Here is a 53,039-nt window from a genome sequence, read left to right as displayed (position 1 = left end):
GCTACCTGCGCACATGGTGCCCTCGGCGTTCGTGATGTTGGAGTCGATCCCGTTGACTCCGGCCGGCAAACTCGACCGCAAAGCCCTCCCCGAACCCGACTGGTCCGCTCAGGTCACCTCGGGACGCGACGCCGACAATGCCGTCGAGAAGACGCTCGCCGGTTTGTTCGCCGAGGTGCTCCGCCTCGATCGCGTCGGAGTCGACGACTCCTTCTTCGCGCTCGGCGGAGACAGCATCATGTCGATTCAGCTCGTCTCCCGCGCGAAGGCGGCAGGGCTGGCTCTGTCGCCGCGAGATGTGTTCGAGCACAAGACCGTTGCCGCGCTGGCCGAGGTCGTCGCCGCCGGCGACGGGACCGTTCCGCTCGTGCTGGACGAGCTGCCCGGCGGTGGCGTCGGAGACGTCCCGCTCACCCCGATCGTGCACTGGATGCTCGACCGCACGTCGGTACTCGACAAGCACACGCAGACTGCCGTGCTGACATTGCCGTCCGATATCGAGCTCGACGTTCTCGAAGCGACCGTTCAGACCGTCCTCGATCACCACGACATGCTCCGTGCAGTTCTGCACCGTACCGGAGAGCCGTCGATGGAGGTGCTCCCGATCGGTTCCGTCACGGCGCAGTCCGTCGTCCGCCGGGTGGAGTCGAACAGTGTTCGGGGACCGGAGTTCTCGGATCAGGCCAGGTCGGAAGCCGCTGCAGCAGTGGATCGTCTGGCACCCGATGCCGGTGTCATGATTCAGATGGTCTGGTTCGACGCAGGCTCCGAAGGCAGCCGACTGCTCGTCGTCGCGCACCACCTGGTGATCGACGGCGTCTCGTGGCGAATCCTCGTGCCCGACCTCGCGTCGGCGTGGGCTCAGATCATCGGCGGCAGCACACCGGAACTGGCCCCGGTCGGTACCTCGATGCGTCGTTGGGCGCACGGCCTGCGTGAGGTCACCGCAACGCGTTCGGACGAGCTCGCAGTATGGCGCGACGCGCTCGCCGATCCCGATCCGCTGATCGGTTCACGCGCACTCGACCGCGAGATCGACGTCTATCGAACGGTGGACAAGGTCGAGGTCACTCTGTCGACCGATGTCACCGAGGGCCTGTTGACGGCTCTGCCCGAGGCGTTCCACGGCAGCGTCAACGACGGTCTACTGGCCGCTCTGGCTCTGGCCACAGCCGTGTGGCGACGAAACCGCGGTGTCGTCGTGTCCGACGCACTGATCTCCCTGGAGGGCCACGGCCGTGAGGACCATGTGGTTCCGGGAGCCGATCTCAGCCGCACCATCGGTTGGTTCACCACCATCTACCCACTTCGACTGACGCTCGACGGGATCGACCTCGACGACGCTCTCGCCGGCGGGGACGCGGCAGCAGCGCTGGTCAAGTCCGTCAAGGAGCAGCTGCTCGCCGTTGCCGATCACGGCATCGGGTACGGCATGCTCCGCTACCTGGACGAGGAGGCCGGTTCGACACTGCGTGACTTCCCGGCACCGCAGGTCAGTTTCAACTACCTCGGTCGATACAGCACCGACGTTCCGGACGAGCTCCGCGGACATGGGTGGCTACCGGTCGACGACTCCGGCGTCGGCGATTCCCAGGACGAGGACCTGCCGGTCGCCGCTGCGCTCGACATCAACGCGGTCACCACGGCGACACCGACCGGACCTCGGTTGGAGGCGACCTTCGCATTCCCGACGGGCGTGCTCGACGCCGACGAGGTCACCGAACTCGCCCAGTTGTGGAAGCAGGCTCTCACCGCGCTGACGCAGCTCGCTCAGCGGCCGGGGACCGGCGGGTTCACGCCGTCCGATCTCGATCTGGTGAGCCTCGACCAGAAGTCCATCGACGATCTCGAGCGGGTGTACCCGACTCTCGACGACATCTGGTCGATGACGCCTCTGCAGGCAGGTTTGCTCTTCCATGCCGAACTGTCGGATCAGTCCGTCGATGCCTACATCGTCCAGCTGGTGCTCGACCTCCGCGGGGACGTCGACGAGGCTCGCTTCCGCCGCGCTGCCCAGGCTCTACTGCGGCGCCACGCGAACCTGCGCACGGCGTTCGTGCACAACAACGACGGCGAATCCATCCAGATCGTGCATCACGACGTCGATGTGCCGTGGACCTCGGTCGATCTGTCGTCGCTGAGCGTCGACGATCGCGCAGCCGAGCTCGAGCGAATCGAACACGACGACCGCGCAACGCGATTCAACATGGCACAGGCGCCGTTGTTGCGCTTCATGCTCGTGACGCTGGCCCCGGGCGAGTGGCGTCTGGTGATGACCAACCACCACATCCTGCTCGACGGATGGTCGACGCCGCTGCTCCTCAAGGACCTGCTCACGCTCTACGTCGTGGACGGCGACGACGCCGTTCTTCCGCGCGTACCTGCGTACCGCGACTACCTGTCGTGGTTGTCGCGGCGTGATCACTCGGCAGCTCGTGCGGCATGGATGGAAGCCCTCGCGGGTCTCGCCGAACCCACCCTGCTGACGCCGGTCGAGAGCCGTCGCCAGGAGTCGACATTGGCCGGCCGCGCGTTGGTTTCCCTGGACATCGAGCAGACCGAACGACTGCGCAGTCTCGCCCGGGCACGCGGCATCACGATGAACTCGATGGTGCAGGCTTCGTGGGCGATGGTGCTGGGCACGTTGACCGGTCGCACGGACGTAGTGTTCGGTGCCACCGTCTCGGGACGTCCGCCGGAGGTCTCGGATATCGAGTCCATGGTCGGTCTGTTCATCAACACGCTGCCGGTGCGCATCGTGCTGGATCCAGCCGAAACACTCGGCCAGTACCTCGATCGGGTGCAGGCCGAACAGGCTTCGCTGCTCGATCACCACTACCTGGGCCTGACCGATATCCAGCGTGCCGTCGGTCCCGCGGTCGCGTTCGACACGCTCACCGTGTTCGAGTCGTATCCGATGGACCGAGCGGGTCTGTCGGCCGAGACCGATCTCGCCGGCATGCGGGTGCACGACGTGCACGACGGCAGCGACACCGCACAGTATCCGCTGACCCTGGTCGCGATGGTCGACGACCGATTGCACATCGAAGCCAAGTATCTGCCCGAGCTGTTCGAGCACAGTGTCGTGGTCGCCACCGTCGATCGAATCGTGCGGGTTCTCGAGGCGATCGCGACCGACACCGACCAACGGGTCGCTTCGCTGTCGCTGCTGTCCTCGGAGGAATCGAACAGGCTGGCCCCGGTACGTGGTCCCGCTTCCACGACCGAGCGCCTCCTGCCGGACATCCTCACCGATGCTGCTGCCCGCAACCCCGGTGGTACGGCAGTGTGGAGCGCAGGTCGGACACTGACCTACACCGAATTGGACACTCGGTCGTCCGCGCTGGCGCGTGCGTTGATCGCCCGCGGGGCAGGTCCGGAAACCGTTGTGGCACTTGCTTTGCCGCGCTCCATCGAATCGGTTCTCGCAATCTGGGCCGTGGCGAAGACCGGTGCGGCCTTCCTGCCGATCGATCCGAGTTACCCCCGTGATCGAGTCGAGCACATGCTGGTCGACTCCGGCGCGTCCATCGGCGTCACGTCGACCGAACACGTCGGTGCCGTCGAGGGCCTGGGCTCGGCTACGTGGTCCGTCCTCGACCAGGACGACACTCGCCGCGATCTCGCGAACCGTTCGACCGCACCGGTTCTCGACTCCGACCGCACTCGACCGGTACACATCGACCAGGTCGCGTACTTGATCTACACCTCCGGCTCCACCGGAGTTCCCAAGGGCGTCACCGTCACTCATCGCGGCCTGGCCAACCTGGCCGAGGAAGAACGGTCTCGTTTCGAGGTGACTCCGAACGCTCGGGTTCTCGCGTTCGCGTCACCGAGCTTCGATGCATCCATTCTCGAGCTGGCCATGGTGATCTCGGGTGCCGCCACGATGGTGATCGCACCCACCTCCGTGTACGGCGGCGTGGAGCTCGGCGAGCTCCTGGCGCAGCAGCACGTCACGCATGCGTTCGTGACTCCCGCGGCCCTCGCCTCGGTGGACCCCGACGGTCTGACCGAACTGAGCGTCGTTGCAACCGGTGGCGACGTGTGTCCGCCCGAGCTCGTCGCACGGTGGGCACCGGGCCGGCGCATGTTCAATGCGTACGGCCCCACGGAGGCCACCATCTTCTCCTCCGTCAGTGACCAGCTGCACGTGGGCTCGCCCATCGATATCGGCTCGCCGACAATCGGTTTCGGCGAAGTAGTGCTGGATTCTCGTCTGCATCCGGTACCGGTCGGTGTCGCAGGAGAGCTCTACCTCGCCGGCCCCGCCCTGGCGCGTGGCTACCATTCGCGATTCGGTCTGACGGCAGAGCGGTTCGTCGCGAACCCGTTCGGCGAGCCCGGCGAGCGTATGTACCGAACCGGCGACGTCGTGCGGTGGACCGAGTCGGGCACCCTCGAGTACGTCGGACGCAGCGACTTCCAGGTCAAGGTGCGCGGTTTCCGTATCGAGCTCGGCGAGATCGACGCGGTGCTGACCGATGATCCGACAGTCGAATTCGCTACGACGATCGGTGTCGACGGACCTGCCGGAAACACGATCCTGGTCGCCTACGTTCTTCCGCGCCCCGGCCACGAAATCGATGTGACGACGCTGCGCACTCGGGCGTCGAGTTCGCTTCCGACACACATGATTCCGACGGCGGTCGTTGCCCTGGAGACGATCCCGCTCACGCCCGCGGGCAAGCTCGATCGACAGGCGCTGCCCGCCCCGGATCTGCACGTCGGCAGCGACTCGCGCGCTCCTCGCAACGAGACCGAGCGAATCATCGCCGACATCTTCGGCGAGGTTCTCGGCGTGGGCAGCGTCGGCATCGACTCGAGCTTCTTCGATCTCGGTGGAGACTCGCTGAGCGCCACCCGCCTCACCGCTCGGGTGAATGCAGCCCTCGACACCGCTGTCAGCGTTCGTGCGTTGTTCGAGGCACCCACGGTCGAGTCGTTGGCGGTGCGAGTGCACAGCAACCCGGCCGGTGCCGCGCGCCGTCCGGCGCTCACTGCGAAGCCTCGCCCGGGCTCGATTCCGTTGTCGATGGCTCAGCAGAGAATGTGGTTCATCAACCAGTTCGACGTCGACTCGGCCGCCTACAACATCCCGCTCGCGGTTCGATTGACAGGCCGTCTCGACATCGAGGCAATGAACGCTGCGATCGGTGACGTGCTGGCGCGGCACGAGTCGCTGCGCACCGTGTTCCCTTCGCACGGCGATCGCCCCGAGCAGCACATTCTCGGCACCGACGCGGCGACGACCGATCTGCAGGTCGTCGACGTCGATGCCACCGAGATCGTCACCGCGATCTCGTCCGCTGCCGCCCGCGGATTCGACGTGTCGAAGGACCTGCCCTTCCGGGCCGTTCTGTACCGGACGGCACCCGAGGATTTCGTGCTGTCGATCATCGTGCATCACATTGCCGCCGACGGCGCGTCCATGGCACCGCTGGCCCGAGACGTCATGGTGGCGTACGGATCTCGCGTGTCGGGAGTAGCTCCGATGTGGGCACCGCTCGACGTTCAGTACGCCGATTTCGCGATGTGGCAACGCTCGGTCCTCGGCGACGAGTCCGACCCGAGCTCCGTGGCAGCACAGCAGCTGGAGTTCTGGAAGTCCACTCTCGCGGATCTACCCGAGCTGCTGCCGCTTCCGCTCGACCATCCTCGCCCGGCACGGCAGTCGATGCGCGGCAACAGTGTTCGGTTCGAGATCGAGCCAGACGTCCACGCCGGCCTGGTGGACCTCGCCCGCGCGAACGACGCGACCGTGTTCATGGCCATGCATGCAGCATGGTCGATCCTCATGGCTCGCCTCAGCGGGACCGAGGACATCGCAGTCGGCACGCCCATCGCCGGGCGTGGCGACGCAGCGCTCGACGATTTGGTCGGCATGTTCGTCGGGACTCTGGTTCTGCGCACCGAGGTAGCGCCCGATCTCTCCTTCACCGAGCTGCTCCGCCGGACCCGTACCGCGGACCTGGCGGCGTTCGACAACACCGACGTGCCATTCGAGCGTCTCGTCGACGTCCTCGATCCGGCCCGTTCCACCGATCACTCGCCGTTGTTCCAGGTACTGCTCGAATTCCAGAACAACACCTCGGCGGCACTGGAGCTACCCGAACTCACCGTCGAGGCCGTCGACATCGACGCCCACGTCGCGAAGTTCGACCTCCAGCTGACCGTTGCGGAACGGTTCGACGACTCCGGTGCTCCGGCAGGTATGACCGCTGCGGTCACCTATGCGGTCGACCTGTTCGACGAGATCTCCGTGGACGAGTTCTCGACTCGATTCGGTGCGGTCCTCGCCGGCGTGACCACCGATCCCGATCGTGCTGTCGGCGACATCGACATCCTGTTGCCGGGTGAACTCGACGCCATGGCCCGGCAGTGGAACCACGCCGGACACACGGCGACCGATGCGACACTGGCCGACCGCTTCGCCGCTGCCGCTGCGCAGTTCCCCGAAGCACAGGCAGTCGTGTTCGGCGATCGCTCGCTGACCTACGCCGAGCTGGACGACCGCTCGAACCGACTTGCACGCATCCTCGTGTCGCGTGGCGTGACGGCGGAGTCCCTGGTGGCGGTTGCGATGCCGCGCACCGAGGAGCTGATCGTTGCTCTGCTGGCGGTCGTCAAATCCGGCGGCGGCTACCTCCCGATCGACGTCGGCTATCCGGCCGACCGGCTCGCCTTCATGCTCGACGACGCGTCACCGGTCTGTGTGATCTCCACCGTCGCCGACAGTGCATCGGTGCCTGCTTCCGATGTCGAGATGCTGCTGCTCGATGCACCCGAAGCGGTCGCCGAGCTGGCAAGCGTGTCCGGAGCCCCGCTGACCGACGCCGACCGCATCGGCACCACCGATGCCGATTCGATCGCCTACGTCATCTACACCTCGGGCAGTACCGGACGTCCCAAGGGTGTGCAGATCGCGCACCGTAACGTCGCGACGCTGTTCGCGAACACCACGGATCTGTTCCACTTCGACGACCGCGACGTCTGGACCATGTTCCACTCCTACGCGTTCGACTTCTCGGTGTGGGAACTGTGGGGACCACTGCTGCACGGCGGCACTCTCGTGGTCGTCGACTACTACACCGCACGCTCGCCGGAACTGTTCCGTGAGTTGCTGATTCGCGAGAAGGTCACGGTTCTCAACCAGACACCGACGGCGTTCTACCAGTTCGCCGAAGCCGATCGAGTGGCAACCGCGGCCGGTGGATCCGCCGACGGATCGGACGCACTGTCGCTGCGGTACGTCATCTTCGGTGGAGAAGCACTCGATCTCGGACAGCTCGGTCGCTGGTACGCACGGCACGAGGAGACCTCGCCCACCCTGGTCAACATGTACGGCATCACCGAGACGACGGTCCACGTGAGCCACCTGGCTCTGACCGAGCAGTTCGCGGCGTCCGCTTCGGCCAGCGTCATCGGCCAGGCGATCCCGGCACTGCGTGTCGCCGTTCTCGACACCCGCCTCAATCCTGTTCCGCCCGGCGTCGTCGGGGAGATGTACGTGTCCGGGGCACAGCTCTCTCGCGGATACCTCGGCCGAGCAGGGCTGTCCGCAACACGTTTCGTTGCCGACCCCTCTGGCGATGCGGGTGCGCGTATGTACCGCACCGGTGACACCGCCAGGTGGAATCGCGATGGGGCTCTGGAATACCTGGGTCGAAGCGACATGCAGGTCCAGTTGCACGGCTTCCGTATCGAACTGGGCGAAATCGAAAGCGCGCTACTGGCATTCGATGGAGTAGCGGCTTCCGTGGTCGCTGTCCGCGACGACGGTTTCGGTGATCGCCTGATCGGCTACGTCGTGGCCGAGGCCGGTCGCGCGCTCGACCATGCGGCCGTTCTCGACTTCGTGGGCAACTCGTTGACCTCGTACATGGTGCCCGCAGCGTTGATCGTCCTGGACGAGCTGCCGCTGACCGCCAACGGCAAACTCGATCGCCGTGCACTCCCGGCACCGGACTTCTCGGCAAACGTCACCGAAAGTCGTTTGCCTGCAACCGAAGTCGAGTCGATCCTGGCCGGTCTGTTCGCGGACGTTCTCGGGCTCGATACCGTCGGCGTCGACGATTCGTTCTTCGCACTCGGCGGCGACAGCATCATGTCGATCCAGTTGGTCTCGCGCGCCAAGGCCGCCGGGCTGGTCCTGGCTCCCCGCGACATCTTCGAGCGCAAGACCGTGGCCGCTCTCGCCGAGGTCGCTGTTCTCGGCGGCGACGCCGTGGTGCTCGAAGAACTCGACGGTGGGGGAGTCGGCCCGATGCCGCTCACCCCGGTCGTGCGGTGGATGTTGGACCGCAGCACCGAATTCGGCCGTTACACACAAACAGCGCTGCTTCAGCTTCCGGTCGGCATCGAGCGCGAGACGCTCGAACGCACGGTGGCAGCGGTGCTCGATCGTCACGACATGCTGCGTGCGCGCCTCTACCAGGACGCGGACGGGGAGTGGCACGAGGAAGTGTCTCCGGTCGGAACAGTCTCGGCTGCGAGCGTCCTTCACGCGGTCTCGGTCGAATCCGTCGACGGCCCCGAATTCTCCGTCGTTGCCGCGGCCGAGCTCGACGCCGCTGCCGATCGTCTGGTTCCGGCCGACGGCGTCATGGTGCAGATGGTGTGGTTCCAGAGCCCCAATGGCTCGGGTCGACTGCTCGTGGTCGCCCACCACCTCGTGATCGACGGCGTGTCCTGGCGCATTCTGGTTCCCGACCTCGCCACGGCATGGAGTCGGATCGTCTCCGGCCACGAGCCTGAACTGGCTCCGATCGGTACCTCGATGCGTCGGTGGTCCACCGGACTCACCGAGGTCACGGCCGCCCGAACCGAAGAGCTCGGACTGTGGCGTCGGATTCTCGACGGAGCCGACCCGACGATCGGTTCTCGCCCGCTCGACAAGAGAATCGACGTCGACGCCACCGTGCAGCGTGTCCGCACGTCCCTGCCGGTCGAGGTCACCGAGCGCCTGTTGACCACTGTCCCGGACGTGTTCCGTGGCAGCGTCAACGACGGCCTGCTGGCTGGTTTGGCTCTGGCCCTGACGGCGTGGCGTCGCGAACGCGGCGATGCGGTGCGGGACGCTCTCGTGACTCTCGAGGGCCACGGCCGCGAGGACGCGGTGGTGCCCGGTGCCGATCTCGGTCGGACCGTCGGCTGGTTCACCACCATCTTCCCCGTGCGTCTCGATCTCGGGTCGCTCGACGTCGCCGACGCTCTGGCGGGCGGCGCGTCGGCCGGTGCCCTGGTCAAGACCATCAAGGAACAGCTGCTCGAGATCCCCGATCACGGCATCGGCTACGGCATGCTGCGGTACCTCGATTCCGCTGCGGCCGAGGCTCTGTCCGGCTTCGCCGCACCACAGGTCAGCTTCAACTACCTCGGCCGGTTCTCCACCGGATCCACCGAAGGCATGGACGACGTGGGTTGGATCCCTGTGGCCGACGCAGAGCTCGGCGACGCGCAGAATCCGGACATGCCGGTGCCTGCGGCGCTGGACATCAACGCTGTCACCACCTCGACCCCCGACGGCCCACAGCTCGACGCGACGTTCGCCTTCCCCGCGGGCGTTCTCGACGCCGACGAGGTCGGCAGGTTGATCGAACTGTGGACGCAGGCCCTCACCTCGATCACCGAGCACGCCTCGGCCGACGGTGCGGGCGGCTTCACGCCGTCGGATCTCGAGCTGGTCGACATCGATCAGACATCCATCGATGCTCTGGAAGAGCAGTTCCCGAATCTCGACGACGTGTGGTCGTTGTCGCCTCTGCAGGCCGGCTTGCTGTTCCACGCTCGCCTGGCCGGCGAAATCGGCAGTGCCGGTTCGGGTGTCGACGCGTACATGGTTCAGCTGGGCCTCGAGCTCCGGGGAACTGTCGATGCGACGCGGATGCATGCTGCCGTCGACAAACTGGTCTCTCGCCATCCCAACCTGCGAGCAGCGTTCGTACACAACAGCAACGGCGAGTCACTGCAGATCGTGCAGAGTTCGGTCACTGTTCCGTGGTCCGAAATCGATCTTCGGGGGGAGCCCGATGTCGAGGTGGCCCTCGAGGCAGTTCTCGAGGCCGACCGTGCGGTGCGCTTCGAGATGGACCGGGCACCGCTGCTGCGGTTCACGCTCATCACCCTGGCCGACGATCACTGGCGTCTGCTGCTGACCAACCACCACATCCTGTTGGACGGATGGTCGACGCCGCTGGTCGTCAAGGAACTCATCACGCTCTACGTCACCGAGTCCGACGACTCGATGCTGCCGCGCATTCCTGCCTACCGGGACTACCTGGCCTGGATGCGCCAACGCGACGTGGCGATCTCCACCGCGCAATGGGTCAGTGCCATGGCCGGCGTGGAAGAACCCACGCTGTTGGTCACCGACGATCGTGGCCGGCAACTGTCCACCGTGTCGCAGGAGACCGAGCGGTCGTTGTCGGTCGAGACCACCGCGGCACTGCGTGACTTCGCTGCTCGCCGTGGATCGACCCTCAACACCCTCGTCCAGACCGCATGGGGCGTCGTGCTGGCCACCCTCACCGGACGCGAGGACGTCGTGTTCGGTGCGACGGTGTCGGGTCGTCCGCCGGAGGTTCCGGGTATCGAGGGCATGATCGGGCTGTTCATCAACACCCTGCCCGTCCGGGTCACGCTCGACCGGAGCGAAACGCTGGGTGCACTGGTCGATCGGGTTCAGGCCGAGCAGGCATCGCTGTTGGACCACCACTACCTCGGCCTGACCGACATCCAACGCGCAGCGGGTGCAGGCGTGGCCTTCGACACCTTGACGGTGTTCGAGTCGTACCCCGTCGACCGGGCCGGCGCTTCTGCGGCAACCGATTTCGCCGGCATGCAGGTCACCGACATTCTCGGAACCGACGCAGCGCACTACCCGCTGACTCTGGTTTCGTCGGTCGACGAGCGCCTGAACCTGAAGGCGAAATACCTGCCGGAACTGTTCGACGTCGATTCCGTGCACGCCATCGTCGATCGCGTCGAGCGTGTCCTCGACGCCGTGCTCGAGGACGAACAACAGCCACTGGGACGGCTGCGACTCCTCGGTGACGCCGAGTTCGCCTCGCTGGCACCGGTGTTCGGACCCGAAGGACGCTCGGCCCGGCTGCTGCCGGAGATCTTCTCCGACGCTGCCGCGGTGAACCCGGACGCCATCGCACTGCGCAGCACCGACGGCGAAATGACGTACCGGGAATTGGACCGTCGGTCCAACCGACTCGCTCGAATTCTGCTGGGCCACGGCGTGCGCACCGAGACCTTCGTGGCACTCGGCATCGCACGATCGATCGAATCGGTGCTGACGGTCTGGGCCGTCGCAAAATCCGGCGCGGCATTCGTACCGGTGGATCCGAACTACCCGGCCGATCGCATCGAGCACATGTTGGCCGACTCCGGAGCAACGTTCGGCGTCACCACCCGCGCCCATCTCGACGACCTGCCGTCGACCGTGCCCTGGATCGTCCTCGACGATCTGGCGACGGACGGCCCGAACGCAGTGAGCGACGAGCCGATCGACGCCACCGAGCGGAACGGACGCATCGCCTTCGACAGCGCGGCGTACACCATCTACACCTCGGGTTCGACGGGTGTGCCCAAGGGTGTCGTCGTCACGCACTCCGGTCTCGACAACTTCGCAACCGAGCAGCGCGAGCGATACCGAATCACCAAAGACTCACGCACACTGCACGTCTCGTCCCCGAGCTTCGATGCATCCGTGCTCGAGTACCTACTCGCCTTCGGCGTCGGCGCGACGATGATCATCGTGCCGCCCACCGTGTACGGCGGCAACGAACTCGCGGCACTGTTGGCAGCGGAGTCGGTCACCCACGGCTTCATCACCCCGTCGGCTCTGGCGTCGGTCGACCCGAGCGGGCTCGACACGTTCGCCGACGTCGTCGTCGGTGGCGAGGCCGTACCGGCCGAGTTGGTCGCGAAGTGGGCACCGGGCCGGAATCTCTACAACGGTTACGGTCCGACCGAGGCCACGATCATGTCCAACATCAGCACGCCGATGACTGCAGGTGACACCGTCTCGATCGGTGGTCCTGTTCGCGGCGTGTACGAGGTGGTGCTCGATTCACGGCTGCAGCCCGTTCCTGTCGGCGTGGCAGGTGAGCTCTATCTCGCGGGTGTCGGACTCGCCCGCGGTTACCACGATCGATTGGGCCTGACGGCGGAGCGATTCGTCGCCGACCCGTTCGGCGCACCCGGCGCGCGGATGTACCGCACCGGAGACGTGGTGCGGTGGTCGCCGGATCTGACGATCGAATACGTCGGTCGAAGTGATTCGCAGGTCAAGGTTCGCGGCTTCCGCATCGAACTCGGCGAGATCGACGCGGCGCTCGCATCGCATCCGTCCGTGGACTTCGCCGCGACCTTCGGCACTCCGGGCCCGTCGGGAGCGACCGTCCTGGTGTCGTACGTACGAACCACCGAGGGCGCGGCGGACGCGTTCGATACCGGTGTCCTGCGTGACCACCTGGCCGGCATGTTGCCGTCGCACATGGTTCCCGCAGCCATCGTCGTGCTCGACGCCATTCCGCTCACACCGGTCGGAAAACTCGATCGGTCCGCGTTGCCGGTGCCCGAGTTCGGGTCGGCGACGTCGTACCGCGAGCCGAGCACGCCGGCCGAGCTCACCGTGGCCGCCGTGTTCGCCGAGATTCTCGACGTCGATCGGGTCGGTGCCGACGACAGCTTCTTCGAGCTCGGTGGAGACTCGCTCAGCGCCACGCGCGTCATCGCCCGCGTCAACGCCGAACTCGGCACCACGATCGGCGTGCGCACGATCTTCGAGATGCCGACTGTCGCCGGATTGGCGAGCGCGGTCGGCGCAACGTCCACACGGGCGCAGCGTCCGAATCTCGTTGCGACACAACGTCCTGATCACATCCCGCTGTCTCTCGCACAGCAACGCATGTGGTTCATCAACCAGTTCGACACCACCTCGGCGGCGTACAACGTGCCACTGGTCGTCAAGTTGACCGGGCAGCTCGATACTGCGGCCCTCGCCGCGGCAGTCGTCGACGTCCTCGAGCGGCACGAATCGCTGCGGACGACGTTCCCGGACGGACCGGACTTCCCGGTCCAGCTCGTACATCCGGCCGTCGAGGTGGCTCCGGTGGTCGAGCCGGAAGCGATCGATGCCGGTGTGCTGACCGACCGGGTGGCGCACCTGGCGGGTCGTGGATTCGACGTGACCACCGAGATTCCGGTGCACGTCGAGCTGTTCCACGTCGTCGGTGCCGATACCGATGCCGAGCCCGTCTTCGTACTGGCGATGGTGGTGCATCACATCGCGGCCGACGGAGCCTCGATGGCACCGCTGGCACGAGACGTGGTGCTCGCGTACTCGGCGCGCACCACGGGAGCAGCGCCGGGCTGGGAGCCCTTGCCGGTGCAGTACGCCGACTACACGCTGTGGCAGCGTTCGTTGCTCGGCGACGAGAAGGACGAGTCGAGCGTGGCCGCGGCCCAGCTCGAGTACTGGTCGACGGCGCTCGCAGGTCTACCCGATCTGCTGCCGTTGCCCACCGATCGCCCGCGGCCCACCACGCAGGATTTCCGGGGTGGCCGGGTTCGCTTCACCGTCGACGCCGAGATCCATCGGGCACTCGTCGAGATCACCCGCGAGCAGAACGTCAGTATGTTCATGGTGTTGCACGCCGCGTTCGCGGTGGTGCTGGCGCGCCTGAGCGGTACCGACGACATCGCGATCACCACTCCGGTGGCAGGGCGCGGCGACGCGGCACTGGACGATCTCGTCGGCATGTTCGTCAACACCTTGGTGTTGCGCAGCCGGATCGACGACTCCGCCTCGTTCGTGGATCTGCTCACGCAGGTGAAAGCACACGACCTCGACGCCTTCGATCACACCGAGATGCCGTTCGAGCGCATCGTCGAGGTGCTCAATCCCACGCGATCGACGGCGTATGCACCGCTGTCGCAGGTGGCGTTGTCGTTCCAGAACAACGAGAAGGCGTCACTCGAGCTACCGGATCTGCGCGTGGAGGGCTTCGACTTCGACGTTCCCGTGGCCAAGCAGGATCTGCAACTCCTGGTGTCCGAGACCTTCGACGACGACGGGCGACCGACCGGATTCGAGGCAGCGTTCGATTACGCCACCTCGCTGTTCGACGCGTCCACCGTCGATGCGATCGCGGCGCGACTGGTTCGCGTACTCGACGCCGTCGGCAGCGATCGACTCACCGCGGTGGGGGATATCGACATTCTCGGTGCCGACGAGAAGCAGGCTCTGGCACCGGCTCGCGGGTCCGCCGACGTCGCGTTGCGAACGTGGCCGGAAATGCTCGCCGCCTCGGTGGCGCTCGACCCGTACGCGGTCGCCGTCACGTATCGGGGCGTGAGCCTGTCCTACGCCGACCTCGACAGTTGGTCGAACCGAATCGCGCGAATGCTCATCGACTACGGCGTCGGACCGGAAACGTTCGTCGCCTTGGCCCTGCCTCGATCCATCGAGTCGGTTCTGTCGGTGTGGGCGGTCGCCAAGACCGGTGCGGCATTCCTGCCGGTCGACCCGAACTACCCGGCCGACCGCATTGCGCACATGCTCGAAGATTCGCGTGCGGCAATGGGATTGACCGACGTCGACAGTCGGCAGTCGCTGCCCGACACCGTGCCGTGGCTCGTCCTGGACGATCCCGAGACATCATCGGAGCTCTCTCGCTATCCCGTGGCCGCAGTCACCGATGCCGAGCGCACCGCGACGCTGCACCTCGACCACCCGGCATACCTGATCTACACCTCGGGTTCGACCGGTCGCCCGAAGGGCGTCGCAGTGCGGCACCGGGGCCTGGCCAACCTGCAGGCCGAGGTGATCGATCGATTCCGTCCCACCCGAGATTCGCGGGTGTCGCACATCGCCTCGCCGAGTTTCGACGCCTCGGTGTACGAGCTCACGATGGCGTTCGGCGTCGGCGCCACCGTGGTGATCGTGCCGCCGGGAACGTTCGGTGGCAGCGAACTGGCCGACCTGCTCGAATCGGAACATGTCACACACGCGTTCCTGACTCCGGCGGCGTTGTCCTCGATCGACGAGACACGTTTGGGCACGGTCCGCGTCCTCGCCGTCGGCGGCGAGGCCTGCACTCCGGAGCTGGTGGCGAAGTGGGCACCGGGCCGCAAGATGTTCAACGGCTACGGTCCGACCGAGACGACCATTCAGGCGAGTGTCGGCGGTCCGTTGATGCCAGGCGGCACGGTGGACGTCGGCCGGCCGGGTACCGGATTCCGGTTCCTCGTGCTCGACGCACGTCTGCGGCCGGTCCCGGCCGGGGTGTCGGGCGAGCTGTACATCGCAGGCCCCGGTACGGCACGCGGTTACCTGCGACGGTTCGGGCTCACATCCGAACGCTTCGTCGCAGACCCGTTCGGTACCGCCGGTGAGCGGATGTACCGAACCGGTGACGTCGTGCGCTGGGGGAGTACCGGTGTGCTCGAGTTCGTCGGACGCAGCGACTTCCAGGTCAAGGTCCGCGGATTCCGTATCGAGCTCGGCGAGATCGACTCCGCGCTCACCGATCACGACGAGGTCGGCTTCGCGGCGACCATCGGTCACAATGCGGCGTCGGGAGATACGGTTCTCGTGTCCTACGTGCTGCCGGCCGAGGGTGCATCGGTGGACGTCGAGGCGTTGCGCGACAGTGTCGCGACCGTTCTTCCGCGCCACATGGTCCCGTCGACGATCATCGAACTCGCCGACATCCCACTCACTCCGGTGGGCAAGCTGGATCGACGCGCGCTCCCGGTGCCGGAACTGACGGTGTCGACGACGCCGTATCGGGCACCGAGTACCGATCTCGAAGCAGCCATCGCCGACGCGTTCGCCGAGGTATTGGGTGTCGAACGAGTCGGCATGGACGACAACTTCTTCGAGCTCGGTGGCACGTCGCTGGTGGCAACCAAGATCGGCCCGGCCATCGAGAACGCGGTCGGAGTTCGCGTCCCGCTGCAGGCATTGTTCGTCGATCCGACCCCGGCAGGGCTCGCGGCTCGGGTCGCGTCGGACGTCGATTCGTCCGGTGCACAACTGGATTCGGTGTTCGGAGTGGTCATCCCACTGCGCAGCACAGGTTCCAAGGAACCGCTGTTCTGCGTCCATCCCGGAATCGGGTTGTCGTGGGGATATGCGGGCCTGGTGTCCCAGATCGGTGACGACCGTCCCGTGTACGGCCTGCAGTTGCCCAGCATCGTGGAAGGCACGCCGTTCGGCTCGATTCGAGACCTCGCGCACCGGTACGCCGACGAGATTCGGGCTGTCCAGCCGGTCGGTCCGTACCACCTGCTCGGGTGGTCGCTCGGTGGTTCGCTCGCCCATGCGATCGCCGTGGAACTACGCAGCACCGGCAGCGAAGTGCAGACTCTCGCGTTGCTGGACAGCTACGTCGACGGCCATGACGAGACGGCCGACGGTGAGCTGAGCGTCGAGAACCTGCTCGCGGGTCTGGGGCTGGATCTGACTGCTCAGGCGTCGTCCGAGCCGTTGACCTACGAACGTGGTGTCGAACTGCTCGACGAATCCCTGGGGCAGACCACCGGTGTCACGGCGGATCATTTGCGCAGAATCAATGCAGGATTCGAGAACTCGACGCGAATCATGGCCGAGTTCATCCCGGACGTGTTCGACGGAAATGTTTTGTTCTTTTCTGCAACGAAAGGCGCGAGTGACGGAATTGTTCGGTCACCACAGGAATGGCGACCGTACGTGTCAGGAGATATCGTCATCCACGGTGTGGACGTTTTCCACAACGAAATGACCAATCCCGATGCTGTCTCGGTGATCGGTCCGGTTGTCGACGCACATCTGGGCAATACATATCCATAACGTTTGCGAGTGTTCTTCCGTGAAAGAGCACTCGCTCGAATACCATCGGCTTTCGATACTCGAGTGGTCGAATGCGAATCACTACTACCAGGGGACACAGTGAAACTGATCAGAACAGCAACGGTCGCGGTGGCGTTGACCGCAGCCGTAGCCACCGGCGCAGGCCAGGCCGTAGCGGATCCGACGTCGGAGTCGATGAACTACCAGACGTCGGTCAACCCGGATGGAACCGTCAAGACCATCCTCGACGCCGGTCTCTTCCGCGTCGATGCGACGAGCGAGACGGTGTCGATCGTCGACCAGGCCGGCTCCACGGTGGCGTCGATCCCGCTGGAGTACTCCATCAATGGAACCGTCTACTCCATTGCGCCCCTGATCGGTGCCGAAGGTCGGGAACTCACTCTCACCCCGCAGACCGTTCCTGTCGCTGAGGTCGCAGGCGCGAAGACCAAGCAGCAGGCCTTCGACAACATGGTCAACCAGCTCGCCATCGGTTGGAACAACGGCGGCGGCGTCGGCACGGCCATCGGTGCAGGCCTCGGCTTCGCCATCGGCTGCGTCTCGATCTTCCCGAACTTCATCTCGGGCTGCATCATCGGAACCGTGATCGGTACGGTCGCCGGCACGGTCATCGGAATCAACAACGCCAACCCCGAAGCTCAGCCTGCGGTGTTCGAGTACTTCACCACTGCGTAGAGCACGACGGCCACTGGCCGAGGGATGTGGAACAGCGGGTAGAGCGCGTGCGCTCTACCCGCTGTTCGCTGTCCGGCCAGTGAGGGCTCGACGCATCGACACCGCTTTGACCATCGTCTCCTCGAACTCCTCGTCGGGGTCCGAGAGCGCGACGATCGCGCCTCCGACGCCGTACGTGACCTCGTGCTCGGTCGCCACGATCGTGCGAATGACGATCGAGAAATCTGCCGTACCCGTGATCGAGAAGTAGCCGATGGCACCGGAATACACTCCGCGCGGCCCATCTTCGAGCTTGTCGATGATTGCCATCGTGCGAATCTTCGGAGCGCCGGTCATCGAGCCGCCGGGGAACGCCGCCCTGATGCAGTCGGCAGCCGACGCGTCGTCACGCAGCCGGCCACGAACCGTGGAGACCAATTGGTGCACGGGAGCATAGGTTTCGACGTCGAACAGCTTCGGCACGTGTACCGAACCAGGAACGCACACCTGAGCCAGGTCGTTACGCACCAAATCGACGATCATCAGATTCTCGGCCTTGTCCTTCTCGTTCGCGACGAGGTCGGCCTTGAGTGCGTTGTCCTCTTCGGGGGTGGCCCCGCGCGGCCGAGTTCCCTTGATGGGCTTGGACTCCACGATGCGGTCGGCGTCGATACGCAGGAATCGCTCGGGGGAGGCGCTCAGGACCGAGACGTCGGGAAAATTCAAGAAGGCACTGTACGGGGTGGGATTGATTTCCCGCATGTAGGAGTACGTCGCCGCGGGGTCGATGGAACCGGCCACGGTGGCAGTGTTCGTCAGGCAGACCTCGTAGGTTTCACCGGAACGGATTTCGGCGAGGCACTGAGAGATGAGGTCGAGGTAATGCGTGCGATCGTGCCTGAGCCGTGGCTCCAGGGACAGCTCTGCGCCGAGCAACGGAGCACCGGACGCAGGTATCCCACTGGGCGCGCTCACGGTCTGCGCCTTCTCGGACAGACCACTCAGCGTTGCGGTGACCGAGTCGAACCACTGCGCGAGGACCGGATCCCCGGGGGTATCGGCCAACCCCATCAAGTACAGGGTGCCGGCCTCGTGGTCGAACACCAACGCCCGATCGGAGAACACCATCGAGGCGTCGGGGGTCGCCGAGGTGTGCACCAGCTGCCCGCCCGTATCGGCCTTGAGTTCGTACCCGAGGTAGCCGACGTAGCCCAGTCCGAATGCAAAGGGAAGATCGTGCCGCGGGGGAGTAGCTCGGCGACGTAGTTGGGCGTCGATGTAGTCGAAGAACGTCGAGTGGATGTGTTCTTTCGTGCCGTCGGAGCCCTCGACGGTCACCATCGTCTCGGCTACCGAGTACGTCACGTATTCGGCGTGCGGCCCGGAGCAATCGCCCATGACGGTGAATCGGCACTCGGGCTCGAGTGCGGCGCTTCCGTCCAGCCAGAAACTCTTGGTGTCGTGCGCGAACAGCGTCTGGAACACGCGCTCGGAGTCGAAATCGCTGTCGATAGTGCGGGTTTCGATGGTGAACATCGAATCGTGGGTCCCCGCTGCGTTCGCTGCGCTCGACCGCGCTAGCGTCAGATCGCGGAAATTCGCCAGCAGCTCACGCCCGTATTCGGTGCTGATCGACTCGGGGTGGAACTGCACTCCCCACAACGGCTTGCTGTGATGACGAACCGCCATCACCAGACCGTCCGGGGTCCAGGCGACTTCCTCGAAGTCGGCGGGAGTCCGGGTGACGACCAGAGAGTGGTAGCGCACCACGGAATACGGCGAGGGAATCCCCTCGAACAGATCCACCCCGGTGTGCGTGATGTCGGTGATGCGGCCGTGCATCGGTGCGGGGGCCAGATCGACCTCGCCCCCGAAGAGGTGGCACATCCCCTGATGGCCGAGGCAGACACCCAGAATCGGGAGACCGGATTCGCTTATCACTCGACCACTGATACCGAAGTCCTGCTCGACGTCCGGGCGGCCGGGACCGGGCGAGATCACGACGTTGTCGAACGCGGCGAAGTCGAGGGAAGACCACGCGACGTCGTTCTTGACCACGGTCGGTGGTCGGCCGTTGACCTCGGCGAGGAGGCTGTACAGGTTGTAGGTGAACGAGTCGTAATTGTCCACAAGGAGGGTTCTGATCGTCATCGACGTACCTCTATCGTTCGCCCTCGAAGCCAGATTCTGGCCCCGGAGAATCGATGATGAGATCCTCGACGCGACACGCCTCGGCAATCATCGACTTGTACAACTCTTCGAGAAAGTCGGGCGACAATCCGTTCGCGGACGCGAACTCACGAGCCCGTTCGGTCACCACGCCCACCCGGCCCGGCTGCATCATGGGAATACCGAATTCGCGTTTGACGTGGGCCACCCGTACACACACATCGATTCGGTCGCGTACGGCTGCGCGCAAGACCTCGTCGATACCGTCCAATTCGCGGCGCAATTCCGCCAACTTTTGTTCGCCGACCGCAACGCGTCCGTCCGATTCCGAGTCGGACGCCGCCGTCCGCGGATCGTCGTGCAGACACTGATCGGAACCCTGGCTCACGAGTTGATGCCCCCTGTTTTCGACGACTACGGTGCTGATGATTATCGGTCGCAGCCGACATTTGTTACCGCGATCATCACAGACTCGGTAACCGACTACATGCGATGTTCGATGGTGTCATCCCGAGCCGTTTTCGCGCCACTCAAACGCGAAGAAAACGGACGCTGAACGACAATAATCACACAAGTCACCCGAAAAAAATCTCCGAGTTTCCAACCCATCGAAAAAATGCACCGCCGGATTGTTTCCAATCGGGCGGTGCATCGCTCAGGGGATCAGGCTCCGCGTCGCTTGACCTTCAGTAGATCGAGGCGCTCCTTCAGCAACTCTTCCAGTTCATCCACCGAACGGCGCTCGAGGAGCATGTCCCAGTGGGTACGAGGAGGCTTGACCTTCTTTGCCTCGGGCGCGGTGCCCTCGATCAGAGAACCCTCGAGTCCGTTACGGCACGCCCACGTACCGGGAATCTCGGCGTCGTCGGCGAACGGGACGTCGAATTCCTCACCGTTGTCGCAGCGATAGCGAGCCACGCGGCGGGGTGCCAAATCGTGATCACGATCGGTCTCGTAGCTGACGGCTCCCAGTCGACTACCTCGAAGTACACGATCTGCCATAGTGAAGTCCTCTCCATCGATAGTAGGTATGTGCGCCGATTCCACCGGCCGGTTTCGGCGCGGCCGAGCTTCGTCGTCCCCACTGATCTACAACGTCGTCGAGCGTCCGTTCGTTCCCGGCTCGCCCGCGCAGATCAAGGCATCTTACCTCGCCGGCAAAGTAGGCTGAGCGACCATGTCCGTGAAAACCCGTCGCAACCAGACGTGCGAGTGGTGCGGACGTCCCATCGACGATGTCGGCACCGGCCGCAAACGACGGTACTGCCGACAATCGTGCAGACAACGTGCGTACGAGCAGCGCAGTGCCGTCAAGGGGACGTCCATTCCCGTCGACGCCGTCGTGCTGACCGCCGAGGAAGCATCGGCCGTTGCAGATCGCGCATTCGAACTGCGCTGCGCGGCCGAGGATGTCAGCACCGCAGTGGCAGAAGGTGCCGCCGCCGACGAACTGCAGCGCCTGTGTATCGAGCTCGTGGCGAAAGCACACGATGCCGAGCGGCTGCGCTGAGTATTTTCGGGGCTCCTCGCTGGTCGTCCTTCGTGCGGCGCGACGGTCGACGACATCGCTCCCGTCGTTGTTCACCGAGTCCGTGGACAATGGGCGACGCACGCGCGTCTTGCGCGGACGCAAAGACACACAGAGGAGCTCCATGGCGTTCTGGGATCAACTCAAGTCCAAAGCACAGGAATTGAACGGGCAGCTGCAAACCAAGACCAGCCAGTTCAAGAACAAAGAGTTCGCCAACGGCAGCATGGCGATGTGCGCTCTCATCGCCGCCGCGGACGGCACGATCGATCCGGCCGAGCGACAGAAGACGGCAGCGCTGATCGCCGGAAACGAAGCTCTCCGCGTCTTCGAGTCCGATGAGCTCCGCCAGAAGTTCGACTGGTACTGCGACAAGCTGCAGGGTGACTTCGACTTCGGAAAAGTCGAGGCCACCGCGACGATCGGCAAGTTGAAGTCCAAGCCGGACCAGGCCCGTGCCGTCATCCAGATCGGCATCATCATCGGCGGTGCCGACGGGCATTTCGACGACCACGAGAAGGCCGCCGTTCGCAACGCATGCTTCGCAGTGGGAATCGACCCGGCCGAGTTCGAGCTCTGACCCGCTCCGACGTGGGCATCGAGACCGGATGAGGTCTGCGGCGACCGACGACGCATCGACGTCGTCGGTCGCCGTCGCCGTCCCTGGATTCCATCTGTCCTGCAATTTCCTACTCCGCGGGTTACTTTGCTCGTTCCGGCTGGGTGCACAGACGTCGTCGACGCGTCAGCGGACCGATCGATCCGTGACCGAGGAGACCGAGCATGACTGTTGCCGCGATTTATCTCGTCATCGCATTCGGCCTCGGCGGACTCGCGATGGCGGTGCGACTTCCTCCGTTGGTCGGCTTTCTGGCGGCTGGGTTCGTCATCAATGCTCTCGATGTCGGTGAGGTGCCGCAGCTGGACCTGCTCGCCGACTTGGGGGTGACGCTGCTGTTGTTCGCCATCGGCCTCAAGCTCGATCTCCGCATTCTGTTGCGCCGCGAGGTCTGGCTCACCACGTCGGTCCATCTCGCGATCAGCGTCGTGCTCGGAACCACGGTGTTGTGGTTGGCCGCCGTGGCCGGCCTGGCCATGCTGTCCGGGCAAAGCCTGACGACCATCGCACTCCTGGCCTTCGCCATGTCGTTCTCGAGCACCGTGTTCGTCGTCAAGGTACTCGAGGAGCGGGGGGAGTCGCATGCGCTCTACGGCCGCGTCGCCATCGGCGTCCTCGTCATGCAGGACATCGTCGCCGTCGTCTTCCTGACGGTCACCAGCGGCACTCTGCCCAGCCCATGGGCCTTCACCCTCGTCCTGCTGTGGCCGCTCACGCGAATTCTTCGGAGAATTTGGAGCGGGCTGGGGCACGGCGAGATGCAGTCGTTGTTCGGCATCGTGATGGCTCTGGTTCCGGGGTACGCACTGTTCTCCACGCTGGGCCTCAAAGGTGACCTCGGTGCCTTGATCATCGGTGTCCTGTTGGCTTCGCATTCCGCGTCGTCCGAACTCGCACGGTCTCTGTTCCACCTCAAGGAGCTTCTGTTGGTGGGCTTCTTCGTCTCGATAGGCCTGTCCGGACTACCCGATGTGCCCAGTCTCGTTGTCGCTCTGCTGATGATGCTCGTTCTGCCGCTCAAATCCGTGCTCTACGTAGCGCTGTTCGCCGCGATGAAACTTCGGTATCGAACGGCCCTGCTCGCAGGACTGAGTCTGATGAACTACTCGGAGTTCGGTCTGATCGTCGTCTCCGTCGGAGTGACGACCGGGCTGCTGGAACCCACGTGGCTGGTCGAGATGTCGATCGCGGTGGCTCTGAGTTTCGTGGTGTCCGCCCTTGTCAACGGCCGCGGCCACCTGATGGTCGAGAAGATGGCGAGCCGGCTGCCCGTCCAGGACGAGCAGAGCCTCCACCCCGAGGAACGCCCCGGTGATGCCGGCGACGCCGAAGTCGTCGTCATCGGCATGGGGCGTGTGGGGTTCGCGGCCTACCAGCGACTGAACGAGCACTACCGATTGGACGTGGTCGGAGTCGACTACGACGGCCCGCGCATCCGTCGACTGGCCGAGCAGGGACTGCGTGTCATCGAGGGCGATGCCACCGACCTCGACTTCTGGCACCGACTACGCAGATCGGATTCCGTCCGGATCGCGGTGCTCGCCATGCCGCGGCACGGTGCGAACGTCACTGCACTGGCGTGTCTGCGAGAGTCCGGCTTCGGTGGAACAGTGGCGGCGGTCGCACGGTACGACGACGAGGTGCAGTGGGCAAAAGACCAGGGCGTCGATATCGCCTTCAACGTCTACGCCGGCGCGGGTTTGGAACTGGCCGACCAAGTAGGGCATTCGACCCCGGAATACATCGACGATCGCACCGACTCCGAGACCGACGAGCCGCGTACACCGGACAACACCGGATAGGCCAGCGGTGCGAGTGATGGAGGCGCTCGCCGGAAACGAATGGGGGAGTCGTCAGGTACTGCCTGCCGCTCCGCCTCCTCCACCTGCACCTCCACCGGACGCAACGGATCCGCTACTGCTGGAGACGAACACACCGGAGAACGCAGACCAGGGGAGGACCACCGGGACACCCGCCGCATAGTCGGCATCCGCGGGTGATGTGAAGGCTCGTAGCGGCGTGTCACTCCCTGGGTCGGTTGCGGCCTCTAGTCGTTTCCGAAAGAACGGGGCCAAGCCGAACGCAACGATGTCCGGCAGAGCTACGTTCAGATCGACCGACTCGTCGTTGTCCTTGGCGGCCTGCTTCAGTCCGTCGCGGTACGCCTCCCAGGGGCGAGAGGCGTCCAGGCCCGCGACCGAGAAGCGTGAGTAGGCGATCGCCGTCCACAGTCCTGCAACGAAGAGAAGGCCCGACAACACCGCCGCGAGCCACATCGTCCGTGCACCCGACGTCGCCACGGCAATTCCTCCGATTGCGAGAGCGCCGCCGAGTACGCCCAAACCGGCCAACGCTGTCCGGCGTCGACCTGAGCCGTCGGCGACGAATCCGCTGTCCCGCAGTGTTTTCTCCAAGAGTTCTTTGGTTGCACCGGGGCCTCGAGCGATCTTCTTCAACTCGTCGCCGGGTACGACATCGTCCTCGGCTCGTTCGGCGAGCATCGACCAGACCGTCTGTTGAACCTCGCCGCGGGCACGGGTTCGGTCGACAAGCCTGATCTTGACTGTCCCTTTGTCGACCTTTCCCGGCTTCTTGTCCTGCTCGAAGGTGAGCGCATCGGCGGTGGCAAGCGCCAGTACGGTCCCCGGTACGCCGCTGGGCTGCGCGCTGCGGTGCACCAGGGCGGTCGCGTACGCTGCATCGGTGACCTGGTCCGGTCGAACCGTCGTCGGATATTGTTGGGAGACAGTCGGTTTCGCTCGTCCCCGAAACACCGTTCCCACCAGAAGCAGCCCGAGAAGCGCGAACACCGAACCGGCCCACGGCAGCCAGGTCGAGCCTGGACCGTCGGCGAATCTGTCCAGGGCAGTCACCGGCGGACCGTTGCGAATGTCGGACGCCAAGCGATCTATGCCCGCGGTCAGGCTTCCTGCGACGTCACCATCTCGCAGCGGCGGAATCAGTGCGTCCTCGATGATGGCCTCTTGTTCGTCCCGCGGAACGTTACCGTCGTCATACGTGGAGCCGACGAAGATGCCCGCGCGAGCCTCGTCGACCTTTCCCGGCTCCCGGTTGATCAGTATTGCGCCTGCAGTGTCCTGGTCGACGCCCGTCAGGGACACCCATCTCTGCTGCAGGTCTTCTACTTGATCCAACGTGTCGTCGGGGTCCGCATCGAGCTCACGCACGTACGCGATCACGTCCGCACCGGTGTCGGACTTCAAGTTCTCCAACTGACGTTGGATGTCCGCGGTCTGCGCCGGATTCAGGGAAAAACCCGTTCGGTCGTAGACACGCTGACCCGAGGTCAAACCCTCGAAGCCGGCGTCTCCGCCGGACGAATCGTCGGAGCAGCCGACGAGGCCGAACGATGCAATGAGGGCCATCAGTACGGCTGCAGCAACTCGGCGGTGGAAGTTCCGGCGACGGGATGTCTCGAGAAAGGCGTCCATCGAACGAACTCTAACCAGAGTTCGTATACGGTAGCCAGCACATTCGGCCGACGCGGCAGTGGATATCCAGACTGGTCTTCCTCACCGTTGTTTCGTCACAGTGACGAAACAACGGTGAGGGAAGAGCAGAGAGGGAGAGGGTGCCGTCCGGTCCGCAGTGCGCCGATCTCATGACAGCGGGCAGTCAGCGGGCCGGCTGCGATAGCTGTCGACCGGAAGCCCGTCACGATTCCCGCAGGCATTTCGATACCACCGGGACGCGTCGACGCAGACTTCAAACAACGAAGAGCTTCAGCCGAATCGACTGCGTCGAGGAAAGTTGTTGGAATGCAGCGAACTACGAGTTGATCCCAGCGAACTGCAGGTCGACAGTTTGCCGATAATCAACATTATGTCAGGTAAATTACTGCATGTTGCATCCGATGAATCAACAGACCTCCGCCGCCGCCCTTGAAGCTGTCGGCAAGGTATTGCGAAACCTGTTCAGTATGAGTATGTTACGCGCTGCCTGAGCGGCTGTTCGTTCAGAGTGCCTTACCGTGGCGTCAGCACCCTAGAGTTGTCGATGTTCAACGTCATTCTGCGGCAGTGCTATTGACATCAATGATTCATCTGGTGAATCATTGATGCGTTGAACGAGACGACGAAGGGGTGTCATGGGGGTCGACAAGAGCGGGCGCGTCATCCTGGTCGAATCGGTGACACCACTGCATCCCGAGGAGCAAACGGTCGAAGATATGCTCACGGGATGGCGGAACCAGCAGCTCTGCCGAAATCTGCAGCTCGGGACCATCGAGCAACGGCAACAGGTGGTCGTGCGGTTCATCGACTACACCAACGAGTTCCCGTGGGCATGGACCCCGGCCATGGTCGAGGAATACTTTGGAGACCTCCGCTCGATCCGGCGAATCGCACACTCGACGATCCGCAGCTATCAGACCTCGCTGAAGCTGTTCTGCTCCTACATCAGCAACCCCGACTACGGGTGGGACCGACTGTGTGAGAGCCGCTTCGGTACGCACCCCGCTCAGGTGTTCTTCGAGTGGAACACCGCAGCACACGTCCAGGACAACGAGCAGACACCGGCCAAGCGTGCCTTCACCAAGACCGAGCTGCAACTGTTGTTCGACCACTCCGACGCCCAGGTCGAGACCATCGCGGCAACAGGCCGCAAGGGGTGGCTGCCGGCCTACCGTGACGCGGTGATGCTCAAACTCGCCTACTCCTACGGGCTGCGCTTCAATGAAGTACGTCACCTGCAGAGCGTCGACTTCGCCCGCAATCCCCACGCACGCGAGTTCGGCCGCTTCGGAGTTCTCACCGTGCGCTATGGCAAAGCCAAACGCGGGTCACCCCCGAAACGGCGTAGCGTCCTGACGGTTTTCGACTGGACCCCTGAGATTGTCGAGGATTGGCTCACCCACGGCCAGCCCTATCTCGATGCGGGACTCGATCTGTTCCCGTTTGAACGTGGCGCGCTCGTTGCCGAATCGACCCTGATACGCCGGTTCCGGCGCTACTGCACCGAGCTGCAGCTCTCCCCCGGGCTGGACCTGCACTCCCTGCGTCGCGCGTACGCCACCCACCTGATCGAAGACGGCTGGGGTCCGTTGTTCGTACAACAGCAGATGGGTCACGAGCACGCCAGCACCACCTCCCTCTACACGTGCGTGTCGAGCGACTTCCGCACTCGCACATTGCGGCGAGCGTTGGATGCGACCGTGAGCGACGCTCTCGGAATGGAAGGAGAAATCTCGTGAAACGCACCGTCGACTACACCTGGCGCCTACCCGAGCTGATGGCCGCACACGGCATGCACAACAGCACCGACCTCATCCCCCGCCTGCTCGAACGAGGAATCGCCCTCTCCCGCCCTCAGGTCTACCGCCTCGTCACGCAACGACCCGAACGTGTCTCGCTGCAGATGATGGCGGCTCTCTGCGACATCTTCGGCTGCGGAATGCAGGACCTGGTCACCGTCACCGCAGCCGACGAACGCAAGAAACGACTTGCGACGTCATCGGCACCGAACGTCGTCGAGCTCAACAAGACAGTCCGACCGCGACGCGCACGAGTGATCCGCGATGACCATTGAGATCCGACCCCGCAACACCGTTCGGGGGCGACCGAGAACCGGTGGCGGATTCACCTGCGATCGATGCGGACGTGAGGCCGGCAAACCACGCGTGCGCTGGCCCGACGGCAAGATCTGCGGAACGTGCTTCCACGCCGCCGTACGCACCTACGGATACTGCGCAGCGTGTGGATTCGAGCGCATGATCCCCGGGCGAGTCGGAGACTCAGCTGTTTGTGTCGACTGCGCCGGCATTGCTACCGACTTCCATTGCAGCAGTTGCGGCACCGAGGCCGAGCACTACCGGCGCGGCATCTGCGCACGCTGCGCACTCCGCGACGACCTCACCTCGCTACTTCTCGACAACCCCGCCGATCCTGCTGCCATGAACACACTGGTGGGCATCTTCTGCGCCGTGGACCGCCCCGAAAGCATCCATACCTGGAAACGATCCGCAAAGGTGCACGAGCTGTTGCGTCAGCTGGCAACCGGCCAGATTCCGATGACCCACGAGGGCCTCGACAGCGTCGGCGACGATCGCCGCACAATGCACCTGCGGGGCATCCTCGAGCACCACCAACTCATCCCGCCGCGTGACCGCTACCTCGCCCTCTTCGAGGACTGGATCGACACCAAGATGACCTCCATCGATCACCACTCGATTCGGCGTTACGCCGAACAGTTCGCGACCTGGCACCACCTCAAACGAGTTCGCGCAATCGCAGCCGCAGGCAAACCCACCCGCGGACCCGTCCACGCCTCCAAACAGGACATCACCGAAACCATCAAGTTCCTGACCTGGCTCCACGACACCCACAGCCGCACCGCCGCGACATGCAACCAGCTCGATGTCGACGAATGGCTTGCCACCGGACCCACCACCCGACACCAGATTCGGACGTTCTTCGTCTGGGCAAAGACAACCCGCATCAACCGGAACGTGACGATCGCCCACCGCTCCCCCGCCCCGACAACCACCTTCACCCAAGACGAGCGACTGCACTGGATCCGCGAACTACTCACCGGCAGTAGCGAATCGCTCCTGTATCGAGTGGCCGGCATTTTTCTCTTGCTCTACGCCCAACCGATAGTGAAGATCGCCGCTCTACGCACCGATCAAGTCGGTACCGACGCCGATGGACTATGGATTACCCTCGGTGCCGAACCAGCCCCTGTGCCTGAACCCTTCGCAGAGCTTCTCCGCAGCCACATTAACTTGCGCACAACACAACTCACCGGCACCGACACCGGCTGGCTGTTCCCCAGCATCCGCACCGGACGCCACCTGCACCCCAACACGATGATGGACCGCATCCGATCACTCGGAATCAACCTGCTCGGCGCGCGCACAGCATCGCTGCGGACCCTCGTCACCCAGGTACCACCGCCGCTTTCGGCCGAAATGCTCGGATACAGCTACTCAGTCGCCCACCGCCATGCCGAGTTAGCAGCGCAACCGTGGGCGCAGTACTCCGCCCAGCGGAAGTAGTATGCGGCCTGGGTGATCCCGATCAAGCGTGCATTCTTTTGGCATAGGTAGGAGAGCATCCCGGGTCGTCTTGCCTGGCAGCGACCGGCGGAGTGAACCGCCCGGGGACTGGTGAAGAATGTGAGCTCACCAGGGGAATACAGAATCAGCAGAATCAATAGCCTATGCGCGCATGGAGTCTGCCGCGTGGGCATGCTCCCCACCAACCAGAGGTCAGTTGCCTTGCTGAAACTCGGCCCAGTTGTCGGATCAAAACTTTCGGCACCGGGCTGCATCTCGCGGGCCATCCTCGACCCTGGTCACGCCGGTTGGACTGACGTGCAAAAAACGAGACGTGCGCACCCCACTTCACTGGGATGCGCACGTCGTTGCTGTCGATGCTTCGCCGGGCACAGAAGCGTGCGGATCTTCTCTAGCTGCCCTCGATGGCGAATTGGTCGACGACAGTCTCTCCGCTGATGTCATAGACGGGTACCGAACGCGAACCAGCATCGTCGGGTGTCGGGTCGGTCAGATCGGAGGATCGTATGTATCCGTCGACCCCGTTCGTTCCGACGGCACTGACTAATTCCGGGAGATCGGCATCGCTCTCTGCATTGAGAGCGCTTCCGTACGTTTGCCCGGATGTATTCATGCCGCTCTCGGTTTGAGCGGCTGGCGCTGCGGATCGTGCGGAGGCAGGGGCGTACTGCAGCGGGTCCGACGGGAAAGTCACGTACTCAGTCAAAGAACCGCCGGGCGGGAACGTAGCGACGAAGCCATGGCTGTTGTAAAACCCTGGGCCACAATCGCGTTGCACGGTTGCGTTCTGTGAGGAACTCAGGAAGGCGTTGAATTGATAGTCCGTTGCCGAGCAGAGAGCACCTTCGCGGAAGAGTCGAGCTTTGGACCCGATCGTGCCTTGCACAACAGTCTGCCCGAACGAGGTGTAGATCCTCGTCGATGCCTTCGGCACGCCTCCGTTGTCGATAGTCGACGTGTGGAGGTAGACGATTCCGCCCACCGGAGGCGTGGGCCCGATCCATCCTGTACGGACCTCCGCGCTTGCCCCGGAGGGGAGCGCGACCGCGATTCCGGCGGCGAGGGTTGCAGACAATACGGCCACTCGAAGGGTGCTGCGATTCATCGTCATGAAGTGGTCCTTTGTTCGCTTGAGCTGGCGTTGGTCGACTTATCTGTAGCTTTCGAGGCTATGGAGAAGGCTGCAAATCTTCGTACAGTTCCGCGATCCTTCTCTTCACGGAGGGGGCATCTAGGTATTCGTTGGCTGCGCTGATGTGATCGGTCAATTGCTGTCGTGAGACGTGCGGTGGCACTTTCACGAACCAGTGGAAACCGGATAGGACGGGTGGAACCTGAGCTTCCGCTAAAAACTCGTTGATCGTTTCGTCGATCATCTCCTGGTCCCGTTGCGTTCGAGATTCAGAACGTACGGTGATGTTTCCACTGTCGTCCCGAGTCGTGACCTTGCTGGGGCGATAGTCGTCGGGTTTTGCCTGCACTCGAAATGACCGGGAGGGTCCAGCGGCCCAGACGGTCAACATGCCATAGCTGTTCTCGTCCACCTGAACATACGAGTCCAGGCCCTGCTGGTTGTCGGCGCTCGAAGGCTGCCTTTCCGGATAGTCGTTCCAACGCAATGTGGTTCAGTCCTCCGGTACGTAGCAGTTGCCGTTCTGAGTCGGGCAAACGAAGCGGCCCGTTTCCATCGTGGGGAACGAGAGCACATACGGGTAGCCCGATGGCGTGTTCTGCCCGAACAGCGACCCGTAGTAGGTTCCCGCATCGGCCAACCGACCACCTTGAATCGGTCCATACTGGAACCGCTTCGGGCCACCACCGATTGTTGCGGGAGCTCCGGCATAGTGGATGCCGCAGCGTGAATCTTGGAACGGTCCCGGCACGACTTCGAAGCAATGGATGTCGGATCGCTGAATCGTGATCGGTGGGCCGGTATCCCAGATGTATGTCACGGTCCATCGGGCGGAGCGCCCGTTCATATTGGTGCGAATGATGATTTCCCAGGTTCCGATCACGCCGTCGTCGTCACCGTACGCCATGCTGTGTTTGGACTCGGTGACGTCGTTGGATACCCATCGGGCGCAGCTGCCGCTGGCGGACGTCTCACACCAAGTGTCGTAGTCGTCAGGGTCCGGAAGGTCGCGCCGTTGAACAGCTGGCTCTTCCGGGAGCACGTCCTCCGGAACACGGGCATCCGGTATGACCTCTACCGTTTCGGTTCCCTGCGGTGTCGTCAAGAATTCACCGACACAGCTCCATTCGGGAAGCTTGCGGGCTAACGCCTCGTTGATGCACGACTCGCCGGCACCGGGTGCAGAATTCGGTGCGGGTTCGTCCACCACCGGGACTTCGGGGGCGGCGGGCTGAGCTTGAACGACAATACCGGGCACCATGGCCATGGTGGCGACGCACGCTCCGACCAGGACAAGCGACGACCTTGATCGCATACGAGATGGACGTAATATCATGCGCTGCTACCGCTTTCGGGTCAAACTCAGGTGGATGACTGCTTGGAAGTCTTGCATCGATCCCGCCAGTTCGGAACAGGCAGGATCAGAAAAGTCTTGGCAAATTCTTTACCGAGCTCTTTCGGGTAGAACCTCAGCAAACGGGGTTCGGTCGGACTCGCATCGAAGGGAGTTGAAGCGGCGTGGGCTAGAAGCCCAAGAGCGCCGATTAAACGACCAATTGGTCTATTTATCGGTGCAAGCGCGAACCGACCGGATGCAGAGGGTGGCCGGAGTTCTAGAATATTGCGTGTGACCGTGCATACCAGATATTTCCGGCATTTGCTGATGGGCGATCTCCTAGGACACGGTCGCGGAGGGGCAGGTGTGCCGAAAGGTCAGGAGTGCCACCGCGGTACGGCCCACTCCGGGGGATCAGGTAGACCTGCCCACCTACTCTGCGGACTAGCACCCCGCAGCATCATCACCATCGCAGCATGATCGTCGAGTTGGGACAACAAGCCGGCGTCGTAACCAACCGGAGCGCGGGGCGGCACCTGGAACTGCTCAGCAAGTTCGTCACCGGGGCGCTCGAACACCACGGCATGTGAAGCGGCAGCAATCTCCAAGTTCACTGAGTACGTCTCGCGTTCGTCGAGGACGTACCCACCGCGTGAACCCCGCCCAGGCAGCATGAACATCACCAACAGCCGCGTCGGGTTGAGCGGATACATCACCACGGAGCTAAAAGCGACACCACCAAAGCCGCGAGGAAAGTTGCCACCACCGACGAGCACCACAGGGTCATCGCAAGTGAGCAGTGGCCCATTGGTCTCAACAACGGCCCATTCACGCCGAAACAGCGAGCCTGCAACGACGTTGCGCACATCGAGAAGCATCAGATTGAGCGCTTCGCGCTTAGGGTCTTTCTCGGTCCGGTCGATCATTGCCTGAAACTCCGTGTCCGACATGCCGGGGTAGAGCGGCCGCTTCGCTCGATCCGGAGCTTGGACAAGAACGAGAGCGCGCTCACGGTTGCTCGGAGTGCGCGTCATCTGAATGCCGAGGAACACCGACAGATCTCGCTTGAGATCGACGTCGGTCACAACACCGAGACCGTGTCGCTCAAGCTCCGCCAGGTGCCGTTCCGACTCCCCCTCGATTCGAGACAGGTGTTTCTCGATCCATCGCAACGGCGGGCCCATCGTGCTGTCGTCTGGTGGCAAGCTGTAGAGGTTTCTCCGCTTCCCGATCTCCTTGGAAGGCTGCGGCACCAGAGGTGGTTGCCGCCGGTCTACGACAGTCATTTGCACGAGGCCATCGACCGCCCACCGGCGCAGATACAGCTGCGGTACGTAGTGCTGGTTTTTCGTCTTCTCCAGCTCACCCAGTCGTCTGGACTCCTCGACGAAGTCCTGTGCCAACCAACGATGTTCAAACTCAAGCAAAAACACCTGCCGCTCCTCACCTTTTGGAATTGCAGGTCTCATCAATACGACCAGTCTTGATATGCAGGGTTACCAGTAAGCCTCTGCGTATCGTTGCGCTGCAATAGTTTACGTCTGGTCGCAGGATGCGGCCGACATCGAGGTCCAGTCAAAAAATCGAGTTTAGACGGTCCGCGCGAAACCGGCGACGCCGTTACCAGCAGAGGAAGCTCGCACCAATACTCAAAGGAGGTGGAGGATGCTTCCCCCGCCTGGGACAGCGATAGATTCGCGCGCGTGCAGATTGGGATCGTGGCCGGGGAAAATCAGTTCTGGATTGTCAGCTAGGGCGCGCATGAGCTCGTATCCCGCAAACATCTCCTCGGTCGAGTGGACGAAGCGGAAAAGTTGACGGTTCTGAAAGTTCTCGTAGAAGTGCGACGCATCTGTCGCCAGAACCGCAGTCCCCTCACAAGTTTCCAGGCTGACGATCTGAGTGCCGGGCGTATGGCCGCCCACGAGGTGGCATTCGACTCCAGGGGCCACCGTGCCGCTTCCGTCGAACCACTTGATGCGGCCGGCTAGGTCGAGTTCGTTGAGCATCTCGAGATCCGCGTTTTCGACCAGCTTCTTGTCGTCGGACGGCGCATTGTCGCCGTACCAGAAGTCCTTCTCTCGTTGCTGGGCAAAGAACGTTGCGGAAGGGAAGTCGGCGAGGCAGCCGACGTGGTCGTAGTGGAAGTGGCTGAGCACGACCTTCTCCACTGAGTGTGAGTCGACGCCTGCTGCTGCCAGAAGACTGCGAGGCGTCGCCAGGTACTCCCGGTCCCGTGATGCCGCAAGATAGGGAGCAAACCCGGTGTCGATGACGACGGTCTCGCTCTCGGACTGCAGAAGCCAGATGTAGTAGTCGAGATTCATCGGATCACTGGGCCGTGGATCTGGATGCAGAAAGTTTCGGCCTCGTGTCGAATACGCACGTGCATACCGGAGCGCTCGAACCGTGTAGACGGACATCTGTCCTTATCCCTTCGCTTACCAGTAAATGCGTGAATCTAGAGCGGTACTCGGTACTTGGGCACTCGGTGCTGTCGGTCGTCCTCGCTGCCAGGTCAGACAAACAGGCGTTACGGCGTCGGACAGGACGGAGACCTCATCATGATCAGCGGCCCTGCCCCTATCAGCGGTTCAACGATGCCATCACACCAGGCGACACCCACGCACCAACGATTCGACTCACTGCGCGAATCTAGGTGGTTGGGACATGTTTTTTCGCCTCTCGATCAGCCTCGAGGCCACTCATCGCAAGAATGACGGCCGCCCCGAGTGCTAGCGCACCGGAGAGTATGAGAACCGCGGTCCCAGGTGATGGGTCGATCAACAGGAGCGCCGCTATCAGTACCGCGGAGACCACGCAGTGCGTCGCGCCGCCCATCATGAGTGGGTACGCCGCACGGTGCCCCGCAACCCAGGCTTCTTTGCTCGACTTCGTCGCACGAGTCTTAATACCGATAACCCAATTCGGCTCTTGATCACCCTTTGTCACCAATGCCGTCACGTAGACGGTTATCGACAGCACCAACAATGTCGCTGCCATCGCTGCGGCCACAGCACGAATAGATTCTGTCTCCACTTCGTCCTCCATCCAGACTGCGATCGACAGACCAACGTCTAGTCCATGGCGGCGAATTGGGTACTCCACCGGCAGGCGCGTGTCCTGGCCGGCGGGTTCCAGTCGCAGGACCAACTCTAATCGCAAGCATTTAAGGACCGTGGACTGCGTACTCCAGCTAGTGGATCTGCACTGGCCGCCTTACGACCGGTCGTGATATGCAGGGATACCGGCAAACCTCTGCATGTTACATCTGATGATTCATCCAGCTCCGGAAAACTGACTGCACGCATCTCTTGCTGAAGCACGAAATCTGTTCAGAGTGGGGATGTTACGTGCTGCCTGGTCGTCGTTGAAATCGGAGACCGGCTCCTACTTCTCGGGAGTGACCTCGGATCTCAGAATTGCGGCACCATCCTCGTCGAAGCCCGCTTCGGAAGATACCCCTCCGTCCAGTTGTTGCGGTTGCTCGTTGGGATCTCGACCCTCACGGGCATCCTCGAGCCATTCGCTTGGGCTACCTGGGCCTTCAGAATCCTCGATGTAGGGATCTTCGGGGTCAGTGGCTTGATTCATGTGTGCCTCCGGGGCGGTAGACGAGGTCTGCGCCGGTTGTTGGTCTGAGCTTGGGGTGCTGTCACCTTGCACGAGGATTACGCCCGCGACCGCTGCTATTGCGGCTGTGGCCGCAATAGCAGCGCCCCAGTGGGATTTGCTCATTGGACACTCCTCAGCTTCCAGCTATCGACTTTCATGGTAGCGGCGGCTTGTTTACTGTCGTCTGCATATGCTGTGTCGCAGCATATTTCGCACGGACACTGTTTAGTCCGGGCTCCGCGTAGGCTTCGAGTCATCGTGGAGGCGTCATTCATCCGAGATTTCGAAGCGGTCCTTCAATTTCGCGATGAACTCTTCGTATCCGTCCATGCCGAATGTGTCCAGGGCGCACATGTAGGTCTCCAGTGCGCGATGCAACGAGTCGAAAGGGACCAGCTCGTAGAATCCGGCCAGTGTCTTCACTGCCTCGTATTGCTGTAGCGACTCGCGCCTGGACGGTACGCCGGGAACGATCCGTTTCGGAATGGTCGGATCCCACTTCACGCGTTCGGCCAGATCGAAGTAGTCCTCGTGGAGTCGGCGCTGCGCAATCGCCCGATCAGCCCACTCGTTGACTCGAGGGTAGTTGTCGAGCCCGCTCACCGCGAAACATGTTCTGACACAGAAGGCCTTGAACTCGTCGAGCATCTCATCGCCTTGTTCCGCGAGCCAGTCGACTAAGGGTCGGTCGAGGAAGGCCAGCGCCTTCGCATACGTTTGGTCGGTGAGCTTGCCCTCGAGCGGCCGACCACCATAAGCGAGCTTCAGCGCCCTGGCAGCGCGGCCGAGATCTGACTCGGGGTCGACCTTTCGAGTTAAACCGTTCTCGTCACGGGCATAGATCATCGACCTGTCAGGCCACAGCTCGGTGTCATTCGGCTGCTCGTCGGACCACGCCCTGTCCGTCTTCTTCAGCGTCGCAACCACAGGTGGTTCGGCGAGGTCATCGAGCTGTGTGGGCCAGAATTGGAACAGGTAGTCCTCTACCGGTTCTGTCACCTCCTGCGAGATCGACGTATCGCGGCCACGTGCGTGTGCTCGAACACGATAGGTCCCAGCGGGGATTCGCCCCACGCCGTCCGAAGGACGCCCGTCTAGTGATCGCACTTCGATTGCGGCCGACGCGGTGATGACCGATTGTTCGACTACTTCCCAGTTGTCGTACTCGGCGGCGGGCTCTGCCTGCCACACCTGCACAGTTACGCGAGCAGGACCATAGGACACGCCCGTGTACGTGGACAGAAATCCCGGACCAACCTCGATCAACGTGCCTTTCGCCTGCACGTCGAGAGTGTCCGTGTCGTCGTTCGAGACCACGAATTGATCATGGTCGACCTCGACTATTCCCGAGGTGTGCAGAACAGGTTCAGTATCTCCGGGCACGGAGACGACCCTAGCGTCGGCTTCGCGCATCGGCTTGCGGGTTGCGAAGCAATACGACCAGTTCTGATATGCAGGGTTACCGGTACTGTCCTGAACGTTCGATCGACGGGACGACCGGTCGAGCTACGCTTGAACTGCGCGCGAGAACTTCAGCGCCGGATTCCAAACCTTGTGCGGAACCTGACTTCCTTGGTAATCGGTTGTCACTGCGGCGGCTCCATGAATTCGATCGTCTCTCCGTGTGGACCCACCGCGTACATCACGCGGGTGCCCACCTTTGCCCCGCCGGCAATAGGTTGAGGAGTTCCCTGCGCCGTCCACCCGAAGTCCGCGATTCGCGTCAGGACCGCGTCGATGTTGTCGACCTCGAAGGCAAGATGCGCGAAACCAGGATCGTGGGGTCGAGAGGATCCCTGCTCTCCCTGGACGTTGCGATATTCCAGCAGTTCGATCGTCTGACCCGCAACGGATACCACCGCCATCCGGACTGTGGCCCCGTGCGCTCCGGTGACCTCTCCCAGAAACTCTCCACCCATCTCACCGGTGCGTTCGAGGACCGCGCCGAGACAATCGATCCAGAATCGAAGGGCGTCATCGAGGGAACCGACGGCGAAGCCGACGTGGTCGGAGCGAAGGATTCTGAACGACATGCCAGGAGCCTACGCCTGGCATGTTTCACGAATTACGCTTCTGTTCGGCTCTCATCAGTCCGCCTCCGACGATCAACCGCTGGATCTCACCGGTCCCCTCGTGCAGCCGCAGCGGAATCAGCGAGCTCCACCAACTGGGTTACTCCGGAAAATCTGCGCTCCGAGACAGCCTTTCGTTCGACCGGATGTCGCCCAAGTTTTGTTCCAGCGCACCGATCACGGCGTCGTACCCGCTGTTGCCCAGGATCAGCCGGCGTGGCGGCGCGTCCTGAGCGATCGCTTCGATCACCGCACGGGCACCACGGTACGGATCGCCCGGCTGCACCCCGTTCATGTCGACGAAATCGGCACGAACCTGTTCCAGCATGTCGTGGTAGTCCGGAATCGCCTCTGCAACAGGCTCGTCGGCGAATCCAGCGTAGGCGTTGGTGCGGAAAGCCCCTGGTTCGACCGCCAACACGGAGATGCCGTGCTCGGCAACCTCCTGGCGCAGAGCGTCGGTGACGGCTTCGATCGCGTATTTCGTAGCGCTGTAGTAGCCGAATCCGGCCGCCGCCAGAAGTCCGGCCACTGAGGATACGTTGACGATCCACCCACTTCTGCGAGTACGCATTCCTGGTAGCACGGCTCGCGTAACGGACAGTACTGCAAAGAAATTCAGCTCGAACATTGCCCGGATCGAGGCTTCGTTCATTCCCTCGATCGATCCGTACCAGCCGCGACCGGCGTTGTTGACCAGCACGTCGATACCGCCGAAATGCTCTTCGGCCGTTCGTACCGCCTGCAGTACCTGTGCCGCGTCCGTGACATCCACAGGCACGACGAGAACGCGGTCACCGTACTGATCGGCCCACGACGCCAGTTCCCCTGGACGCCGCGCCGTGAGTACCACGCGCTCCCCCGCCTCCAGCGCCACCTCGGCGTACGCCATGCCGAAGCCGCCTGGGGTGCCACCGGTGATGAACCATCGCTTGCTCATGGCTCGATCACCAACCGGTTGATCAGCGCGCCGTCCAGAGTGAAACGGTAGTGCAGGTCGGCGACTCCCCCGGGAAAATTGCCTTCCAGGTGCTGCGTGACGTCGACGGTCGTGCCGGTCGCGGTCGCTCCCGTGAACTCCGATGTGTAGGTGTACTCACTCTCATTGACCGAGGCGGTCAGCCAGGCCTCGATCTCGTCTCGGCCCGAGTGGTCGTGGCCCTCGTCGGTCACGACGGCATCTGCGGTGAACACGGTGATCGCGCGAGCGCCCTGTCGGACATCGAGTGCGGTCATGAACTTCTTCACGTTGTCCGGGAGTCCATCCCATTCTGTGGTCATGACACCACGGTGATGCCTCCCCCAGGGGGAAGGTCAATACCGAATCGGCACACCGGTATCTGTGCCCGGCACTCGCCCCGGCTCCCCGTCGACTGACGCTGTTACCGAGGACGTCAAGCGGCGGACCGTGGCATGGCCAGCAGCAAGCGTGCAGCCAGCCCGGCCAGGAGCGCCCAGAAGGCAGCGCTGACACCGACGATGACTGTGCCGGACGCGGCGGTCACAAAAGTGATGACGACAGGGATTCGCTCTACGGGATCAGCGAACGCGGCGGTCAACGACGCGGCGAGTGTCCCGAGTAGTGCGAGTCCGGCGACCGCGGCAATGACTCCGACGGGGGCGAGTGCAACGAGTGTGCCGAACGACGCCGACGCCACGCCGAGCAACATCAGGACGATTCCCGCAGTCAGACTTGCAATCCATCGGCGAGTGCGGTCCACACCCGCGTCCGGCCCGGCAGCCAGGGCGGCGCTGATTGCAGCCAGGTTGATCGCATGCCCGCCGGCGGTCGCGCCGAGCAGGGTGCCTGCGCCGGTCACGAGCATCGATCGCCGCCACGGAACCTGGTAGCCGAGACCGGCCATGACCGCTACACCCGGGACGTTCTGTGAAGCCATGGTCACGAGGTACAGCGGAAGCGCGATCCCGACGACACCCGCGACGGTGAACGTCGGCGAAGTCAAATGGACCCGAGGTACGAGGTCCGCCGGGCCGACCGTGGTTTCGCCGGCCGCCACCGTGATCCCGATGACGACTGCGGCGGCAAGAAAGGCGAGGGGCGCGGCCCAACGGGGCGAGAACCGAAGTGCAACAAGCCAAGTCAGGACAACGGGGGCGACAGCGATCGGGTTCACAGCCAACCCGGTGACCGGGCCGAGACAGAGCTGCAGGAGGACCCCGCCGAGCATGGCTTGGGCAAGCGAGCTGGGTATGCGGGTGACCAGCGCCGCGAGCTGGGGTACCAAACCGGTGAGGACGATCAGCACCCCCGTGACAAGGAACGCCCCCACCGCGGCGGGCCAACCGCCATCGACGGTGCCGGTGGTCGCGAGCAGGGCCGCGCCGGGGGTGGACCAGGCGGCGGTGATCGGCAGCCGAGTCTGCCAGGAAAGGACGATGCAGGCCAGACCCATGACGACGGTGACAGCGAGCAGGCCGCTGGCGGCCTGCTCGTGGTTCGCTCCTACCGCTGTCAGGCCGCTCAGGACTATCACGAACGAACTGGTGAACCCGACCAAGGCCGAGACCACGCCTGCCGTGATCGGTGGCGCCAGTCCACCCGTCTTACGTGCATCAGAATCGGCGGTATCACGCGGTGGGGTGTGGCTCATGGTTCTCCTCGGCTCGGTGGGAGCCCAGGCGCGCGGCAGACGTCAACAGACGAGGCCGCTTCCCGATGGTGATCCATCCACAGCGCCAGTCACGGCCCGACCACAGGGTAGACCGAAACTACGGACCATCGGTACCGGAACAACCGTGACCGCTTCATCCCATGGAGCAACCCGACGCGCACCACCCGAACCATCTTGGGTGCCATTGATGCTTTCGCCCGGTATCGAAAAGACTGTGCGCGTTGCGAACCCGGGCAGTCCTCGATGGTCGGCCGACGAAATCCGTGCCGCCGTCGAAGAGGGCAGGCCACGATTCTATCGGTCGCAGTGTCATTCCGGGTCGTTCGAGCGTGCCTGCGTCTCTTCGATCCGTTGCCTCTGCCGCACACCGTATGCGGCTTCGGTGACTGCGCGATCGTCTTCGAGGCCCGAACCGAGCGCCCCACCGATGGTCGCAATGGACGCGAGTAGCCAAGCGAGACTGAGGTAATCGGAAAAGCCGACCGCGTGTCCGAGGGTGCTGGACAGCAGTCCCGGAGGAAGTGTGAGACACGCGGTCCCCAGCAGCATGCAGAACAGGGCTATGTGGAGGACGACAACGCCGATCACCAACGTCACGGCTGTCGCTGCGTTGTACAGCACAGATCTGTCTCGCTCTTCGGGTGATTTCGGCCGCTCCCACAATTCGTGATCGAGAATCAGCCACAGAACCATCGCCGCAATGGAGAGAATCGTCGCCGCGCACATTCGCCATGGGCCCATTGTGTCGGCGAACAACCAAATCGTGCTGGTAGCCAGCGCGAACGCTCCGGTGGCAAACGCTCCGACCAGCACTTTCGACTTCAAAATCATCAACGACAGCCTGGGCCACGACGCCGGAGACAGGGCGCTGGTGAAATTCGTGGAGCGACTGGTGTCCGCAACGAGCGCGACCGACACCATTGCTCGTCTCGGCGGGGACGAATTCCTGATCATCTGCGAAGGGGTGCGCACTGTGGAACGAGCGGAGGAGATCGCGCGACACATCGCCCGCACCATCGCGAAATCATTCGCTGCCGAGGACGTCCCCATCCCCCTCAGTGCCAGCATCGGTGTCGCTGTCTCCGACTCGAATTCGACAAGGCATGAGCTGATTCACCGGGCAGATCTGGCAATGTACCGCGCCAAGGACAGCGGAACCGGTGGCCATGCAGTTTTCGACCCGGGAGACCTGTACGACGCCGACCGGATCAGATCGCTGTCGGTCGACCTGCGCGCGGCATTGAGCTCGAACGAACTCACCATGGCATACCAACCTCTGGTGGACATCTCGACGCGTGAGGTCGTTGCAGTCGAGGCGCTCGCCCGCTGGAATCATCATGATCTAGGGCCTGTCGAGCCGACCGAATTCGTCGCAGTCGCCGAAAGAACAGGTCTCGCAACACCATTGGGCGCATGGGCGCTCCGCGTCGCGTGCAGCGACGCAGTGCGGTGGCGCGCATTCTCCGACGTCGTGGTGCGCGTCAATGTCAGTGCGCTCCAACTGCGAGACCACGAGTTTCCGGCGCAGGTCGCCACTGTCCTGGCTGACACCGGCCTACCACCGAACGCATTGGGTCTGGAAGTGACCGAAACAGTGTGGGTCGCAGACACCGAACGAGTGGCGAATACCGTTGCGGCGCTGCACGCAATGGGCGTGTCCTTGCTCCTCGACGATATGGGCAAAGGGCACAGTTCCATGTCGTATCTGGACCGGTACCCGATGTTCGAGAGCTTCAAGATCGACAAGTCATACGTGGCCCGGTTGCCCGCCGTCCGCGCCAGGGCAATAATCTCGGCGATCGTTGCACTCGCCCGCGCGTTCGACGTCACAGTCGTCGGCGAAGGCGTCGAAACCGAAGAACAACTCGAAGCACTCGCCGCAACAGGATGCGACGTAGCTCAGGGATTCCTGCTCGGACGTCCGATGAGCGCCGCAGCAATCACCGATCTGCTGCTCTCTTCTGAGTGAACCCCCGTCACTTCGCTTCGTGATAGCGTGCCGAATCAGAGCTACTCGCATAGCCACCCCAGCTGCAGAAGGCACCCGCGCCGCCTCCGACAGCGCTTCAGGGGCAAGGTCCGCCCGGATCTGCGATGAAGAACGTTCAGTTACGTCACGCCGTGTTCATGATTTCCGACCGGTGCAACGGCGCGCGGGGCTGGTGCACAATGCGATTGGAACTCTCATGACCAGGAACCACGTCGAAAAGCACGCAGCTCGGGCTTACGCCGCGGCTCACGGAGTCACGTATCGGCAGGGCCTTGCGGCGGTGCGCGCGAACTGCACCATCGTGCTGCCCTACGCGCAGCGACTGTTGATCGAAGCGATCGAGGGCTGCGGAATCCGCCACTGGTCCAACGTCCACGATTGGGACGGCTGCGGCCGAGCGAGCATCACCGACCTCGGTGGTGAGCGATTCGTGCTCACGCCCGATGTTGTCGTACCGGTCATTCGTGAACACCTCGAAGCGCACCCCAATCTCGAACCCCTGCACATCGACAGCTACTTCGCCGACGAAGCAGTACAACGAACCCTGTTCGGCGGCGTCATCTACCGACTCGAGCTCCACCGCGGTGGTGGGCTGACCGTCTGATCGTTTGTTACGCGTCGTGCACGCCGATCCGTGAGTACGAGAAGTAGGCCGGGAATTCCGGCGACGGTCCATGGCGCTACCGCCCCGACAGTCGGAACCACCTGAAGCACTCCCAGTCCGCAGAAGTCCGATGAGTGTCCGCACACGATCGCGTCGTAGGGCGTTGCCACGAAGGAAATGGTCAGCGCCGTGGTGAGGAACGCCAGGACCCCGGTCGAGATGGCCGCCGCGAGCGCCTTCGGGGACGCACACAATCCGGTCCAACCCCACGCGAGAAGCGCTACGCAACATGTCACGCCGATCAGAGCGACAGCAGCGCCGACCTCACCGCCGTGACCGTCGACCCGTACGCCGGTCACAAAACCGAGCTGAACGGCTCCGCCGGCCAATACGCCCGTGCCGATCAAGGGAAGTAATCCACGCAGAACACGCAACGGGCGTCTGCGGCGTGATGCGGAGAAGAAGATTCGCTCTCTTTCCACTTTCAATGTATAGCTCACCCGGGGTCTTGCGGCAAGACCCCGTCGAGGGTTCAGAATGGCTCGCTGCACACCCGCACCATCGGATCGGAGTCCCGTGAAATCAGTGCCGCCTCATGTCTTCGACCTCCCCGACAGGCTCGCACCGAAGCGCCAACCCACGCTCATCGGTCATGACCGACAGCACTTTTCGGCAATCACCGCCAGCATCGAGAAGTCACGTTCCAACACGATCGCTCGATTGAACGCCATCCAGAAGTCATCCGGGCGGATGGGGCAGGAGGTGATGGAACGTGATTTCGAGATTCACCGATTGAACGGGCGACTGCGCCAACTGCGTCGTTACGGTGCCGATCTGTGTCTGGGGAGGTTCGTCCCCATCGACTCGGACCAACCGGTGTACGTGGGGCGTACCGGCTTGCTCGGCGATGCGGGCGAGCAACTGCTCGTCGACTGGCGCTCCCCCGCTGCCGAGCCGTTCTTCGGTGCAACCCATGCCAACCCGATGGGGCTGAAAAGCCGTCGCCGCTATCGGTGGACGAACGGCAGCATCACCGACTACTGGGACGAAGTGTTCGATCCCACGTCTCTGGACGACAACGCCGCGCTGGACGATCAGTCCGCGTTCATCGCCAGTCTGGGTGCCGAGCGCTCACCTCGGATGCGTGACGTACTGGGCACGATCCAGGCGGATCAAGATGCGATCATTCGAGCCGATGCGCACGGGGCACTGGTGGTCGACGGCGGACCGGGAACCGGGAAAACTGTTGTTGCCCTTCACCGCACCGCGTACCTGCTGTACGCAGACTCACGGATAGGACACAACCGCGGCGGAGTACTGTTCATCGGTCCGCATCAGCCCTACCTCGCGTACGTCTCGGGCGTACTCCCCAGTCTCGGCGAGGAGGGAGTACAAACATGCACCCTGCGCGACCTCGTCGCAGAGGGAACACATGCGCTCGACGACACCGATCCTGTTGCGGCGCGGCTCAAGGAAGACCTCGACGTCGACGCCGTCATCGAGGCGGCTGTTGCCTTCTACGAACAACCACCGACCCACGACGTCACAGTCGAAACAGACTGGGGAACATTTGTATTGACGCCGAACGACTGGGTGGAGGCATTCGGTGCGCCAGATCCCGGTACGCCGCACAACGAGGCTCGCGAGCTGATCTGGGACCTACTGACGACCATCGTGACCGATCGCTGTGCCGCACAGGGATCCCGCGAAGAATTTCGGCAGTCGCTGCAGTTGAACGAGGATCTGCGTGACGTCCTGGAACGCTCGTGGACGATCGTCGATGCCGCAGACCTCGTCGCGGACTTGTGGACCGTTCCGGCATACCTGCGCACATGCGCACCCTGGCTCGACGCGGACGACATTCGAGCACTTCGACGCGCTGATGCGACACGCTGGACTGTGGCCGACCTACCGCTGCTCGACGCGGCACGGGCGCGACTCGGCGATCCGAAACATGCTCTACGACAACGACGCCGATCACTGGCTGCTGCGATCGAACGCTCGCGAATGGACAGTGTCGTCGACGAGTTGATGGCGGTCGACGACGACGAGATGATGGCCGCGCAATTCCGTCAGGAGATAATTCGGGATGCACTCGTCGATTCGTCCGGCTTCGAGGACCATCCGACGGATCCGCTGGCGGGTCCCTTCGCGCACATCGTGATCGACGAGGCTCAGGAGTTGACCGATGCGCAGTGGCAGATGGTGATTCGGCGATGCCCTGCTGGGAGTTTCACCATCGTCGGAGACCGAGCGCAGTCTCGTCGGGGCTTTACCGAGACGTGGCCGGATCGGCTCGAACGAGTAGGTATCGACGAGGTGACCGTCGCCGCTCTCGGCGTGAATTACCGGACGCCGCAGGAAATTATGGACGTGGCCGAGCCGGTGGTCCGGGCCGCGCTGCCCGACGCCAACGTTCCCACGTCGATACGCAGTACCGGCGTGCCGGTCGAATACGGTGACGTCGCATCGCTTTCGACGGTTCTCGCCGATTGGCTCGGTTCGACGACCGGCGGAACCGCATGCGTGATCGGTGATCCTACTTTTCCGCAGTCCGATCGAATCAGCTCGCTGACACCGCAGCTCGCCAAAGGTCTGGAATTCGATCTGGTCGTTCTGATCGACCCGGATTTGTTCGGCTCCGGCGTCGCAGGTGCTGTCGACACATATGTGGCGATGACACGAGCCACAGGTCTACTCGTCATCTTGACCTCGTCGCAGCGCGAGCGAATCGAGTAGATCCAGCACGGCGTGGATCGCCGGACTCGCATCGGCGCTGCGCCTCCACGCGGCATGCACTTCTCGCTTGGGGGCGCGCGCCAGCGGGACCGCCACGAGCGCCGGGCCGAGAGGCGGTCTTGCGAGACGGGGAATCAGTGCCAGCACATCGTCTGCCTCCACCAGGGAAAGCTGAGTGGAGAAGTCGTCGACGAGGTGCCGAACGTCGATCTCGCTCGACGTGTCCGCGAACAGTCGACGAAACCACTGGTGGCACAACGTGCCCGCCGGGCTCGTCACCCACGGGTACGTCGCGAGGCCTGCCGGTGTCAGGGGCGACTTCCCTGCGGCGAGGGGGTGGGTTCGATTCATGACGACATCGCCGTGGTCGGTGTGAATGGATCGCCGAACGATCGAGCGGGGAGCCACTGCGGGAACTCCGTCGGCGTCGTGCACCAGCGCCAGGTCGGCTGCCCCCGAATGCACACTGTGCAGCGCCTTATCCGGGTCCTCCTCCCCGATCTGCACGGTGAGGTCGGGATGGCGAGCGCTCAGGGTCGCGAGTGCAGGGGCGAGCAGACCGCGGATCGCAGTGGAGAATCCGACCACTCGTACCACCCCGCGCGCGGCACCCTCGTCTGCCGATCTCGCCGACTCCAGACACCGCTCGAGAGCGTGGAACACCTCGTCCGCAGATTCGACCATTGCCCGTCCGGCCGGCGTGAGGACAACACCTCTGCCCGCCTGCGCAAGTACCGGCGTTCCGACCTGGCGTTCGAGCCGTTTGATCTGCTGGGAGACGGCCGACGCGGTGTAGCCGAGCTCGTCGGCCGCTTTCGTCAGCGTGCCCAGGGCGGCAACTGCACGCAGCGCGTGGAGTGCATTGACATCGATCATGAAGTAACGGTACGCAATACTGCCGAAATTACATCGCTGGACCGAGACGATCATGTGGGCTCACACTCGGACGATGAACATGTCCACTTCTTCGGCCACGTCGACGTTCGGCACCAACCTGGTTGCCATGTGCACACCGATGAACGCCGATGGGCAGGTGAGCCGCACCGGCACCGACGCCTTGCTGGCCCACTTGCTCGCGACCGGTTGCGACGGCGTCGTTGTCGCCGGCACCACCGGGGAGGCACCGACTCTCACGCCGCGTGAGCAGGCCGATCTGATCACGGCGACGCGCGAATTCTCGGGCCACGCCCTGCGCGTGATCGCGGGTGTCGGCACCAACGACACCTCCGCCGGGATCGAGTCGGCGCGACGTGCCGCCGATGCAGGGGCCGACGCGTTGCTCGTCACCGCCCCCTACTATTCGCGCCCCACGCAGGCCGGCATCGCCGATCACATCGTTGCCATCGCCGACGCCGGAGCGCTCCCGGTCATGGTGTACGACGTGCCGGCTCGGACCGGTGTGCCGATCGACGCGTCGACCCTGGTCGACCTCTCGCGGCATACCTCGATCACGGCGGTCAAGGACGCGAAAGGCGACCTGTACGAGGCGATGAACGTCATGGCTGAAACCGACCTGGCCTATTACTGCGGTATCGACGAATTGACCCTGCCCTATCTGTGCTGCGGTGCAACGGGTTCGGTGAGTGTGGTCGGCAATGTCGTCGCCGACCGCTACGCCGACCTCTTCGACGCGGTCCGTGCCGGAGATCTGACTCGCGCGAACGCGGTACAGCGATCGCTGCTACCTCTCGTCGAGGCCGTCATGCGCACCACCCAGGGAGCGATCATGGCCAAGGCGGCCTTGGTCGCCATCGGTGTGCTGGTCGACGCCACGGTGCGGCGACCGTTGCTCGAATCGTCCGCCGCAGATCTGCAGCGTCTGACCCACGCGTTGGCGGTGACAGGAATCGAGAAGCATGCGCGTTCCGATACGACTACCGTGATCGCACACATACCTCGGTGCAATCGACCTTCTCGGTTTCGGTTGCCGTGACGATCAGGAGACACCGCGAGCATGGCGACGACCAAGGTCACGCAGAAATCGGCAGCGCACGCCGCCGACAGTCACGATCTGATTCGAGTACAGGGCGCGCGGCAGAACAATCTCGCCGACATCAGCGTCGAACTTCCCAAGCGACGCCTCACGGTGTTCACCGGTGTCTCCGGGTCCGGAAAGAGCTCCCTCGTCTTCAGCACCATCGCGGCCGAATCCCAGCGCATGATCAACGAGACCTACAGCGCCTTCGTTCAGGGCTTCATGCCGACTCTCGCGCGGCCCGACGTCGATGTGATGGACGGGCTCACGACGGCCATCATCGTCGATCAACAGCGAATGGGTGCCAATCCCCACTCCACCGTCGGAACCGCCACCGACGCCTATGCCATGCTTCGCATTCTATTCAGCAGAGTGGGGAAGCCTTATATCGGCTCTGCACAGGCTTTTTCGTTCAACGTGGCATCGGTCTCCGGTGCAGGTGCTTACAAGGTGGACAAGGGAGGTCGTCAGACCACCGAAAAGAAGTCCTTCTCCGTCACCGGTGGAATGTGCCCGCGCTGCGAGGGACGCGGCTCGATCAGCGACTTCGACTTGAATGCCCTGTACGACGCGAGCAAGTCCCTCAACGAGAGCGCCATCACGATTCCCGGCTACAGCATGGAAGGCTGGTACGGCAGAATCTTTCGCGGCTGCGGTTACTTCGACCCCGACAAACCCATCGCGAAATACACGAAGAAAGAGCTCGACGATCTGCTGTATCGAGAGCCCACGAAGATCAAGGTCGAGGGCATCAATCTGACCTATTCGGGCCTGATCCCTCAGATCCAGAAGTCGTTCCTCTCTAAGGACGTCGACGCGATGCAGCCGCATATCCGGGCGTTCGTGGAGCGTGCGATCACGTTCACCACGTGTCCCGAATGCGACGGAACGCGGCTCAACGAGGGTGCACGATCGTCGAAGATCAAGGGCATCAACATCGCCGACGCCTGCTCGATGCAGATCAGCGATCTGGCCACGTGGGTCGCAGGCCTGAAGGAACCGTCGGTCGCACCGCTGCTGACGACGCTGAGCGAGACCCTGGACTCGTTCGTGGAGATCGGCCTCGGCTACCTGAGCCTGAATCGGCCGTCGGGCACACTGTCGGGCGGAGAAGCGCAGCGCACGAAGATGATTCGACATCTCGGCTCGTCGTTGACCGACGTCACCTACGTGTTCGACGAGCCGACGACGGGTCTTCACCCCCACGACATCGAACGGATGAACAACCTTCTTCTGCAGTTGCGGGACAAGGGAAACACCGTTCTCGTCGTGGAGCACAAGCCGGAAACGATCGCCATCGCCGACCATGTCGTCGACCTGGGGCCCGGTGCCGGCAGTGCGGGTGGGCACGTCTGCTTCGAGGGCACCGTCGACCAACTGAGGCAGAGCGATACGGTCACCGGCCGCCATTTCGACGACCGCGCGAGTCTCAAGGATTCGGTTCGCGAGTTCTCGGAGGTGCTCGAGATTCGAGGGGCGGATTCGCACAATCTGCGAGACGTGGACGTCGACGTTCCACTCGGCGTGCTGGTCGTTGTCACCGGAGTGGCGGGCTCCGGTAAGAGCTCGCTGATTCACGGGTCGCTTTCGGGCACCGACGATGTGGTCTCGGTCGATCAAGGTGCCATCCGCGGATCGAGGCGAAGCAACCCCGCGACCTACACGGGTCTGCTCGAACCCATCCGCAAAGCCTTCGCGAAGGAGAATGCGGTCAAACCCGCTCTGTTCAGCTCCAATTCGGAGGGTGCCTGCCCGACGTGCAATGGGGCGGGAGTCATCTACAGCGACCTCGCCATGATGGCCGGCGTTGCTACGACGTGTGAGGTGTGCGAGGGCAAACGGTTTCAAGCTTCGGTACTCGAGTACCATTTCGGCGGCCGAAACATCGACGAGGTGCTGTCCATGTCGGTGGCCGAGGCCGAGGATTTCTTCTCCGACGGACCGGCGAAACTGCCTGCAGCACAAAAGATTCTGCAACGGCTGAATGACGTCGGACTCGGCTACCTGAAGATCGGCCAGCCGCTGACGACTCTCTCGGGCGGCGAACGGCAACGACTCAAGCTCGCGACACACATGGCCGAGAAGGGTGGGGTGTACGTACTCGACGAGCCGACCACCGGGCTACACCTCGCCGATGTGGACAAACTGCTCGGGTTGCTCGACCGCCTGGTCGATTCGGGTAAGTCGGTGATCGTCATCGAGCACCATCAGGCCGTCATGGCCCACGCCGACTGGATCATCGACCTCGGCCCAGGAGCCGGGCACGACGGCGGCCTCGTGGTGTTCGAGGGCACCCCCGCAGATCTGGTGGCGGACGGATCCACCCTGACCGCGAAGCACCTGGCCGCGTACGTCGGATAGCTGACCAGAACCGAACACTCGATGGAGACGACGTGACGACCCTGCCCGACCGCCCTGCAACTGCGCTGTTGATCGTCGACGTCCAGAACGACGTCATGGCCGCCGCCCACGATCGCACTCGCGTCGTCGACAACATGGTGCGACTGGTCTCACGAGCGCGAAAGACCGACACACCGGTGATCTGGGTTCAGCATTCCTCGGACCACGAGCTCGTGTCCGGCAGCCCAGGCTGGCAACTTGTGGAGGAACTTCCGGTCGAAGCCGGAGACGCCTTGGTGCACAAGAAGCATGGAGACGCCTTCGAGGGCACGTCCTTGGAGGAGGTGCTCGCCGATGCCGAAGTAGGGCACGTGGTGGTTGCCGGCGCGCAAACGGACTTCTGTGTGCGATCGACTCTGCACGGAGCTCTGATTCGTGGGTACGACGTGACCTTGGTCAGCGACGCCCACACGACGGAGAACCTGCCGGACCCCGCCCTGCCTACAGCGCAGCAGGTCATCGCGCACACGAACATGTACTGGGACAACCAGACCGCACCCGGTCGAACCGCATCGGCCGTCGCCACCGAGGACGTCGCGTTCGCCGGCCGCTAGCCTGACGCTCCTATTGTTGCTCTGTTCGACTCGTGCTGACGGCAACCCGGTCACGCACGCACACCATCTCGTTCCGGGACGAACGTAGACTGCCGCCCATGGCACTCGATCACGGCGATCCCGGCGACGCCCCGTCCGTTCCCCCTCCCCTGTCTCCGGTGGTCGCGGACCGTCGTCCGTCGGCGGCCGAGGAGGCGCGCACGATCGCTGCGTCCACCAATATCGCGACGCTGGCCAGCCTGACCGCCGACGGCGATCCATGGGCGTCGTTCGTGACATACGGCTTGCTCGACGGAGCACCCGTGCTGTGCGTGTCGCGGATGGCGGAGCATGGTCGAAATCTCGACGGTGATCCACGAGCGAGTCTGTCGATCGTTGCACCCCAGTCACAGACGGACCCGCTGGCCTCGGGCCGCATCACGCTGGCCGGGGTGGTCGAGCGACCGGCAGGAGCCGAGCTCACTGCCGCACGACAAGCGCATCTCGACGCGGTGCCGGCCGCCAAGTACTACGTGGATTACAGCGACTTCACGCTTTGGGTCATGCGAGTGCATCGGGTGCGATGGGTCGGCGGGTACGGCCGAATGGATTCGGCGACGGCCGACGCGTACTCCGAGGCGTCCCCGGATCCCGTGTCTCCGTCCTCGGCCTACGCCGTCGAGCACCTCAACGCGGACCATGCGACGTCACTGTTGGCGATGGCCCGTCAGCTGGGGGGCTACCCGGACGCGACCTCGGCGACGTGTACAGCCGCAGATCGATACGGCCTCGATCTGAACGTCCACACACCGCGCGGTGTGGCCTACACCAGAGTCGGTTACTCCGAGCCCATCGATTCCGCGGACGAGCTGCGCGCTGCAACGGTGGAACTGGCCAGAAGGTCGGCGACCGCCCCGTAGTCCTCGTGACAGTGAAAGCTGCACCTCGACCGATAGCTGGGCCCTTGGCGAGACGCTCCGCCCCGGGGCGACTACCGTTGTGGCTACATCGCAACGTCTAGGGAGCAGGTAATGAGCATCCAACCGGTCGAATCGAAGCGTCACCGTGTCGTCGTCATCGGTTCCGGGTTCGGAGGTCTGTTCGGCGTCAAGGCGCTCAAGAAGGCCGACGTCGATATCACCCTCGTCGCAAAGACGACCCACCACCTATTCCAGCCGCTGCTCTACCAGGTGGCCACAGGCATTCTGTCCGTCGGTGAGATCGCTCCCACCACCCGCGTCATTCTGCGCAAGCAGAAGAACGCCGAAGTGTTGCTGGGCGACGTGCTGAACATCGATCTCGAAGCCAAGACGGTCACGTCCAAGTTGCTCGAGCGCGTCACCGTCACCCCGTTCGACAGCCTGATCGTGGCCGCCGGTGCCCAGCAGTCGTACTTCGGTAACGACCATTTCGCCGAGTTCGCGCCCGGCATGAAGACAATCGACGATGCACTCGAACTGCGCGGACGCATCCTCGGAGCCTTCGAGCAGGCGGAACTCTCCGACGACCAAGAGGAGAAGGACCGCCTGATGACGTTCGTCGTCGTCGGAGCAGGTCCGACGGGTGTCGAACTCGCAGGGCAGATCGCAGAACTCGCCGACCGCACCCTCGACGGAGCGTTCCGCAACATCGATCCCCGCGACGCGCGCGTCATCCTGCTGGACGCCGCACCGGCCGTCCTTCCCCCGATGGGCGAGAAACTCGGCCGCAAGGCAGCCGAACGGCTCGAGAAGCTCGGTGTCGAGATCCAGCTCAACGCGATGGTCACCGACGTCGACAACGACGGCCTGACCGTCAAGGAAAAAGACGGAACGACGCGTCGTATCGAGGCTCAGTGCAAGGTCTGGTCCGCGGGCGTGCAGGGCAGCCCGCTCGGCAAGCAGCTGGCCGACCAGTCGGGTTCGGAGACGGACCGCGCCGGCCGAGTTCTGGTGGAACCGGATCTGACTGTCAAGGGTCATCCGAACGTCTTCGTCATCGGCGACTTGATGTCGGTCAAGGACGTTCCCGGCATGGCACAGGGTGCGATCCAGGGTGCCACCTACGCCGCCAAGCTGATCAAGGCATCGGTCAAGGGGCAGGACGACCCCACCCAGCGAGCACCCTTCAAGTACTTCGACAAGGGCTCCATGGCCACGGTGTCGCGTTTCAATGCGGTGGCGAAGGTCGGCAAGCTGGAGTTCGGTGGCTTCATCGCATGGCTCATGTGGCTCGCCCTCCACCTGTACTACCTGGTGGGGTACCGCAGCCGTATCACCACGGTCATTTCCTGGTTCGTCACGTTCCTCGGTAGAGGCCGTGCTCAGATGGCATCGACGGAGCAGCAGGTGTTCGCGCGGCTTGCCATCGAACAACTGAACTCTCTCGAGAAAGCGGGCGACGTGAACAAGCGGACGGCCGAGGTCGAAGAGGAACGCGAAAAAGCAGCGCGTTGATTCACGCAGCACCCGCAAGGTAAGCGAAGCAGAAAGGGCTCCGTCCGACGCACATCGTCGGACGGAGCCCTTTCTTTCTGCCCTGCCCGATCTATCGGGTCGGCTGAAGGCGATGACCGACGGAGGTACTCAGCGAGCCACCCCCAGCCAAGGCCAAGCGCACGGTGCCGCCCGCCAGATCGACCTCGGAATCCCGGCTGTCCGGATAGCGAAGCGTGCTGGACATCGACATCGGTGCCGACAACCCGTCGTGCGCCACCGTCCCCTCCCCCAGTTCCACCCGGTGGCGCAACAGCGGCGTACCTCCCACATCGCAGTGCATCGAACTCGCCCACTGTCCCGCCACCTCGTCGAGCCTGCCGATCTGTACGCGCTCACGCAGCCACAGATCGGAGTCTTGTTCCAATTCGATGACATTGAGCACCGTGTGAGAGGCATCGGACACGACAACCATCGGCTCGGGGTCGAAGACGAGTGACGCCCCCGCCCCCAGCTCGACGTGCCAGTGCGCCGACGAATGACGTTGTGCTGCACCGGGCATCGCCAAGGACGCCGCCACACTGCGCACATCCAGACGAGCGCCGGCAGCCACCGAGATCCTGACGCTGATGGTGTCTCCGCCGAGAGGCGTGGCCGCGGTGCCGATCAAGTGGACGGTGTCGGGCCCCGTCTGCCTACCTGCGAGTCCGCCGACCGATG

36 protein-coding genes, 1 pseudogene and 1 riboswitch (1 of these 38 only partly in view) are annotated in these 53,039 nt (G+C 63.5%); of the genes and pseudogenes, 17 read left to right on the top strand and 20 right to left on the bottom strand.

Annotated elements, in window-relative coordinates:
• Together ASH04_RS26005 and ASH04_RS26000 are read left to right on the top strand one after the other, a co-directional pair.
• Window positions 1–16,849, top strand: a 16,849-nt coding sequence (locus tag ASH04_RS26005; protein ID WP_156394676.1) for a non-ribosomal peptide synthetase, incomplete at its 5' end; no start/stop codon positions are given.
• 99 nt (window positions 16,850–16,948) lie between these two features.
• Window positions 16,949–17,545 (top strand): hypothetical protein, encoded by a 597-nt coding sequence (locus ASH04_RS26000; RefSeq protein ID WP_032365824.1) that lies wholly within the window; start codon window positions 16,949–16,951, stop codon window positions 17,543–17,545.
• A gap of 54 nt (window positions 17,546–17,599) precedes the next feature.
• On the opposite strand, the gene pabB is transcribed toward ASH04_RS26000, so the two are convergent.
• From pabB to ASH04_RS25985, 3 genes are all read right to left on the bottom strand, one after another.
• Window positions 17,600–19,675 carry an aminodeoxychorismate synthase component I gene (gene pabB / locus ASH04_RS25995; protein ID WP_032372412.1) on the bottom strand — a complete coding sequence of 692 codons (2,076 nt, stop codon included), beginning with the start codon at window positions 19,673–19,675 and terminating at the stop codon, window positions 17,600–17,602.
• Window positions 19,676–19,685: 10 nt separating this feature from the next.
• Window positions 19,686–20,081, bottom strand: a complete 396-nt coding sequence (locus tag ASH04_RS25990) for a chorismate mutase family protein (protein ID WP_027497119.1) — start codon at window positions 20,079–20,081, stop codon at window positions 19,686–19,688.
• A gap of 275 nt (window positions 20,082–20,356) precedes the next feature.
• Window positions 20,357–20,695, bottom strand: a complete 339-nt coding sequence (locus tag ASH04_RS25985; RefSeq protein WP_027497120.1) for an RNA polymerase-binding protein RbpA — start codon at window positions 20,693–20,695, stop codon at window positions 20,357–20,359.
• A gap of 28 nt (window positions 20,696–20,723) precedes the next feature.
• Between ASH04_RS25985 and ASH04_RS26750 the strand changes: the two genes are divergently transcribed.
• From ASH04_RS26750 to ASH04_RS25970, 4 genes are all read left to right on the top strand, one after another.
• Window positions 20,724–20,864, top strand: a complete 141-nt coding sequence (locus ASH04_RS26750) for a hypothetical protein (RefSeq protein WP_156394675.1) — start codon at window positions 20,724–20,726, stop codon at window positions 20,862–20,864.
• A 6-nt stretch (window positions 20,865–20,870) separates the two neighbouring features.
• Complete coding sequence (locus tag ASH04_RS25980; RefSeq protein ID WP_027497121.1) at window positions 20,871–21,203, top strand: hypothetical protein; 333 nt, start codon at window positions 20,871–20,873, stop codon at window positions 21,201–21,203.
• A 142-nt stretch (window positions 21,204–21,345) separates the two neighbouring features.
• Window positions 21,346–21,801, top strand: coding sequence for a tellurite resistance TerB family protein (locus ASH04_RS25975; RefSeq protein ID WP_027497122.1), 456 nt, complete (start codon window positions 21,346–21,348; stop codon window positions 21,799–21,801).
• A gap of 203 nt (window positions 21,802–22,004) precedes the next feature.
• Complete coding sequence (locus ASH04_RS25970; RefSeq protein ID WP_032370555.1) at window positions 22,005–23,642, top strand: cation:proton antiporter family protein; 1,638 nt, start codon at window positions 22,005–22,007, stop codon at window positions 23,640–23,642.
• Between the two features lie 51 nt (window positions 23,643–23,693).
• Here ASH04_RS25970 and ASH04_RS25965 read toward each other — a convergent pair whose 3' ends face one another.
• Window positions 23,694–25,292, bottom strand: coding sequence for a TPM domain-containing protein (locus ASH04_RS25965; RefSeq protein ID WP_057474977.1), 1,599 nt, complete (start codon window positions 25,290–25,292; stop codon window positions 23,694–23,696).
• Window positions 25,293–25,948: 656 nt separating this feature from the next.
• Here ASH04_RS25965 and ASH04_RS25960 point away from each other — a divergent pair.
• From ASH04_RS25960 to ASH04_RS25950, 3 genes are read left to right on the top strand one after another with little or no spacing between them, the layout of a single operon-like run.
• A complete protein-coding gene (locus tag ASH04_RS25960) occupies window positions 25,949–27,052 on the top strand; it encodes a tyrosine-type recombinase/integrase (protein WP_057474976.1) in 1,104 nt (367 codons plus the stop codon).
• Window positions 27,049–27,387 (top strand): helix-turn-helix domain-containing protein, encoded by a 339-nt coding sequence (locus ASH04_RS25955; RefSeq protein ID WP_057474975.1) that lies wholly within the window; start codon window positions 27,049–27,051, stop codon window positions 27,385–27,387. The genes ASH04_RS25960 and ASH04_RS25955 overlap by 4 nt, the downstream gene beginning before the upstream one ends.
• Window positions 27,377–28,855, top strand: a complete 1,479-nt coding sequence (locus ASH04_RS25950) for a recombinase XerD (protein ID WP_235580102.1) — start codon at window positions 27,377–27,379, stop codon at window positions 28,853–28,855. The genes ASH04_RS25955 and ASH04_RS25950 overlap by 11 nt, the downstream gene beginning before the upstream one ends.
• A gap of 412 nt (window positions 28,856–29,267) precedes the next feature.
• On the opposite strand, the gene ASH04_RS25945 is transcribed toward ASH04_RS25950, so the two are convergent.
• From ASH04_RS25945 to ASH04_RS25885, 13 genes and pseudogenes are all read right to left on the bottom strand, one after another.
• The gene (locus ASH04_RS25945) at window positions 29,268–29,987 is read right to left on the bottom strand and encodes a hypothetical protein (protein ID WP_057474973.1); all 720 of its coding nucleotides are present in this window, start codon (window positions 29,985–29,987) and stop codon (window positions 29,268–29,270) included.
• A 58-nt stretch (window positions 29,988–30,045) separates the two neighbouring features.
• The gene (locus ASH04_RS25940; RefSeq protein WP_155293775.1) at window positions 30,046–30,495 is read right to left on the bottom strand and encodes a DUF5956 family protein; all 450 of its coding nucleotides are present in this window, start codon (window positions 30,493–30,495) and stop codon (window positions 30,046–30,048) included.
• Between the two features lie 6 nt (window positions 30,496–30,501).
• The gene (locus ASH04_RS25935; RefSeq protein ID WP_156394674.1) at window positions 30,502–31,266 is read right to left on the bottom strand and encodes a hypothetical protein; all 765 of its coding nucleotides are present in this window, start codon (window positions 31,264–31,266) and stop codon (window positions 30,502–30,504) included.
• A 455-nt stretch (window positions 31,267–31,721) separates the two neighbouring features.
• Complete coding sequence (locus ASH04_RS25930; protein ID WP_082519437.1) at window positions 31,722–32,813, bottom strand: DUF4238 domain-containing protein; 1,092 nt, start codon at window positions 32,811–32,813, stop codon at window positions 31,722–31,724.
• A gap of 180 nt (window positions 32,814–32,993) precedes the next feature.
• Window positions 32,994–33,671, bottom strand: coding sequence for an N-acyl homoserine lactonase family protein (locus tag ASH04_RS25925; RefSeq protein WP_162247569.1), 678 nt, complete (start codon window positions 33,669–33,671; stop codon window positions 32,994–32,996).
• Window positions 33,672–33,999: 328 nt separating this feature from the next.
• The gene (locus ASH04_RS25920; RefSeq protein WP_162247568.1) at window positions 34,000–34,383 is read right to left on the bottom strand and encodes an SdpI family protein; all 384 of its coding nucleotides are present in this window, start codon (window positions 34,381–34,383) and stop codon (window positions 34,000–34,002) included.
• A gap of 351 nt (window positions 34,384–34,734) precedes the next feature.
• Window positions 34,735–34,938, bottom strand: a complete 204-nt coding sequence (locus ASH04_RS26745; RefSeq protein ID WP_156394672.1) for a hypothetical protein — start codon at window positions 34,936–34,938, stop codon at window positions 34,735–34,737.
• 288 nt (window positions 34,939–35,226) lie between these two features.
• The gene (locus ASH04_RS25910; protein WP_156394671.1) at window positions 35,227–36,342 is read right to left on the bottom strand and encodes a hypothetical protein; all 1,116 of its coding nucleotides are present in this window, start codon (window positions 36,340–36,342) and stop codon (window positions 35,227–35,229) included.
• Between the two features lie 203 nt (window positions 36,343–36,545).
• Complete coding sequence (locus tag ASH04_RS25905) at window positions 36,546–36,992, bottom strand: VOC family protein (protein ID WP_057474966.1); 447 nt, start codon at window positions 36,990–36,992, stop codon at window positions 36,546–36,548.
• Window positions 36,993–37,131: 139 nt separating this feature from the next.
• Entirely contained in the window at window positions 37,132–37,971 is an 840-nt protein-coding gene (locus ASH04_RS25900; protein WP_057474965.1) for an SDR family NAD(P)-dependent oxidoreductase, read from the bottom strand.
• The gene (locus tag ASH04_RS25895; protein ID WP_027497126.1) at window positions 37,968–38,312 is read right to left on the bottom strand and encodes a nuclear transport factor 2 family protein; all 345 of its coding nucleotides are present in this window, start codon (window positions 38,310–38,312) and stop codon (window positions 37,968–37,970) included. Before ASH04_RS25895 ends, ASH04_RS25900 begins: the two co-directional genes overlap by 4 nt.
• A 113-nt stretch (window positions 38,313–38,425) precedes the next feature.
• The gene (locus tag ASH04_RS25890; RefSeq protein ID WP_057474964.1) at window positions 38,426–39,643 is read right to left on the bottom strand and encodes a benzoate/H(+) symporter BenE family transporter; all 1,218 of its coding nucleotides are present in this window, start codon (window positions 39,641–39,643) and stop codon (window positions 38,426–38,428) included.
• Window positions 39,644–39,658: 15 nt separating this feature from the next.
• A riboswitch (ZMP/ZTP riboswitch) is annotated at window positions 39,659–39,746 on the bottom strand.
• A gap of 227 nt (window positions 39,747–39,973) precedes the next feature.
• Window positions 39,974–40,483: pseudogene (locus ASH04_RS25885) on the bottom strand (hypothetical protein); the annotation flags it as partial.
• Here ASH04_RS25885 and ASH04_RS25880 point away from each other — a divergent pair.
• Both ASH04_RS25880 and ASH04_RS25875 read left to right on the top strand, forming a co-directional pair.
• Window positions 40,365–41,633, top strand: a complete 1,269-nt coding sequence (locus ASH04_RS25880; RefSeq protein ID WP_082519435.1) for a putative bifunctional diguanylate cyclase/phosphodiesterase — start codon at window positions 40,365–40,367, stop codon at window positions 41,631–41,633. The pseudogene ASH04_RS25885 and the gene ASH04_RS25880 sit on opposite strands and share 119 nt — an antisense overlap.
• Window positions 41,634–41,850: 217 nt before the next feature.
• Entirely contained in the window at window positions 41,851–42,258 is a 408-nt protein-coding gene (locus tag ASH04_RS25875) for a hypothetical protein (RefSeq protein ID WP_057474991.1), read from the top strand.
• On the opposite strand, the gene ASH04_RS25870 is transcribed toward ASH04_RS25875, so the two are convergent.
• Window positions 42,216–42,740, bottom strand: coding sequence for a hypothetical protein (locus tag ASH04_RS25870; protein ID WP_156394670.1), 525 nt, complete (start codon window positions 42,738–42,740; stop codon window positions 42,216–42,218). The genes ASH04_RS25875 and ASH04_RS25870 overlap by 43 nt on opposite strands.
• Window positions 42,741–42,834: 94 nt before the next feature.
• Between ASH04_RS25870 and helR the strand changes: the two genes are divergently transcribed.
• Complete coding sequence (gene helR, locus ASH04_RS25865) at window positions 42,835–44,997, top strand: RNA polymerase recycling motor ATPase HelR (protein WP_057474961.1); 2,163 nt, start codon at window positions 42,835–42,837, stop codon at window positions 44,995–44,997.
• Here helR and ASH04_RS25860 read toward each other — a convergent pair.
• Window positions 44,953–45,873 (bottom strand): LysR family transcriptional regulator, encoded by a 921-nt coding sequence (locus ASH04_RS25860; protein WP_057474990.1) that lies wholly within the window; start codon window positions 45,871–45,873, stop codon window positions 44,953–44,955. The two genes, helR and ASH04_RS25860, sit on opposite strands and share 45 nt — an antisense overlap.
• 73 nt (window positions 45,874–45,946) lie before the next feature.
• On the opposite strand from ASH04_RS25860, the gene dapA reads away from it, so the two are divergent.
• The 5 genes from dapA (at window position 45,947) to ASH04_RS25835 (ending at window position 52,340) form a co-directional block, all read left to right on the top strand.
• A complete protein-coding gene (gene dapA, locus ASH04_RS25855) occupies window positions 45,947–46,930 on the top strand; it encodes a 4-hydroxy-tetrahydrodipicolinate synthase (RefSeq protein WP_156394669.1) in 984 nt (327 codons plus the stop codon).
• Between the two features lie 21 nt (window positions 46,931–46,951).
• Window positions 46,952–49,333, top strand: coding sequence for an ATP-binding cassette domain-containing protein (locus ASH04_RS25850; RefSeq protein ID WP_057474960.1), 2,382 nt, complete (start codon window positions 46,952–46,954; stop codon window positions 49,331–49,333).
• Window positions 49,334–49,365: 32 nt separating this feature from the next.
• On the top strand, window positions 49,366–49,926 hold the full coding sequence (locus ASH04_RS25845; RefSeq protein ID WP_057474959.1) for an isochorismatase family protein: 561 nt from the start codon (window positions 49,366–49,368) through the stop codon (window positions 49,924–49,926).
• A 98-nt stretch (window positions 49,927–50,024) separates the two neighbouring features.
• Window positions 50,025–50,825: a HugZ family pyridoxamine 5'-phosphate oxidase gene (locus tag ASH04_RS25840; protein ID WP_032366230.1), complete on the top strand. Its 801-nt coding sequence runs from the start codon at window positions 50,025–50,027 to the stop codon at window positions 50,823–50,825.
• Window positions 50,826–50,936: 111 nt separating this feature from the next.
• A complete protein-coding gene (locus ASH04_RS25835) occupies window positions 50,937–52,340 on the top strand; it encodes an NAD(P)/FAD-dependent oxidoreductase (RefSeq protein WP_057474958.1) in 1,404 nt (467 codons plus the stop codon).
• 91 nt (window positions 52,341–52,431) lie between these two features.
• Here ASH04_RS25835 and ASH04_RS25830 read toward each other — a convergent pair whose 3' ends face one another.
• Window positions 52,432–53,039, bottom strand: the 3' portion of a protein-coding gene (locus tag ASH04_RS25830) for an urease accessory protein UreD (protein WP_032366181.1). 52 nt of this gene lie beyond the right edge of the window; 608 of the gene's 660 nt are visible here — the last part of the coding sequence; the start codon falls outside the window, past its right edge — the gene reads right to left on this strand; the stop codon is at window positions 52,432–52,434.

The sequence above is a fragment of the Rhodococcus sp. Leaf233 genome (assembly GCF_001426165.1).
Lineage (GTDB): Bacteria > Actinomycetota > Actinomycetes > Mycobacteriales > Mycobacteriaceae > Rhodococcoides > Rhodococcoides fascians.
The sequence above is the reverse complement of the archived record's forward strand: the minus strand, read 5'-3'. Positions and strand labels throughout refer to the sequence as shown.

Excerpts from the sequence above, each read along its gene's own strand:
- pabB (WP_032372412.1), bottom strand. The coding sequence starts at position 19,675 with ATGACGATCAGAACCCTCCTTGTGGACAATTACGACTCGTTCACCTAC.
- ASH04_RS25985 (WP_027497120.1), bottom strand. The coding sequence starts at position 20,695 with ATGGCAGATCGTGTACTTCGAGGTAGTCGACTGGGAGCCGTCAGCTAC.
- ASH04_RS26750 (WP_156394675.1), top strand. The coding sequence starts at position 20,724 with ATGTGCGCCGATTCCACCGGCCGGTTTCGGCGCGGCCGAGCTTCGTCG.
- ASH04_RS25980 (WP_027497121.1), top strand. The coding sequence starts at position 20,871 with ATGTCCGTGAAAACCCGTCGCAACCAGACGTGCGAGTGGTGCGGACGT.
- ASH04_RS25975 (WP_027497122.1), top strand. The coding sequence starts at position 21,346 with ATGGCGTTCTGGGATCAACTCAAGTCCAAAGCACAGGAATTGAACGGG.
- ASH04_RS25970 (WP_032370555.1), top strand. The coding sequence starts at position 22,005 with ATGACTGTTGCCGCGATTTATCTCGTCATCGCATTCGGCCTCGGCGGA.
- ASH04_RS25965 (WP_057474977.1), bottom strand. The coding sequence starts at position 25,292 with ATGGACGCCTTTCTCGAGACATCCCGTCGCCGGAACTTCCACCGCCGA.
- ASH04_RS25960 (WP_057474976.1), top strand. The coding sequence starts at position 25,949 with ATGGGGGTCGACAAGAGCGGGCGCGTCATCCTGGTCGAATCGGTGACA.
- ASH04_RS25950 (WP_235580102.1), top strand. The coding sequence starts at position 27,377 with ATGACCATTGAGATCCGACCCCGCAACACCGTTCGGGGGCGACCGAGA.
- ASH04_RS25945 (WP_057474973.1), bottom strand. The coding sequence starts at position 29,987 with ATGACGATGAATCGCAGCACCCTTCGAGTGGCCGTATTGTCTGCAACC.
- ASH04_RS25930 (WP_082519437.1), bottom strand. The coding sequence starts at position 32,813 with ATGAGACCTGCAATTCCAAAAGGTGAGGAGCGGCAGGTGTTTTTGCTT.
- ASH04_RS25925 (WP_162247569.1), bottom strand. The coding sequence starts at position 33,671 with ATGAATCTCGACTACTACATCTGGCTTCTGCAGTCCGAGAGCGAGACC.
- ASH04_RS26745 (WP_156394672.1), bottom strand. The coding sequence starts at position 34,938 with ATGAATCAAGCCACTGACCCCGAAGATCCCTACATCGAGGATTCTGAA.
- ASH04_RS25905 (WP_057474966.1), bottom strand. The coding sequence starts at position 36,992 with ATGTCGTTCAGAATCCTTCGCTCCGACCACGTCGGCTTCGCCGTCGGT.
- ASH04_RS25900 (WP_057474965.1), bottom strand. The coding sequence starts at position 37,971 with ATGAGCAAGCGATGGTTCATCACCGGTGGCACCCCAGGCGGCTTCGGC.
- ASH04_RS25895 (WP_027497126.1), bottom strand. The coding sequence starts at position 38,312 with ATGACCACAGAATGGGATGGACTCCCGGACAACGTGAAGAAGTTCATG.
- ASH04_RS25890 (WP_057474964.1), bottom strand. The coding sequence starts at position 39,643 with ATGAGCCACACCCCACCGCGTGATACCGCCGATTCTGATGCACGTAAG.
- ASH04_RS25880 (WP_082519435.1), top strand. The coding sequence starts at position 40,365 with ATGGAGAGAATCGTCGCCGCGCACATTCGCCATGGGCCCATTGTGTCG.
- ASH04_RS25875 (WP_057474991.1), top strand. The coding sequence starts at position 41,851 with ATGACCAGGAACCACGTCGAAAAGCACGCAGCTCGGGCTTACGCCGCG.
- ASH04_RS25860 (WP_057474990.1), bottom strand. The coding sequence starts at position 45,873 with ATGATCGATGTCAATGCACTCCACGCGCTGCGTGCAGTTGCCGCCCTG.
- dapA (WP_156394669.1), top strand. The coding sequence starts at position 45,947 with ATGAACATGTCCACTTCTTCGGCCACGTCGACGTTCGGCACCAACCTG.
- ASH04_RS25850 (WP_057474960.1), top strand. The coding sequence starts at position 46,952 with ATGGCGACGACCAAGGTCACGCAGAAATCGGCAGCGCACGCCGCCGAC.
- ASH04_RS25840 (WP_032366230.1), top strand. The coding sequence starts at position 50,025 with ATGGCACTCGATCACGGCGATCCCGGCGACGCCCCGTCCGTTCCCCCT.
- ASH04_RS25835 (WP_057474958.1), top strand. The coding sequence starts at position 50,937 with ATGAGCATCCAACCGGTCGAATCGAAGCGTCACCGTGTCGTCGTCATC.